At 73.1% G+C, this 54,329-nt stretch carries 54 protein-coding genes and 1 tRNA gene (1 of these 55 only partly in view); 26 read left to right on the top strand and 29 right to left on the bottom strand.

Annotation, left to right across the window (positions count from 1 at the left end; all coding sequences use genetic code 11):
• Together ABTY40_RS18715 and ABTY40_RS18710 are read left to right on the top strand one after the other, a co-directional pair.
• Positions 1 to 558 carry the final stretch of an FAD-dependent monooxygenase gene (locus tag ABTY40_RS18715; RefSeq protein WP_352060517.1) on the top strand. The gene continues 678 nt to the left of window position 1, outside the view, so only the last 558 of its 1,236 coding nucleotides appear in the window; its start codon lies beyond the left edge, outside the window; its stop codon occupies positions 556 to 558.
• A 69-nt stretch (positions 559 to 627) separates the two neighbouring features.
• The gene (locus tag ABTY40_RS18710) at positions 628 to 1,128 is read left to right on the top strand and encodes a hypothetical protein (protein ID WP_309051963.1); all 501 of its coding nucleotides are present in this window, start codon (positions 628 to 630) and stop codon (positions 1,126 to 1,128) included.
• 83 nt (positions 1,129 to 1,211) lie between these two features.
• Here the strand turns inward: ABTY40_RS18710 and ABTY40_RS18705 are convergent, their stop codons facing one another.
• Positions 1,212 to 1,880, bottom strand: coding sequence for a pentapeptide repeat-containing protein (locus ABTY40_RS18705; protein WP_352060516.1), 669 nt, complete (start codon positions 1,878 to 1,880; stop codon positions 1,212 to 1,214).
• Positions 1,881 to 1,989: 109 nt separating this feature from the next.
• Between ABTY40_RS18705 and ABTY40_RS18700 the strand changes: the two genes are divergently transcribed.
• Both ABTY40_RS18700 and ABTY40_RS18695 read left to right on the top strand, forming a co-directional pair.
• Positions 1,990 to 3,165, top strand: coding sequence for an NAD(P)-binding protein (locus ABTY40_RS18700; protein WP_352060515.1), 1,176 nt, complete (start codon positions 1,990 to 1,992; stop codon positions 3,163 to 3,165).
• Positions 3,166 to 3,273: 108 nt separating this feature from the next.
• On the top strand, positions 3,274 to 4,272 hold the full coding sequence (locus ABTY40_RS18695; protein WP_352060514.1) for a zinc-binding dehydrogenase: 999 nt from the start codon (positions 3,274 to 3,276) through the stop codon (positions 4,270 to 4,272).
• 42 nt (positions 4,273 to 4,314) lie between these two features.
• On the opposite strand, the gene ABTY40_RS18690 is transcribed toward ABTY40_RS18695, so the two are convergent.
• The 3 genes from ABTY40_RS18690 to ABTY40_RS18680 all read right to left on the bottom strand — a co-directional run bounded on the left by ABTY40_RS18690 (position 4,315) and on the right by ABTY40_RS18680 (position 6,129).
• The gene (locus ABTY40_RS18690) at positions 4,315 to 4,668 is read right to left on the bottom strand and encodes a hypothetical protein (RefSeq protein ID WP_352060513.1); all 354 of its coding nucleotides are present in this window, start codon (positions 4,666 to 4,668) and stop codon (positions 4,315 to 4,317) included.
• Between the two features lie 9 nt (positions 4,669 to 4,677).
• The gene (locus tag ABTY40_RS18685) at positions 4,678 to 5,151 is read right to left on the bottom strand and encodes a GNAT family N-acetyltransferase (RefSeq protein ID WP_345278808.1); all 474 of its coding nucleotides are present in this window, start codon (positions 5,149 to 5,151) and stop codon (positions 4,678 to 4,680) included.
• Positions 5,152 to 5,217: 66 nt separating this feature from the next.
• Positions 5,218 to 6,129: an aminoglycoside phosphotransferase family protein gene (locus ABTY40_RS18680; RefSeq protein WP_352060512.1), complete on the bottom strand. Its 912-nt coding sequence runs from the start codon at positions 6,127 to 6,129 to the stop codon at positions 5,218 to 5,220.
• Between the two features lie 98 nt (positions 6,130 to 6,227).
• Here ABTY40_RS18680 and ABTY40_RS18675 point away from each other — a divergent pair, with 98 nt between their 5' ends.
• Positions 6,228 to 7,616, top strand: a complete 1,389-nt coding sequence (locus tag ABTY40_RS18675; protein WP_352060511.1) for an NAD(P)/FAD-dependent oxidoreductase — start codon at positions 6,228 to 6,230, stop codon at positions 7,614 to 7,616.
• 100 nt (positions 7,617 to 7,716) lie between these two features.
• On the opposite strand, the gene ABTY40_RS18670 is transcribed toward ABTY40_RS18675, so the two are convergent.
• Positions 7,717 to 9,765, bottom strand: a complete 2,049-nt coding sequence (locus tag ABTY40_RS18670) for a restriction endonuclease (protein WP_352060510.1) — start codon at positions 9,763 to 9,765, stop codon at positions 7,717 to 7,719.
• A gap of 154 nt (positions 9,766 to 9,919) precedes the next feature.
• On the bottom strand, positions 9,920 to 10,612 hold the full coding sequence (locus tag ABTY40_RS18665) for an HAD family hydrolase (RefSeq protein WP_352060509.1): 693 nt from the start codon (positions 10,610 to 10,612) through the stop codon (positions 9,920 to 9,922).
• Between the two features lie 354 nt (positions 10,613 to 10,966).
• Between ABTY40_RS18665 and ABTY40_RS18660 the strand changes: the two genes are divergently transcribed.
• The 4 genes from ABTY40_RS18660 to ABTY40_RS18645 all read left to right on the top strand — a co-directional run bounded on the left by ABTY40_RS18660 (position 10,967) and on the right by ABTY40_RS18645 (position 14,056).
• Positions 10,967 to 11,500 carry an SMI1/KNR4 family protein gene (locus ABTY40_RS18660; RefSeq protein WP_352060508.1) on the top strand — a complete coding sequence of 178 codons (534 nt, stop codon included), beginning with the start codon at positions 10,967 to 10,969 and terminating at the stop codon, positions 11,498 to 11,500.
• Between the two features lie 395 nt (positions 11,501 to 11,895).
• Positions 11,896 to 12,210, top strand: a complete 315-nt coding sequence (locus ABTY40_RS18655; RefSeq protein ID WP_352060507.1) for a hypothetical protein — start codon at positions 11,896 to 11,898, stop codon at positions 12,208 to 12,210.
• A gap of 309 nt (positions 12,211 to 12,519) precedes the next feature.
• Positions 12,520 to 13,053 carry a hypothetical protein gene (locus tag ABTY40_RS18650; protein ID WP_352060506.1) on the top strand — a complete coding sequence of 178 codons (534 nt, stop codon included), beginning with the start codon at positions 12,520 to 12,522 and terminating at the stop codon, positions 13,051 to 13,053.
• Between the two features lie 556 nt (positions 13,054 to 13,609).
• Positions 13,610 to 14,056: an SMI1/KNR4 family protein gene (locus ABTY40_RS18645; RefSeq protein ID WP_352060505.1), complete on the top strand. Its 447-nt coding sequence runs from the start codon at positions 13,610 to 13,612 to the stop codon at positions 14,054 to 14,056.
• A gap of 148 nt (positions 14,057 to 14,204) precedes the next feature.
• Here the strand turns inward: ABTY40_RS18645 and ABTY40_RS18640 are convergent.
• A tRNA-Thr gene (locus tag ABTY40_RS18640) sits at positions 14,205 to 14,281 on the bottom strand.
• A gap of 182 nt (positions 14,282 to 14,463) precedes the next feature.
• Between ABTY40_RS18640 and ABTY40_RS18635 the strand changes: the two genes are divergently transcribed.
• The 3 genes from ABTY40_RS18635 to ABTY40_RS18625 all read left to right on the top strand — a co-directional run bounded on the left by ABTY40_RS18635 (position 14,464) and on the right by ABTY40_RS18625 (position 16,965).
• A complete protein-coding gene (locus tag ABTY40_RS18635) occupies positions 14,464 to 15,561 on the top strand; it encodes an ABC transporter ATP-binding protein (protein ID WP_352060504.1) in 1,098 nt (365 codons plus the stop codon).
• A 223-nt stretch (positions 15,562 to 15,784) separates the two neighbouring features.
• Positions 15,785 to 16,198: a hypothetical protein gene (locus ABTY40_RS18630; protein WP_345278828.1), complete on the top strand. Its 414-nt coding sequence runs from the start codon at positions 15,785 to 15,787 to the stop codon at positions 16,196 to 16,198.
• Positions 16,199 to 16,248: 50 nt separating this feature from the next.
• Complete coding sequence (locus tag ABTY40_RS18625; protein ID WP_352060503.1) at positions 16,249 to 16,965, top strand: nucleotidyltransferase family protein; 717 nt, start codon at positions 16,249 to 16,251, stop codon at positions 16,963 to 16,965.
• Positions 16,966 to 17,076: 111 nt separating this feature from the next.
• Here the strand turns inward: ABTY40_RS18625 and ABTY40_RS18620 are convergent, their stop codons facing one another.
• From ABTY40_RS18620 to ABTY40_RS18595, 6 genes are all read right to left on the bottom strand, one after another.
• Complete coding sequence (locus ABTY40_RS18620; protein ID WP_352060502.1) at positions 17,077 to 18,672, bottom strand: DoxX family protein; 1,596 nt, start codon at positions 18,670 to 18,672, stop codon at positions 17,077 to 17,079.
• 108 nt (positions 18,673 to 18,780) lie between these two features.
• Positions 18,781 to 19,737, bottom strand: a complete 957-nt coding sequence (gene rlmB, locus ABTY40_RS18615) for a 23S rRNA (guanosine(2251)-2'-O)-methyltransferase RlmB (RefSeq protein WP_352060501.1) — start codon at positions 19,735 to 19,737, stop codon at positions 18,781 to 18,783.
• A 105-nt stretch (positions 19,738 to 19,842) separates the two neighbouring features.
• Complete coding sequence (gene cysS, locus ABTY40_RS18610) at positions 19,843 to 21,243, bottom strand: cysteine--tRNA ligase (protein WP_352060500.1); 1,401 nt, start codon at positions 21,241 to 21,243, stop codon at positions 19,843 to 19,845.
• Between the two features lie 64 nt (positions 21,244 to 21,307).
• Positions 21,308 to 21,817, bottom strand: coding sequence for a 2-C-methyl-D-erythritol 2,4-cyclodiphosphate synthase (gene ispF, locus ABTY40_RS18605; RefSeq protein WP_309050136.1), 510 nt, complete (start codon positions 21,815 to 21,817; stop codon positions 21,308 to 21,310).
• On the bottom strand, positions 21,807 to 22,556 hold the full coding sequence (gene ispD / locus ABTY40_RS18600; RefSeq protein WP_352060499.1) for a 2-C-methyl-D-erythritol 4-phosphate cytidylyltransferase: 750 nt from the start codon (positions 22,554 to 22,556) through the stop codon (positions 21,807 to 21,809). The genes ispF and ispD overlap by 11 nt, the downstream gene beginning before the upstream one ends.
• A 376-nt stretch (positions 22,557 to 22,932) precedes the next feature.
• Entirely contained in the window at positions 22,933 to 23,415 is a 483-nt protein-coding gene (locus ABTY40_RS18595; protein ID WP_003953493.1) for a CarD family transcriptional regulator, read from the bottom strand.
• Between the two features lie 706 nt (positions 23,416 to 24,121).
• Here ABTY40_RS18595 and ABTY40_RS18590 point away from each other — a divergent pair.
• Entirely contained in the window at positions 24,122 to 24,754 is a 633-nt protein-coding gene (locus ABTY40_RS18590; RefSeq protein ID WP_352060498.1) for a copper chaperone PCu(A)C domain-containing protein, read from the top strand.
• Between the two features lie 299 nt (positions 24,755 to 25,053).
• Here ABTY40_RS18590 and phoP read toward each other — a convergent pair whose 3' ends face one another.
• Together phoP and phoR are read right to left on the bottom strand one after the other, a co-directional pair.
• Positions 25,054 to 25,725, bottom strand: a complete 672-nt coding sequence (gene phoP, locus ABTY40_RS18585) for a two-component system response regulator PhoP (RefSeq protein WP_466728736.1) — start codon at positions 25,723 to 25,725, stop codon at positions 25,054 to 25,056.
• Positions 25,726 to 25,730: 5 nt separating this feature from the next.
• A complete protein-coding gene (gene phoR / locus ABTY40_RS18580) occupies positions 25,731 to 26,966 on the bottom strand; it encodes a two-component system sensor histidine kinase PhoR (RefSeq protein ID WP_345278843.1) in 1,236 nt (411 codons plus the stop codon).
• A 262-nt stretch (positions 26,967 to 27,228) separates the two neighbouring features.
• Between phoR and phoU the strand changes: the two genes are divergently transcribed.
• On the top strand, positions 27,229 to 27,909 hold the full coding sequence (gene phoU, locus ABTY40_RS18575) for a phosphate signaling complex protein PhoU (protein ID WP_352060497.1): 681 nt from the start codon (positions 27,229 to 27,231) through the stop codon (positions 27,907 to 27,909).
• Between the two features lie 92 nt (positions 27,910 to 28,001).
• Positions 28,002 to 28,154: a hypothetical protein gene (locus ABTY40_RS18570; RefSeq protein WP_352060496.1), complete on the top strand. Its 153-nt coding sequence runs from the start codon at positions 28,002 to 28,004 to the stop codon at positions 28,152 to 28,154.
• A 111-nt stretch (positions 28,155 to 28,265) separates the two neighbouring features.
• Here ABTY40_RS18570 and ABTY40_RS18565 read toward each other — a convergent pair whose 3' ends face one another.
• A complete protein-coding gene (locus tag ABTY40_RS18565; protein WP_352060495.1) occupies positions 28,266 to 28,739 on the bottom strand; it encodes a GNAT family N-acetyltransferase in 474 nt (157 codons plus the stop codon).
• 87 nt (positions 28,740 to 28,826) lie between these two features.
• Between ABTY40_RS18565 and ABTY40_RS18560 the strand changes: the two genes are divergently transcribed.
• Together ABTY40_RS18560 and ABTY40_RS18555 are read left to right on the top strand one after the other, a co-directional pair.
• Positions 28,827 to 29,309 carry a hypothetical protein gene (locus tag ABTY40_RS18560; RefSeq protein ID WP_352060494.1) on the top strand — a complete coding sequence of 161 codons (483 nt, stop codon included), beginning with the start codon at positions 28,827 to 28,829 and terminating at the stop codon, positions 29,307 to 29,309.
• Between the two features lie 562 nt (positions 29,310 to 29,871).
• Positions 29,872 to 30,372, top strand: coding sequence for a YfbM family protein (locus tag ABTY40_RS18555; RefSeq protein WP_352060493.1), 501 nt, complete (start codon positions 29,872 to 29,874; stop codon positions 30,370 to 30,372).
• 126 nt (positions 30,373 to 30,498) lie between these two features.
• Here ABTY40_RS18555 and ABTY40_RS18550 read toward each other — a convergent pair whose 3' ends face one another.
• Positions 30,499 to 30,936, bottom strand: coding sequence for a hypothetical protein (locus tag ABTY40_RS18550; protein WP_352060492.1), 438 nt, complete (start codon positions 30,934 to 30,936; stop codon positions 30,499 to 30,501).
• Between the two features lie 389 nt (positions 30,937 to 31,325).
• A complete protein-coding gene (locus ABTY40_RS18545; protein ID WP_352060491.1) occupies positions 31,326 to 32,087 on the bottom strand; it encodes a phosphoglyceromutase in 762 nt (253 codons plus the stop codon).
• Positions 32,088 to 32,212: 125 nt separating this feature from the next.
• Between ABTY40_RS18545 and ABTY40_RS18540 the strand changes: the two genes are divergently transcribed.
• Positions 32,213 to 33,634 (top strand): MDR family MFS transporter, encoded by a 1,422-nt coding sequence (locus tag ABTY40_RS18540; protein ID WP_352060490.1) that lies wholly within the window; start codon positions 32,213 to 32,215, stop codon positions 33,632 to 33,634.
• A gap of 27 nt (positions 33,635 to 33,661) precedes the next feature.
• Here ABTY40_RS18540 and ABTY40_RS18535 read toward each other — a convergent pair whose 3' ends face one another.
• The gene (locus ABTY40_RS18535) at positions 33,662 to 34,567 is read right to left on the bottom strand and encodes an MBL fold metallo-hydrolase (protein ID WP_352060489.1); all 906 of its coding nucleotides are present in this window, start codon (positions 34,565 to 34,567) and stop codon (positions 33,662 to 33,664) included.
• A gap of 95 nt (positions 34,568 to 34,662) precedes the next feature.
• Here ABTY40_RS18535 and ABTY40_RS18530 point away from each other — a divergent pair, with 95 nt between their 5' ends.
• The gene (locus ABTY40_RS18530; protein ID WP_352060488.1) at positions 34,663 to 35,622 is read left to right on the top strand and encodes an AraC family transcriptional regulator; all 960 of its coding nucleotides are present in this window, start codon (positions 34,663 to 34,665) and stop codon (positions 35,620 to 35,622) included.
• Positions 35,623 to 35,650: 28 nt separating this feature from the next.
• Here ABTY40_RS18530 and ABTY40_RS18525 read toward each other — a convergent pair whose 3' ends face one another.
• The 3 genes from ABTY40_RS18525 to mshA all read right to left on the bottom strand — a co-directional run bounded on the left by ABTY40_RS18525 (position 35,651) and on the right by mshA (position 39,376).
• Positions 35,651 to 37,387: a glycosyl hydrolase family 28-related protein gene (locus tag ABTY40_RS18525; protein WP_352060487.1), complete on the bottom strand. Its 1,737-nt coding sequence runs from the start codon at positions 37,385 to 37,387 to the stop codon at positions 35,651 to 35,653.
• Between the two features lie 122 nt (positions 37,388 to 37,509).
• Positions 37,510 to 38,016 (bottom strand): type III secretion system chaperone family protein, encoded by a 507-nt coding sequence (locus ABTY40_RS18520; RefSeq protein ID WP_352060486.1) that lies wholly within the window; start codon positions 38,014 to 38,016, stop codon positions 37,510 to 37,512.
• The gene (gene mshA / locus ABTY40_RS18515) at positions 38,009 to 39,376 is read right to left on the bottom strand and encodes a D-inositol-3-phosphate glycosyltransferase (protein ID WP_352060485.1); all 1,368 of its coding nucleotides are present in this window, start codon (positions 39,374 to 39,376) and stop codon (positions 38,009 to 38,011) included. The genes ABTY40_RS18520 and mshA overlap by 8 nt, the downstream gene beginning before the upstream one ends.
• A gap of 296 nt (positions 39,377 to 39,672) precedes the next feature.
• Between mshA and ABTY40_RS18510 the strand changes: the two genes are divergently transcribed.
• The 3 genes from ABTY40_RS18510 (at position 39,673) to ABTY40_RS18500 (ending at position 43,379) form a co-directional block, all read left to right on the top strand.
• Positions 39,673 to 40,506 (top strand): class I SAM-dependent methyltransferase, encoded by an 834-nt coding sequence (locus tag ABTY40_RS18510; protein ID WP_352060484.1) that lies wholly within the window; start codon positions 39,673 to 39,675, stop codon positions 40,504 to 40,506.
• Positions 40,507 to 40,734: 228 nt separating this feature from the next.
• Positions 40,735 to 41,862 (top strand): C40 family peptidase, encoded by a 1,128-nt coding sequence (locus ABTY40_RS18505; RefSeq protein ID WP_352060483.1) that lies wholly within the window; start codon positions 40,735 to 40,737, stop codon positions 41,860 to 41,862.
• 296 nt (positions 41,863 to 42,158) lie between these two features.
• Positions 42,159 to 43,379 (top strand): PP2C family protein-serine/threonine phosphatase, encoded by a 1,221-nt coding sequence (locus ABTY40_RS18500; RefSeq protein ID WP_352060482.1) that lies wholly within the window; start codon positions 42,159 to 42,161, stop codon positions 43,377 to 43,379.
• Positions 43,380 to 43,473: 94 nt separating this feature from the next.
• Here ABTY40_RS18500 and ABTY40_RS18495 read toward each other — a convergent pair whose 3' ends face one another.
• From ABTY40_RS18495 to ABTY40_RS18485, 3 genes are all read right to left on the bottom strand, one after another.
• Complete coding sequence (locus ABTY40_RS18495; protein WP_345279049.1) at positions 43,474 to 43,815, bottom strand: DUF2516 family protein; 342 nt, start codon at positions 43,813 to 43,815, stop codon at positions 43,474 to 43,476.
• Positions 43,816 to 43,907: 92 nt separating this feature from the next.
• The gene (locus tag ABTY40_RS18490) at positions 43,908 to 44,492 is read right to left on the bottom strand and encodes a hypothetical protein (protein WP_352060481.1); all 585 of its coding nucleotides are present in this window, start codon (positions 44,490 to 44,492) and stop codon (positions 43,908 to 43,910) included.
• A gap of 37 nt (positions 44,493 to 44,529) precedes the next feature.
• Positions 44,530 to 44,991, bottom strand: a complete 462-nt coding sequence (locus ABTY40_RS18485; protein WP_352060480.1) for a helix-turn-helix domain-containing protein — start codon at positions 44,989 to 44,991, stop codon at positions 44,530 to 44,532.
• A 307-nt stretch (positions 44,992 to 45,298) separates the two neighbouring features.
• Between ABTY40_RS18485 and ABTY40_RS18480 the strand changes: the two genes are divergently transcribed.
• Entirely contained in the window at positions 45,299 to 45,784 is a 486-nt protein-coding gene (locus tag ABTY40_RS18480; RefSeq protein WP_352060479.1) for a MarR family winged helix-turn-helix transcriptional regulator, read from the top strand.
• 117 nt (positions 45,785 to 45,901) lie between these two features.
• Complete coding sequence (locus ABTY40_RS18475) at positions 45,902 to 47,383, top strand: MFS transporter (protein ID WP_352060478.1); 1,482 nt, start codon at positions 45,902 to 45,904, stop codon at positions 47,381 to 47,383.
• 73 nt (positions 47,384 to 47,456) lie between these two features.
• On the opposite strand, the gene ABTY40_RS18470 is transcribed toward ABTY40_RS18475, so the two are convergent.
• The 3 genes from ABTY40_RS18470 to ABTY40_RS18460 form a co-directional block, all read right to left on the bottom strand.
• Positions 47,457 to 49,481: a HelD family protein gene (locus tag ABTY40_RS18470; protein ID WP_352060477.1), complete on the bottom strand. Its 2,025-nt coding sequence runs from the start codon at positions 49,479 to 49,481 to the stop codon at positions 47,457 to 47,459.
• Positions 49,482 to 49,555: 74 nt separating this feature from the next.
• Positions 49,556 to 50,212 carry a TetR/AcrR family transcriptional regulator gene (locus tag ABTY40_RS18465; protein ID WP_352060476.1) on the bottom strand — a complete coding sequence of 219 codons (657 nt, stop codon included), beginning with the start codon at positions 50,210 to 50,212 and terminating at the stop codon, positions 49,556 to 49,558.
• A gap of 98 nt (positions 50,213 to 50,310) precedes the next feature.
• Positions 50,311 to 51,126: a TetR/AcrR family transcriptional regulator gene (locus tag ABTY40_RS18460; RefSeq protein ID WP_352060475.1), complete on the bottom strand. Its 816-nt coding sequence runs from the start codon at positions 51,124 to 51,126 to the stop codon at positions 50,311 to 50,313.
• 119 nt (positions 51,127 to 51,245) lie between these two features.
• On the opposite strand from ABTY40_RS18460, the gene ABTY40_RS18455 reads away from it, so the two are divergent.
• Positions 51,246 to 52,244, top strand: coding sequence for an ATP-binding cassette domain-containing protein (locus tag ABTY40_RS18455; protein ID WP_352060474.1), 999 nt, complete (start codon positions 51,246 to 51,248; stop codon positions 52,242 to 52,244).
• Positions 52,231 to 53,007, top strand: coding sequence for an ABC transporter permease (locus ABTY40_RS18450; RefSeq protein ID WP_352060473.1), 777 nt, complete (start codon positions 52,231 to 52,233; stop codon positions 53,005 to 53,007). Before ABTY40_RS18455 ends, ABTY40_RS18450 begins: the two co-directional genes overlap by 14 nt.
• 26 nt (positions 53,008 to 53,033) lie before the next feature.
• Here ABTY40_RS18450 and ABTY40_RS18445 read toward each other — a convergent pair whose 3' ends face one another.
• Positions 53,034 to 54,281, bottom strand: coding sequence for a GNAT family N-acetyltransferase (locus ABTY40_RS18445; protein WP_352060472.1), 1,248 nt, complete (start codon positions 54,279 to 54,281; stop codon positions 53,034 to 53,036).
• Between the last annotated feature and the right edge of the window lie 48 nt (positions 54,282 to 54,329).

The following is a 54,329-nucleotide window of genomic DNA, read 5'->3' as shown; positions in this document are numbered from 1 at the left end:
ACCCTCGGCGAGGCCGCCGGCCTCGCCCTCCTGGAGAAGGTCTTCCACGACCTCCTCGACGGCCACCCCCTCATCGGCCGCGGCCAGGCCGACGACGCCGCCCGGTGGCTCACCTTCCGCACCCTCACCAACCGGGTCTGGCACCGCGGCAACCTCGTCCTCCTCGGCGACGCCGCCCACACCACCCACTACTCCATCGGCGCGGGCACCACCCTCGCCCTGGAGGACGCCCTCGCGCTCGCCGCCGCCCTGCGCGCCCACCCCGACCGGGAGACCGCGCTCACCGCGTACGGGAAGGAGCGCCGCTCCGCCCTCGTCCCGGCCCAGAGCGCGGCCCGCCTCAGCGCCCAGTGGTACGAGAACCTGCCGCGCTACATGCGCCTGGAGCCGGCCCGCATGTTCGCCCTCCTCGGCCAGCGCCACTCCCCCCTGCTGCCGTACGTACCCCCGCAGCTCTACTACCGCCTCGACCGCGCCGCCGAAAGCCTGGAACCCCTGCGCCGCCTGAAGCGCTGGCTGGGGCCGCGGGTGGCGCGGGCGGTGCACGGGCGGGGGTGAGGGGCCGGGGACACGGAACCGGCAGAAGCGGCGTACGGGACCGGCCCCGTGCCGTGACACCATCGGACCGTGCTCGACATCGGCTACTCCCTCTCCCGGCGCTTCCCCGACCCGCCGCAGACCGACTACCGGCGCGCGGACGTCCACGCCCTGCGCCACGACCTCTTCTGCGGTGACGTGTACCTCGCGGACACCGAGGCGGACCGCGAGGTGTCCACAGCCTGGGGATGGGTGCCGGTCCTCGACTTCGCGTGGGCGCTGTGCGACATCGTCGAGCGGCTCGACCAGGACCCGCGCGGCAGCCGGGCCGCGCGGCCGCAGTACGCGGAGCTCGACTTCACCGAGTCCAGCGACCGCATGATCTTCGAGCGGCGCTTCGGCTGGGTCGACGTCGAGGCCGACTGGATGCCGGGCGACGAGCCGCCGCTCACCTTCAACCACGCCGAACTGCGCCGCGAGGCACGGGACTTCCTCCACGACCTGATCGCCGACCTGACCGACATGCACGAGGGCCTCGCCGACAACCCGGCCGTCTGGGACCTCCAGGCCCGCTTCCCCCGCCTGCCCTGACCGGTACGCCCCCGCCGGGAGCGGACCCGGCGCCGTACGCTCCCCCCGCCCGCCCTCACCGGTACGCCCGCGCCGGGGCGGGCTCAGTCCTCCACCCGCACCCCCAGGCGCGCCGCGAGGACCGGCGCCAGGTCGAGGAGCTGGGCGGACGAGATCACCGCGCCCGCCAGGGACTCCACCCCGCGGGCGATCTCCAGGCGCCGCACCCCGCGCAGATCCACGTCCGTGAGGCGCGCCCCCGAGAAGTCGGCCCCGAGCAGGTCGCAGTCGGTGAACTCCACCCGTTCGAGCCGGGCGCCCCCGAAGTCCGGTTCGCTCAGCACGCACCCCTCGAAGACGACGTCCCGCAGCCGCGCACCCCGCAGGTTCAGGTAATCGGCCTTGCCGCCCCGGACGACCACCCGCTCCCACACCGACCCGTGGAGCTGGGCCCCGCCCAGCCGGGCCTCCGACACCTCCACGTCCCGCAGCTGCGCCCCGGCGAGGTCGGTGCCCACCCCCCGTACCCCGCTCAGCACGGAGTCCAGGAACCGCGCCCCCGCCAGACGCGTCCCGTCGAGCCCGCACCCGCGCAGCGCGCAGTCCAGGAACCGCGCGCCCTCCCCCGAGCGGCCCGCCAGGTCGAGCCCGGCCAGCTCCAGGCCGTCGTAGTCCCCGTCCGGCTCCAGCCTCCCCCCGAACGGCACCAGGTCCGGCAGCCGCACCTCCGGCCGCCGGGCCCGCGCCGCCGTCCTCCGCTTCCTCGTCACCATGCCGCCATGGTGACGCACGCCACTGACAACGCCCCCGCCCCGATGTCACGGAACGCCCCGCGCCGGCCGTCCCATCCGTGTCAGCACATCCGGACGAGGGAGAAGAGACATGCGGACGCTCACGATCGTCGGCGGCGGCTTCGCCGGGCTCACCGCGGCCATCACCGCCGCCGAGGCCGGCGCCAGGGTGACCCTGTACGAGGCGCACCGGACCCTCGGCGGCCGGGCCCGCACCGCCGACGGCCCGTACCGCACCAACGAGGGCCCGCACGCCCTCTACAACGGCGGCCCGCACTGGACCTGGCTGAGGCAGCGCGGCCTCCTCGGCCCGCTCGCCGCGCTGCCGCCCGCCGAAGCCCTCCGGCTCCGCTTCCACCGCGCCGGCGCCCTGCGCCGCACCCCGCCCCTCGGCCTGCTCCGCCTGGCCCGGCGCGGCGCGGAGCGGGCACCCGTCGACACCGACTTCCGCACCTGGGCCACCGGCCTCGCCGGGGAGCGCGCCGCCCGCGAGGCCGCCGCGTACAGCGCGGTCGCCCTCTTCCACCACGACCCCGGCTCGCTCTCCGCCCGCTTCGTCCAGGAGCGCCTCCACCGGGCCGCCGCCCTGCCGCCCGAGGCCCACTACATCCGGGGCGGCTGGCAGCGGCTCATCGACCGGATGGCCGCCCGCGCCCGGGAGACGGGCGTACGGATCGAGACCTCGTCGCGGATCGACACCCTGCCCACCGGTGGCGGTCCCGTCGTCGTCGCCACCGCGCTGCCGGCCGCCGCCCGCCTTCTCGGCGACCCCTCACTGACCTGGGACAGCGGCCGTACGGTCCTGCTCGACCTGGCCCTGCGCACCCGCAGGGGCGACGCGTTCGCCGTCTCCGACCTGGACGCGCCGGGCTGGATCGAACGGTTCACCGCCCAGGACCGTTCCCTCGCTCCCGCCGGACAGCAGCTGGTCCAGGCCCAGCTCCCCATCGGGCCGGACGCCTCGAAGGCGGACGGCGTCGCGCACGCCGAACACCTCCTCGACCTGGGCTTCCCCGGCTGGCGCGACCGGGCGGTGTGGCGCAGGGAAGCCGTCTCCCAGGGGCGTATGGGAGCGGTCGACCGGCCCGGTACGACCTGGCGCGACCGGCCCGCGATCGACCGGGGGGACGGCGTGTACCTGGTGGGAGACCAGGTGGCGGCGCCGGGCGTGCTGTCGGAGGTGTCGTTCACCAGCGCGGTGGAGGCGGTGTCGCTGGCCCTGCGGGCGGGCCGCCTCCGGGAACCCCTTGACCTCGAGCGTGGTTGAGGTCGGAGGCTGTTCCCGAGCGACCGGCCCGTGAGCGGCCGGTCGCCACCTCGAACGGACCCGCCCGACCGCCCGCGGTTCCGCCCGCCCGACGACAGGGGAAACGTCATGCACGCCATCCGCCTTCACGCCTTCGGCCCCGCCGAGAACCTCACGTACGAGGAGGTCCCCGATCCCGTGCCCGGCCCCGGCCAGGTCCGCGTCAGGGTCGCCGCGGCCGGTGTGCACCTCCTCGACACGGCGCTGCGCGAGGGCATGACGGGCCCGTTCCCCGCCCCCGCCGAACTCCCCACCGTCCCCGGCCGGGAGGTCGCCGGCACCGTCGACGCCCTCGGCGAGGGCACCGACCCGTCCTGGCTCGGCAAGCGGGTCGTCGCCCACCTCGGCATGGCCCCGGGCGGCTACGCGGAGCTCGCCGTCACCGATGCCGCCCGCCTGCACGCGCTCCCCGATCACCTGGGGGAGGCCGAGGCCGTCGCGATGATCGGCACCGGCCGCACCACCCTCGGCATCCTCCAGTTCGCGGAGCTCGGCCCGGACTCCGTCGCGATCGTCCCGGCGGCGGCCGGCGGCATCGGCACGCTTCTCGTCCAGTACGCCAAGAACGCCGGCGCCACCGTCATCGGCCTCGCCGGCGGCCCCCACAAGGTGGAGCGCGTCCGCGCCAACGGCGCCGACCTCGCCGTCGACTACACGGAACCGGGCTGGGCCGACAAGGTCCGGGCCCATCTGGGCGGGCGCACCGCGACCGTCGTCTTCGACTCGGTCGGCGGTGACACCGGCCGCGCCGCCGTCGACCTCCTCGGCAGGGGCGGCCGCCACCTCGTCTTCGGCTGGTCGGGCGCGGGGCTGCACGACGGCGAGGCCCTCAGCTTCACCCCCGGGGAGCTCGCGGACCGCGGCATCACCTCGGAACCCGTCCTGGGGCCGGTGATGCTCCAGAAGGCCGGCGGGGACGTCCGTACGCTCGAACTCGCCGCGCTCGCCGCCGCGGCCGACGGCACCCTCCGTCCCGCCGTCCAGACCTTCCCGCTCGCCGAGGCGGCGCGGGCCCACCGCGCCCTGGAGACCCGGGGCACGATGGGCAAGGTGGTGCTCGTCCCCTGACAGCGGACGGTCGGGCCCGCCCCCGCCGGGGAGCGGGCGGGCTCAGACGCCGATCACGTCCCAGGAGTGCCCCTTGAACTCTTTCAGGAAGTCGGGATGGTCCTCCCACATCCGGGCGGCGGAGCGCAGCACGTCCCAGTTGTGCTCCAGCGCCTGGTCCACCACCTGGCGCAGCTCCGGCGCCGTCTCACGCTTCTCCACGAGCCCGTTCACCGCGGACGCGGCCTGCACCGTGTAGCGCAGCGCGCGCAGGGCCCGGGAGGTGTCGTCCATGCCGAAGCCGTGGTCCTTGCCGTTCGCGGGGTCGAACAGCGGCGTGAGCCGCGCCTCGATGAAGGCCGTGATCCGCTCGAACCGCTGCTGGATCTCCGAGCGCTGCTGAATGTCCATGTCCATCCCCCCTTCCTACACCGAACCCAGCTTCGCCAGCGCCGCGTCCGTCAGCCGGTAGACCGTCCACTCGTCCTGCGGGCGGGCGCCGAGGGACTCGTAGAAGTCGATCGACGGCCTGTTCCAGTTCAGGACCGACCACTCCAGGCGTTCGTAGCCCCGCTCGACGCAGATCCGGGCCAGTTCGGCCAGGAGCGCCTTGCCGTGGCCGCCGCCGCGCAGCTCCGGACGGACGTACAGGTCCTCCAGGTAGATGCCGTGGACCCCGCGCCAGGTCGAGAAGTTGAGGAACCAGAGCGCGAAGCCCGCGACCTCGCCGGTGTCCGTCTCCGCGATGTGCGCGTAGGCGGCGGGGCGGTCGCCGAAGAGGGCGTCGTGGAGCTGCTCGGGGGTGGCACGGGCCTCGTGGAGGGCCTTCTCGTACTCCGCGAGGTCGCGGATCATGCGGTGGATGACGGGGACGTCGGCGGGAACGGCGGTACGGATCATGGCCCCAGCCTGCCCCGGGGGACGCCGTCGTGGCCAGAGGGTGCCGTCCTGCCCGGGAGCTCCCGCTCACTCCCTCCTGGCCCGGAGGGCCCCGGCGAGGGCCGCCTGCCCCGCGTCCAGGGCGACGGCCCCGTCCTCGATGTCCCACAGCGCGTTCTGGAGCACCCGGCCCAGTGTCCAGGCGGCCGCCCGGCCCCGGTCAAGCCCCAGGCGTTCGGTGAGGAGGTCGAACCGCCACAGGACCTCCGCCGGATCCACCTCTCCCCCGCTTCCCGCTTCGGTACGGCCCCGGAGCGCCGGCAGCAGCTCGAAGCCGGGGTCGCCGGAGAGCGGCTTGGGGTCGATCGCGAGCCACGGTTCGCGATCGGCGGCCAGGACGTTGCCCTCGTGCAGGTCCCAGTGGAGCAGCCGGTCCCCCGGCTCGTCCGCCACGTCCCGTACGGCCGCCGCCCAGTCCCGCAGCAGGGCCGCGTCCCCGGCGTGCCGGAGCCGTACCGCCGCGGCGGGTGCGTCGGCCACCATCCGGGCCGCGATGCCGCCCAGGCCGCGCAGTCGGGGCGGGGCGGGGACGGCGGTCAGCCGGGCGAGCAGTCCGGCGAGGACCTCCACCGCCCGCCGCCGGTCGGGGAGCCGGGCCGGCGACCGGCCGGCGTCGAGCCGTTCCAGGAGCATCGTCCCCGTCGCCGGGTCGTGGTCGAGGAGCCGTACCGCGCCCCTCCCGTCCCAGGCGCGCAGCGCCGCCGGTTCGCCCTCGGTCTCCTCGTCGAGGAGCTGGAGCTTGAGGACGGCGGGGCCGCGGCCGCGCACCACCGGCAGCACCAGGGACGCCGCGCCGTGCATCGGCGGCCCGGTGACCCGCAGCCCCCAGCGCTCCAGGAACTCCTCCGCCCGCCCGGGCAGCGCGGCGACGAACGCCCGCCCCGCCGCCCCGTTGTACGCCGCCTGCGCCCGCGCGAACTCCTCCGGCACCTCGATCACCGGCCCAGGCTAGGGGGTGCCTTCCGGAAAGGTCCCCGTATCCAGGGGCGGGCCCGCGGCGGTAGCCTCCCGCCACGCATCCGGAAGCAGGGACACACATGAGCACGGTCAACGGCGGCATATCGTTCTGGTACGCGCAGGAAGGCGCCCCCGCGCCCCGCGAACCCCTCCCCGGCGACACCACCGCCGACGTCTGCGTGGTCGGCGGCGGCTACACCGGCCTGTGGACCGCCTACTACCTCAAGAAGGCCGTCCCCTTCCTCAACATCACCGTCCTGGAAGCCGCGTTCTGCGGCTACGGAGCCTCCGGCCGCAACGGCGGCTGGCTCTACAACGGCATCGCGGGCCGCGACCGGTACGCCGCGCTCCACGGCCACGAGGCCGCCGTCCGCCTCCAGCAGGCCATGAACGCCACCGTCACCGAGGTCCTCGACGTCCTCGACACCGAGAAGATCGACGCCGACCAGCACCGCGGCGGCGTGCTCGAAGTCGCCCTCACCCCCGCCCAGCTGGCCCGGCTCAAGGCCTTCCACGCCGCCGAGGCCGCCTTCGGGGAGACGGACCGCGAGCTGTACGGGGCGCGCGACACGGCCCGGCGCATCCGCGTCGCCGGGGCCGTCGGCTCGTCCTGGACCCCGCACGGCGCGCGGATCCACCCCGTCAAACTGGTCCAGGGCCTCGCCGCCGCCGTCGAGGCGCTCGGCGTCACGATCCACGAGTCGACCCCCGTCACCGAGATCAGGCCGAAACACGCCGTGACCCCGTACGGGACCGTCCGCGCCCCCTACGTGCTGCGCTGCACCGAGGGCTTCACCGCCTCCCTGGCCGGCCAGCGCCGCACCTGGCTGCCGATGAACTCCTCGATGATCGCCACCGAGCCGCTGACCGACGCGCAGTGGGAGTCCATCGGCTGGGACGGCCGCGAGACCCTCGGCGACATGGCCCACGCCTACATGTACGCGCAGCGCACCGCCGACGGCCGCATCGCGCTGGGCGGCCGGGGCGTCCCGTACCGCTTCGGCTCGAAGACCGACAACGACGGCCGCACGCAGGCCCGGACCGTCGAGGACCTCCGCGACATCCTGGTCCGCCTCTTCCCGCAGCTCGCGGGCGTCGGCATCGCCCACGCCTGGTCCGGCGTCCTCGGCGTGCCCCGCGACTGGTGCGCCACCGTGACCCTCGACCGTTCCACGGGCCTCGGCTGGGCGGGGGGTTACGTCGGCTCGGGCGTCGCGACCGCCAACCTCGCCGCCCGCACCCTGCGCGACCTCATCCAGCAGGACTCGGGCCAGTCCGGGCCCACGGACCTGACGGCCCTGCCGTGGGTCGGCCACCGGGTCCGCAAATGGGAACCGGAACCCCTGCGCTGGCTGGGCGTGCACACCCTGTACGCCGCCTACCGGGCCGCCGACCGCCGTGAGACGACCACGCACGCGGCGACGACGGACCGGGTGGCGAGCCTGGCCGACCGCTTGAGCGGACGCTGAGGGGGCGGGGGTACGAGGACGGGGCCGGCCCCGGGCGGCGCACGCCCCGGCGGGTTCGGGACCCGGGCTCCGCACCCCCGCGGACGGGGGGCGCCTCCCCCTACTCCACCTCGATGCCGAAGTCCCCGACCAGCTCGGCGAGACCGCCCCGGTACCCCTTCCCGCCCAGGACGAAGTCCCAGTCGCCGCCGGCGCGCCGCCGGAAGGAACCGAGGACGAGCGCCGTCTCGCCCTGCCGCCCGTCGGACACGACGAGCCGGTCCAGTTCCGTACCGGAGTCGTCCCGCAGCCGGATGCCCGCGTCGGTGAAGCCGCCGAGGTCCGCGTCCGGGTTCACCTCCGGGTCGACCGCCGCGACGAGCACCAGCCGGTCGGCCCTCAGGGGCAGGGCGTCGAAGCCGACGCGGATCGCCGCCCGGTCACCCGGCGCGGCGGCGACCATGGCGACCGAACCGTCGGGCGTGGACGGGTTGTTGAAGAAGACGAACCAGTCGTCACCGAGGACCCGGCCGCCCTCGCAGACCAGGGCGCAGACGTCGAGCGCCACCTCGCCCGTCCACACCATGCCGAGCAGGTTGAAGTCGTCGGAGGCCTCGGTCGGGGACGGCACCTCCGCCGCCGGGGCGGCCGGCGCGCCCGGTCCGAGCCGGCCGCGCAGCCCGTGCCGGTGCAGCAGCTCGACCAGCTCCGTACCCGATATCAGCGTCAGCGGCTTGCCGTTGGCGAAGGCGTACGAACCCGGCCCGAACTTCGAGGTGGTGACGAGGACGCCCTTGTTGGCGCCGGCGCCCTGCACCGTCCCGTACAGGTCGCGCACCGCGCTCGGCGGCACCGTGTTGCGGTACCGCTTGACCTGCACCACGATCGATCCGCCGCTGATCGGATCCGGGTCGAGGGCCTCGACGTCCACGCCGCCGTCGTTCGACCGGCGCGTGGTCACGGCCTGCAGGCCACGGGCCCGGAACAGCGCGGCCACCAGCCCCTCGAAGGCGATCGGGTCCATCGCCAGCAGGTCGGGCTCCTCGCCCTCGCCCTGGGAGACCACGTCGGACCCGACCTGGTCGGGCTGCCGCAGCGGCTGCACCGCCACGCGCTCCTCGGGCTTGGCCGACAGCCGCCCGGTGAGCGGCCCCGTGAGGCACTCCACGGCGTCCACCAGCTCCAGGTTCAGCCGGTCGAACACCGGCCGGGCCACGGCGATGGTCGCCAGGCACACCCGGGCGGCGAGCCCGGTGGCCGGGTCGACGCCGTCCACGTACCCGTTGAGCGCGACGCTCTCCACGGCCCCGAACCGGTCGGCCGCGAACACCTGCCGCACGGCGAGGAGCACGGTCTGCGCCAGCACGCGCCGGTAGAGCGCCCGGCGCTGCGTCACCGGCCGGGGCACCTCCTTGTCCTGGTCGGTGCCGGGCAGGTACTTCACGCCCCTGGCCTCGGGCACCACCTCGTAACCGGGCAGGTCCCAGTCGACGACCAGCTCGCGGCGGGCCCGGTCGTACGCGGCGGACACCTCGTGCGGAAAGCCCTCCGGCCAGGCGGTCGAGGCGTAGAGCACGGCGGAGAAGAACTCGACCACCGTGTCCGCGTCGCCCTCGCGCAGCGCCGCCACCGTCCCGGCGATCCCCGCGTTGTGGGTACGGACCTCGGCGAGCCGGGCCGCCGCCCAGGCGTCGTACTCACGCCGGTACGCGGCCAGCGTCTCCAGCCGCCGGGCCTCCGCGGCCTGCGCCGCGTACCAGTCCCGCTCGAACCGGTCCCGCGCACCGAACCCGTGGTACGCCCGCTGGTCCGGCATCGCGACCGGCTCCCCCAGCGGGCCGGGCGCGAACGGCTCGACCTCCTCGGGCCGCCGCAGCGACTCCACGGAGAAGCCCGGCTCCCGGCACCCGGCCGCGAGCAACCCCTCCAGGACCGCCACCCGCTCGTCCAGCTCCCGCGTCCGCCGCAGCGCGTCCGCGTCCCGGTGCCGCCGGTACGCGGCCCGCTGCTCCCGCTGCATCCGCGCCACGTCCCGCTCGTGCGCCCGCAGCGCCCGCTCCGCCTCCCGCTGCTGCCGCAGCACCGCCTGCTGCTGCCCCTCCCGCTGCCGCTGCGCCACCCGCTGCTGCTCGGCCCACAGCCCGATCAGCCCACCGGAACGCCGACCCATCGACCACACCCCTCCCCGAAAACACCCCTCACCCCCTCCAGTCTCCCGGACCCGACCCCTCCCCGTCCCCCACTCCCCCCACCCGGAACGCCGAAGCCCCCGCCGGTGAACGGTCGGGGGCTTCGTCCAGGCCGTCGTGGCGCGGGCCTTCTCGCTACGCCGCGACCAGCACGTCCGCGGCGTCCTGCATGCTGTCCGTGACCGCATCGGCGCGCGCCTCGGTGAACGCCTCGTACGCGGGCGGCGTGGTCGCGTAGCCGATGGCCGTCGCCCCGGCGGCGTGAGCGGCCCGGACGTCCGTGAGCGAGTCCCCGATCAGCGTGCAGCTGGTGACGTCGATGTTCATCCGCTCGGCCGCCGTGATGAGCGGATACGGGTTGGGCTTCATCAGGTGAGGCTGCGCGGAGTGGCGGCCGACGATCTCGGCCACGTACTGGTCCAGCCCGTGCAGCCCGAGGAAGATCCGCACACACTCGGCGGAGTTGTTGCTGACCACCGCGACGCCCCGCCCGGTGGCACGGGCCGCTTCCAGCGTCTCCGCGGCCCCGGGCACCGGCTTCCCCGCGACGGCGACCGCGCGCACCTCGGCGGCCGTCAGGGCTCGCTCGATCTCCTCGCCGAGTTCGCCGCTGGCCTCGTGCGCGATGCGCAGCACCTCGAAGGGGTCGTCCGTCCGGGCGGCCCTCGCGCCCGCGGCCCCGTCGCGGGCGGCGAGAAGCCCGGCCAGCTCCCGCGCGACCTCGGCGGCCGGCAGCCCTGCGAACAGATCGCACACGGGGCCGTCGAAGTCCACGAGGACGACACGGGCATTCGCCAGGGTTTCGTTGAGCGAGTCGGTGTGCGACACGGTCGATGTCCCTTCCGGTGATCTCCGCGTCCCACAGGACGCGGCACGAGCCGATGCCCCGGCCGCCGAGCCGAGACCCCGAAGTCCTCCGCCGGACTCCCCCCTACCGCCTTCCCTGCCGAAGCACATTCACCACGTGCGTCTTCTCACCGAGACCGACACCGCCGACCGTGATCACACGAAAGGATCAGGTCCGGGACCGTCAGCCGCATGGCTCTGCACGTTCGGTCGGCGATCTGGCCGAGGGCACAGTTGACGGCTGCTGCGGCCGACCGCGTACGACCGCCGCCGTTTGAGTGGGCAGCCGCGCGTCCGGGCGGAGCCGGCGCCCAGGCCGATCGCTACCCTGTGCGCATGATCCAGCAGGACGACCGCCAGTTCCCCGTCGCGCTCGCCGCCGCCATGAAGGTCCGGCTCGACCGCGCCGGCGAGGACGGTGTGGACTTCGAACCCTACGAGTCCTTCCTGAGCGCTGAGGACACGACGGACTGGTTCCGCGCGTGGACGGGCGGCAACGATCTGAACGGCGACGCGTTCCGCGTCTTCGGCCAGGACGGCACCGGCGGGTACGCGGCGTTCTGGCTGATCCGTCCGGGGCGCGAGCTGGTCGAGCAGCCGGTCGTCTTCCTGGGCTCCGAGGGGGAGACCGGAGTCGTGGCCCGCGACCTCGGCGCGTTCCTGTGGCTGCTGGCCGACGGCCTCGGCCCCGCGGAGGCCGCCACCACGTACGGTTCCGAGCCCGGCTGGGCGCCGCGGCCCATCGAGGACCTGGAGGCCATCGCTCAGCAGCACGCTCCCGACCGGCGGGCATCGGCACCGGCGATCATCACGGAGGCCGCACTGGAGTTCCCCGACTTCGGGGACATCATCAGGGGACTGTGCCGTTGAACGTGGGCTCAATGCTCTTCCGGCACCGTTCGTGCCGGCAGCCGTGCTCCCGCCGGTGCAGCCGCTGAAGGTCCTGCAGAGCGGCGACAGGCAACGGGTGCCTCATCCACTTCTCCGGATACCCGGCCTCACCGTGCTCCCGCAGTACGGCCTCGGCCGCTTCCACCACCGCGTGGCACAGCGCGCCACGGGGCTGGACGGACCTCCAGAGAATCGTGCGATCGAACCGACGACCCCCGCTTTACAAGTTCGATCAGCGCTCGGCACAGCCGAGGAGCCACCCGGCCACGCCAGCCGTGCAGGAGCACCTAAGGGCGCTGGCGTCCGGGGCCGTTGATGTCAGCTGTGGATGTCAGAACGGTGCGACCATACGGGCTCGCTGGCACGATGCTCCCATGGTTGTCCTGGAGCGAATCAAGGCGGAGAGCGTGGCGTACTTCCGATCCCTCGACGAAGGGGCCACCCTGCGCCACCACTTCCGCCACGTCGACGAGGAGGGCGGCTTGTGGTACTTCGAGGTCGTACCCGACCGCGGTGAGTTGGTCGCCATCAAGCAGGCCGAGCTGACTCCGGCCGGCCGACTTCACCGGTACAGCTGGGAGCACCTGGAGGACGAGCAGGGCTTCCTGACGGATCAGGCGATCGACCCTGAGGAGGATCCGCTGGAGGCCATCTCAGCCGGAGAGTTCCAGGAGATCTGGAACCGGTGAACGCGCTGTACGGCCTCTTTACAGGAGCGGGAAGGCGGGCCTGCAAGTGACCCGCACAGATGGGGAGGACTGATCGATGGCCCGGTGCCCGTCGATGCCTCTTGTTCCCCGTGGTTCCCCGCACGATCTGGCACGGATGTGGCACGGTCTTCGCCGCCGTCTGTCAGCGCCCCGGGATAGCGTCCGCCTGCGTGCTGTCGGCTTCCGAGGTGTCCAGCTCTGTAGTGCAGCTGCATCCCTTCACTAGATCCACGCTCTGATCGGCAAACAGCGCGAATTGGGCCAGGGTGGCAACTATGGTCGGGTGTCATGGATGCGGGGATAGCTGCCATCGGCGGCGCTTTGGTTGGAGCGGTGGCAGCTCTTGGGACTGCGGCCCTTGCAACGTGGGCCCAGCGCGCAAACGCGCAGGCGACGGTGAGGTCTGAACATCAGAAAGAACTCCGGCATCCCAGGCGGGAAGCATATGGCAGGTTGATTCCTGTTGGGATGCAGTTGGCAGAACGCGCAGCAGGGGACTTTATTTGGATTGAGGACGCGGCCCGCTCTGACGCCTTGGAGCTTAAAGGGCCGATTGACGAAAGCTGGCTTGAGATCAGCCTGCTTGGCCCTCCCCTTGTGACCTCCAGTGCCACTGAGGTTCATCGTCATGCACACGTTGTGTTCGACCATCTTTGGCAGTTGGAATCCTATATGCAATCCACAGGGAGAGACGATGAGGATCTCGTAGATCGGCTGTCAACCGAATTGGGCGAATCATCCGCAAAGTTGAGGGATGCCGTGTTGGCGTTCTCACGCACCGCGCAGATCGCACTGGAAGCGACTGGGCTCGAGCAGCACTGAGCTTGGCGCCCTTCAACTGCAGTCAACTCCCCAGCGGTGAGCCTTTTTAGTTTGGCCACCAATTGGGTGAAGCGGGTTGCCGACCACGTATCTCCTCAGCTCCCATCCCGTCTGCCGTCGACCCACACACCGTGGAGCAGGCGCGGTGCCGGGCGTCCAGGTGGAGCGCGCCACTGTACGAACGACCTGGACGCCCGGTGCCGTGTCTGCTCGGCTCTGCCTGGGTCGATGGCAGACGGGATGGGAGTCCCCACCTCCACCACGACACCGCCCGCAGACGCCCGCGGCCCCCTGCCATCCCGGAGCCTGAGCGCCCCCGCCGGAGGCATCGTCTTGAGCCGCACTCGCGTACCGCCTCGGCCACCTCGCGGGTTCGTCGCCCATCAACCCGAGCCGTCAGGCGTGCGGCCGGCGGCCCGGCTGGAGCGGGGCGCAGACAGGAGCGCAGGCCCGGGCGACGGGCCGCGCGCGCCGCGCTGTGCGCGGCGGGTGCCTTGATGAAGTAGAGAAAGTCTTACCGCACTGCGATCAAGTGCTCGCCCTCATGGCTCCGCTCGTGGGACCCCGACCCGTCCAGGGCGTCCCGGAGCCGAACGCCGAATGCCCCGGCCATGCGCTCCTCGACCTCTGTCGACGTCAGCCACTCGACCACGACTCGTCCGACGTCCGTCCGGTGACCGGAGCGACCATCCCGCGTCAACTCGCCTCGGCCGAGGACGAGGCACCGTACTGGCCGGCGGGCGTGCTGCCGATCCTCGACTGGGGCTGCGCCATGTACGCCGCGGTGGACTGCCTCAGCGAGACCGCCACGGTCCTCCTCTTCGACCCGAACGCCATGACGGACGACGGAGCCGCCGCCTGGTTCGTCGATGCCGCGAGCCTGGCCGAGTGGCTCGAAACCTGGCTCGCGGGAACGGGGTGGTACCGGGAAGACGCCGACGAGCACGAAGACGCGGCGGAGCCGACCCCGTGGGAGATGGCCGCCTCCCGGATCGCGGAGTGAACTAACCGCAAGGTGACCGCTGAGCTCGCTCGATGGAGCGACCCCTCACACGACGGCATCCGAGGCTTGGCCACCCGCGACCGTCCCCGTTGATGTCACCCGGAGATGTCGAAGACCCCCGACCAAGATCGGTCGGGGGTCTTCGCCCTGGAGCCCCCTGTCGGGTTCGAACCGACGACCCCCGCTTTACAAGAGCGGTGCTCTGGCCAGCTGAGCTAAGGAGGCAGCGAGTGAAGTGTAACCAACCCCGTCCCCCCGGCGGTCGGAAATCTCACCACCTCGCGCCTACTGACAGAACGGGTCCGGGCAGGTAGCGTCGCCTGGAGTTCACCCTGGTGGACTAGACCTCAATCCTTCCTTTACTCGGATCGTCCGGCACGTTCCTGCCGGTGAAGGGATTCATCACCATGGCTTCTGTCACCTTCGACAAGGCGACCCGCATCTACCCGGGCGCCGACAAGCCCTCCGTCGACCAGCTCGACATCGAGATCGCCGACGGCGAGTTCCTCGTCCTCGTCGGGCCCTCCGGGTGTGGCAAGTCGACCTCGCTGCGCATGCTCGCCGGTCTCGAGGACGTCAACTCGGGCGCCATCCGCATCGGTGACCGGGACGTCACGCACCTGCCGCCGAAGGACCGGGACATCGCCATGGTGTTCCAGAACTACGCGCTGTACCCGCACATGACCGTCGCCGACAACATGGGCTTCGCGCTCAAGATCGCCGGCGTCAACAAGGCCGAGATCCGCGCCAAGGTGGAGGAGGCCGCGAAGATCCTCGACCTCACCCAGTACCTGGACCGCAAGCCCAAGGCGCTCTCCGGCGGCCAGCGGCAGCGCGTGGCGATGGGGCGGGCGATCGTGCGGGAGCCGCAGGTGTTCCTCATGGACGAGCCGCTGTCGAACCTCGACGCCAAGCTCCGCGTCTCGACCCGTACGCAGATCGCGAGCCTGCAGCGCCGCCTCGGCATCACCACGGTCTACGTCACCCACGACCAGACCGAGGCCCTCACCATGGGCGACCGCGTCGCCGTGCTGAAGGACGGTCTGCTCCAGCAGGTCGACTCGCCGCGCAACATGTACGACAAGCCCGCCAACCTCTTCGTCGCCGGCTTCATCGGCTCCCCCGCCATGAACCTGATCGAGGTCCCGATCACCGACGGCGGCGTGAAGTTCGGCAACAGCGTCGTCCCCGTCTCGCGCGACGCCATCGCCGCCGCCTCCGCCAAGGGCGACACCACGGTGACGGTCGGCGTCCGCCCCGAGCACTTCGACGTCTCGGGCCCGACCAGCAAGGACGGTCTCGCGGTGATCGTGAACGTCGTCGAGGAGCTCGGCTCCGACGGCTTCGTCTACGGCTCCACCCGCGTCGACGGCGAGGACAAGGACCTGGTGGTCCGCGTCGGCGGCCGTGACGTGCCCGCCAAGGGCTCCACGCTGCACGTCGTGCCGCGCGCCGGCGAGCTGCACGTGTTCTCGACCTCCACGGGCGAGCGCCTCAGCGGCTGACCGGCCCGGTGAACGACCGCCCCCCCGGGGGTGAACGGACGGCCCCGCATCCGCCACGGATGCGGGGCCGTCCGTTTAAACGGGCGTACCTCGGAAAACCCCGGCATTCGGGGCCCGCAGGGCCTCCCGGCGTCAACACGGAATTCGAAAAACCACGTCGAACGATCCCCCGCGAGAGTGACTAAATGTCTCCATGTCACTACCGAACGCTACGCTCGCCTCCGTGACGCACACTGCCCGCCGAATCGGCCGCTCTCTCGCCCTCGTCCTGCCCGTCGTCCTGGTGCTCTCGGGAACGCTCGCGGTGTCCGCCGTTCCGTGGGCCGGCCAGGACCCCACGACCCAGATGCTGACGGCCTCCTCCTCGGAGGTCTCCTCGCCGGCGAAGTCCCGTGCCCCTCAGGACGTTCTCCGCGAACAGCTCCTCGCGGAGCTTCAGGAGAAGGACCCGGGCGTCGCCCTCACCCACCTCCAGCGCGCGGTGGAGAACCGGCCCTCGCTCGCCAAGCACTGCATGTCGATCGCCCGTGCCCTCGGCCGCGCCGCCGTCGACTACTACGGCCCGACCCGCGCCCAGTCCTTCTCCCGCCCGGTCTGCGACACCTCGTACGCGTCCGGCGTGATGCGCGCCGGCTGAGTCGGCGAACTGAGCGCCTGCCCGCGTACGGGAGCCCTATCGTTCCCCGTATGCACACCACTCCGACGCAGGCCGTGGTCCTGGCGGGCGGCCAGGGCTCGCGACTGCGCCCCTACACCGACGACCGCCCCAAGCCGATGGTCGAGATCCCGGGTACCGGGACCCCGATCATCGGCCATCAGCTTTCCTGGCTGGCCGCAGAAGGCGTGACCGATGTGGTCATCTCCTGCGGTCATCTCGCCGAGGTGCTCCAGGAGTGGCTCCGGGACGCGGAACTGCCCCTGAAGGTGACGACGGTCGTCGAGACCGAGCCCCTGGGCCGCGGCGGCGGCCTGAAGTACGCCGCTCGCCACCTGCCCGCGCCCGACGAGCCCTGGTACGCCACCAACGGCGACATCTGGACCCGCTTCTCCCTGCGCGAGATGGCCGCCTTCCACGCGGAGCGGGACGCCACCGCCACCCTCGCGCTCGCCCGCCCGCGCATCCCGTGGGGCGCCGTCGAGACCGACACCTTCGGGCACATCACCGACTTCATCGAGGCACCGCCGTCGCCGTTCCTCATCAACGCCGGCGTGTACGTCTTCTCCGCGGCCTTCACGGACCTGCTGCCCGACCTCGGCGACCACGAGCGGACCACCTTCCCCCGCCTGGCGCGCGAGCGGCGCCTCGCCGGCTTCCCGCTGCCCCAGGGGGCGTACTGGAGGGCCATCGACACCGCGAAGGACCTCACCGAGGCGGCCAAGGAACTCGCCGCCCCGACCTCCTGAGACCCGTCGCCCGGTCCCGCCCCGGCCCGCACCTGAGCCCCCCCCCCGCATCGCAGAGGGCGGCACCGCGCCCCCGCGCGGTGCCGCCCTCTTCCCGGTCCGTCCCGGCCGTCAGCCCAGCAGGCCGCCGATCGGGTTGCGGGCGCCGCCGCCCGTGCTCGCGTCCTCGGTCGGGGTCTCCTCGCCCGTCGAGCCGGTCGACCCGCCGCCGTCGCCGCCGCCGGTCGTGCCGCCCGTCGTGGACGGGGCGTCGCTGGTGGACGGCGGAGGCGCCGGGCGGGACTCGGTGGGGGTACGGGTCGCGGTGCCGCCGCCGTTGGTGGAGTCGGTGGTGGCGGTCGGCCGGCGTTCCTCCGTCCGGGTGGACTCGCGGCTGGTCTCGGCCGGCCGGGCGGTCTCCTCCTCCGCCGCCTCCGTCGCGCGGCGCTCCTCGCGCCGCGGTTCGGTGCTCGCGGACGGGGTGGGCCGGGTCGGAGGCGGGCTGGACGGGGTGTCGCGCGGGGGCTCGGTGGGGAGCGGGCGGCCGGGCAGGTGGTTGATCGGGTCGTCGTTGGGGCCGGGGACGGTGACCGTCTCGGTGGAGCGGACCGCGCCGCCGAGGACGGAGCCGACGAGGAGCGTCAGGCCCACGACGACGGAGGCGGCGAGGAGCCCGCGGCGCAGGACGCGGCGGCGCAGGTCCCAGATCTCGGCGCGGGGGCCGAGGGTGCGCCAGGCCTCGCCGGCGAGGCGGCCGTCGACGGAGTAGACGGGGGCGCCCGCGATGATCAGCGGCGACCAGGCGGCCAGGAAGATGAAGTCGGGCGCCTCGTAGACGGGGACGGTCCTCCAGCTGACGGTGAGGATCAGCGCCGCGGAGAGCAGGGCGCCGCCGACCGCCGCCACCCGCTGCCAGAGGCCGAGGACGGTGAGGACACCGACGACGACCTGGAGGAAGGCGACGGTGAGACCGGCGCCGACGGGGTGCTGGAGGGCGAAGTCCCGCAGCGGCTCGGCCAGCGGCCACGGGTGGAGCGCATTGAGCCACTTGACCATGGAGCCGCGCTCGCCGCCGTCGAAGTAGACGGGGTCGGACAGCTTGCCCATGCCGGCGTAGATGGAGATGAAGCCGAGGAAGACGCGCAGCGGAAGCAGGACGACGCCCAGGTTCATCCGGCGCCCCGGGTAGTAGGCGTGCCGGACGGCGTCGGTGCCGTGCCGCTGCGGGGGCCGGGCGCCGGGCCCGTGCTCGTCCCCGTACGGCTCCGGCGTCTCGGGCCGCGGCTCGTACACGTCGTCGTAGGCGCCCTCGGCCCGGCGCATCGGCGGCAGCAGCGGCGCGGACTCGGCGGGCACCACGGGGGTGGGCATGGTGTCGTCGATGCGGGGGATGGCCTGGGTGGTGGCCGGCTCCAGGGTGGAGACGGCGCCCGCGGCGGCCGAGGACTCGCGGACGGCCTGGAGGAGTCCGGTCGTCCCGGGGGCGGACTTCCCGGTCCACACGACGGGGCGGCGGCGCGGGGCTCCCGCGCCGGGGGCCCCTCCCGCTCGGGCGAGCGCGGCGACGCGCGGGTTCGCGGCGAACTTCGGCTGCTGGGCCGGCGCGAGCCGCACACGGAAGCTGGCGTGGTTCACGATCACCTGGGCGGGATCGGAATCCACCTTGACCATGCTCAGCGCGGGCTGATCGTCGAACCCCGGCCGGGGCGTTCTGGTGTCCACACTCATCTAACCGAGTGATCTGGGTTTAGGACACTGCCTTGACGGCTCGGAAATGTCCGAGACCCGTCAAGATCACGCCATGGCCGGGGCCGCGCGGGTGCGGCGTGGCCGGTGTCAGCCCATGCGGCGGCGGGCCGCCTCGTAGAGCACGACACCGGCGGCGACACCGGCGTTCAGCGACTCGGCGCCACCCGGCATCGGGATGCGGACGAGGAAGTCGCAGGTCTCGCCGACGAGCCGGGAGAGGCCCTTGCCCTCGGACCCGACGACGATGACGACGGGGCCTTCGAGCGCCTCCAGCTCGTGGACCTCGGTGTCACCGTCGGCGGCGAGGCCGACCACGGTCAGGCCCGCCTTCTGGTACTGCTCCAGGCAGCGGGTCAGGTTGGTGGCGCGGGCGACCGGGGTGCGGGCGGCGGTGCCGGCCGAGGTCTTCCAGGCACCGGCGGTCATGCCGGCGGCGCGCCGCTCGGGGACGACCACGCCGTGGCCGCCGAAGGCGGAGACGGAGCGGACGACGGCGCCGAGGTTCCGCGGGTCGGTGACGCCGTCGAGGGCCACGATCAGCGGGTCCTCCTGGTCGTCGAAGGCGGCCGCGGCCAGGTCCTCGGGGTGCGCGTACTCGTACGGCGGGACCTGCAGGACGAGGCCCTGGTGGTTGAGGCCGTTCGTCATGCGGTCCAGCTCGGGGCGCGGCGCCTCCATGATGTTGATGTTGCCGCGGCCGGTGGCGAGGCTCAGGGCCTCGCGCACGCGCTCGTCGTTGTCGATGAACTGCTGCACGTAGAGCGTGGTCGCGGGCACGCCGTCGCGCAGCGCCTCGAAGACCGGGTTGCGGCCGACGACCATCTCCGACTGGCCCTTGCCGCCGCGGCGGGCGATGGGCTTGCGCTTGGCCGCGTTGCGGGCCATCGCGTTGGAGACGCGGTAGGCCTTGTGGCCCTTGCGGTTCTCGGCCTTGGGCGTCGGGCCCTTGCCCTCGAGGGAGCGGCGCCGCTTGCCACCGCTGCCGACCGTCGCACCCTTCTTGTTGGACGTGCGGCGATTCCTGCGCTGGCTGTTCCCGGCCATGACTACCCGTTTCCTCTACTGCGTGAGCGAAGCCTGTGAGCCTCTGAGTGAAGCCTGTAAGTGAAGTGTGCCGTCCGGGGCTCCGGACGGCACATTCATCAGCGTCTAGCGGTTGCCCAGCGTCCAGCGGGGCCCGTCGGGTCCGTCCTCGACGGCGAGGCCGGACCGGTTGAGCTGGTCGCGGATCGCGTCCGCGGTCGCCCAGTCCTTGCGCTCGCGGGCCGACTCGCGCTGTTCGAGCACGACCCGTACGAGGGTGTCGACGACGCCGTGGAGCTCCTCGCCGCCACCGGACTCCTCGGCCCAGTGCGGGTCGAGCGGGTCCAGGCCGAGGACGCCGAGCATGGCACGGACCTCGGCGAGGCGGGCGATGGCCCCGTCCTTGTCGTCGGCGGCCAGGGCGCTGTTCCCCTGGCGGACGGTGGTGTGGATGATCGCGAGGGCGTGCGGGACGCCCAGGTCGTCGTCCATGGCCTCGGCGAAGGAGGGCGGCACCTCGGCGGCGGGGGCGACGGTGCGCCCGGCCTTTTCGGTGGCGCGCTGGACGAAGCCCTCGATGCGGGCGAAGGCGGCCTCGGCCTCGCGCAGGGACTCCTCGCTGTACTCGATCATGGACCGGTAGTGCGGGGTGCCGAGGTAGTAGCGCAGGACGATCGGGCGCCAGTTCTTGACCATCTCGGAGACGAGCACGCTGTTGCCGAGCGACTTCGACATCTTCTCGCCGCTCATGGTGACCCAGGCGTTGTGCACCCAGTACCGGGCGAAGTCGTCGCCGAAGGCCTTCGCCTGGGCGATCTCGTTCTCGTGGTGCGGGAAGATCAGGTCGAGGCCGCCGCCGTGGATGTCGAAGGCGGAGCCCAGGTACTTGTGGGCCATGGCCGAGCACTCCAGGTGCCAGCCGGGGCGGCCGCGCCCCCAGGGCGTCTCCCAGTCGGGCTCGCCGGGCTTGGTCGCCTTCCACATGGCGAAGTCGCGGGGGTCGCGCTTGCCGGTGATGCCCTCCTCGGCGGGCTGCCGCAGGTCGTCGAGGTCCTGGTTGGACAGCTGGAGGTAGCCGGGGAAGGAGCGCACGTCGAAGTAGACGCTGCCGTCGGCCTCGTAGGCGTGGCCGCGCTCGATGAGGCCGCGCATCATCTCGATCATCTCGGGGACGTGCCCGGTGGCGCGCGGCTCGTAGGTGGGCGGCAGGCAACCGAGGGCGTCGTAGCCCGAGTTGAAGGCCCGCTCGTTCGCGTAGCCGATGGCCCACCAGGGGCGGCCCTGGTCGGCACCCTTGGCGATGATCTTGTCGTCGATGTCCGTGACGTTCCGGACGAAGGTGACCTCGTAGCCGCGGTACTCGAACCAGCGGCGCATGATGTCGAAGTTCAGGCCGGAGCGGATGTGCCCGATGTGCGGGGCGGCCTGCACGGTCGCGCCACACAGGTAGATCGAGACGCAGCCCGGCGTGAGCGGGGTGAAGTCACGGATCTGCCGGGCGCTGGTGTCGTACAGGCGAATAGTCACGGGTCCAGGGTAGTGGGCGGGCGGCAGTGCCCCGCGACCGATTCCCGGTCGCGGGGCACGATTTTCACCGCCCGTCCGGCCGCACGCGGTACACCAGTGCGGTCGCGAGGGCCGCGAGGCCCTCGGCGCGGCCGGTCAGACCGAGCCCGTCGGTGGTCGTGCCGGAGACGGAGACGGGCGCGCCGGCGGCGTCGCTCAGCGCCTTCTGGGCCTCGTCGCGGCGCTTGCCGATCTTCGGGCGGACGCCGACGACCTGGACGGCGATGTTGCCGATCTCGTATCCCTCGGCGCGGACGATGCGGGCCGCCTCGGCGAGGAGGGTGACGCCGGAGGCACCGGACCACTCGGGACGCGAGGTGCCGAAGTGGGCGCCGAGGTCGCCGATGCCGGCGGCGGAGAAGAGGGCGTCGCAGGCGGCGTGGGCGGCCACGTCACCGTCGGAGTGCCCGGCGAGCCCGTACCGCTCGTCCTCCCAGAGCAGGCCGGCGCACCAGAGTTCGCGGCCCTCCTCGAAGGCGTGGACATCGGTGCCGATGCCCGTACGGGGGACGAGGGGGAGCTGGTCAGAAGCCATCGTTGGCCCTCCTGCGGGCGAGTACGGCCTCGGCGAGCACGAGGTCGAGCGGGCGGGTCACCTTGAACGCCTCCTCGTGGCCGGGCACGACGACGACGGGCGCGCCGAGCTTCTCGACCATGCCGGCGTCGTCCGTGGCGCCCTCGCCGGTGAGGGCGACGGTGGCGTGGGCGTTCACCAGCGTGTCGCGGTCGAAGCCCTGCGGGGTCTGGACGGCGCGGAGGCGGGCGCGCGGCGGGGTGGCGACGACCTGCTCGGGGTCACCGGACCTCTCGGCCGGCTCGACCTCCTTGACGGTGTCGGCCACGGGCAGCGCGGGGACGACCGCGACGGCCCCGTCCCGTACGGCCTCGATCACGGCGTCCACGGTGTCGACGGGGACGAGGGGACGGGCCGCGTCGTGGACGAGGACGGTGGTGATGGCCTCGGGCAGCGCGTCGAGACCGAGGCGTACGGACTCCTGGCGGGTCTCGCCGCCGGGGACGACCAGGTAGTCGGTCCTCTCGGGGAGGGCGTGGGCGTCCAGGAGGTTCTTGACCTCGGTCGCGCCGTCCGGGGGCGCGACCACGACGACCAGGGAGACCGCCCGCGAGGCGGCCATCGCGCGGACGGCGTGGATGAGCATGGGGGTGCCGCTCAGCGCGCGCAGCGCCTTGGGGGCGCCGGGGCCGAGGCGTACGCCCCGTCCTGCGGCCGGGATCACCACGGCGGTACGACGGGGACGCGCTTCGTCTGACATCGGTTGCACTCCGGCAGGTTTGTTTCCGCGGCCGACATGGGTATGGCCTCACCGTGCCGGACGCGCCGCCTTGACCGGGCCCTTTCCGTGACGACGGTCGAGGCGATGCCGCGTGGGCACAGGGGTTCGTACGTGAAGCAGTTCAGGGGGTGCGGGTTTCTTCGGCGGGACGCGACCGCGCCGGTGTGGGTACCGTCGCGCTCACGGTTCGCGTGCGCCCCCGTGCGAACGCGAACATGCCGCAGCGCCCGGCGGGCGCACTGTGTGGATCACAGTACGCCCGACGGGCACCGCGGCATCGCTTGTTCGCGAAACGCGTACGGGCCGCCGGTGGTACGTGCTCGGAGCACGTGCCGGGGCGGGCCCGCGACGCGTCTCAGGACGCGAGGACCTCGTCGAGGAGCGCCTCGGCCTTGTCCTCGTTGGTGTTCTCCGCGAGGGCCAGCTCGCTCACCAGGATCTGGCGTGCCTTCGCCAGCATGCGCTTCTCACCGGCGGAGAGACCGCGTTCGCGCTCACGCCGCCACAGATCACGTACGACCTCGGCCACCTTGATGACGTCGCCGGAGGCGAGCTTCTCGAGATTTGCCTTGTAGCGACGGGACCAGTTCGTCGGCTCCTCTGCGTACGGTGCCCGCAGCACCTCGAAGACCCGGTCCAGCCCGTCCTGCCCGACCACGTCGCGCACTCCGACGAACTCCGCGTTGTCCGCCGGCACGCGAACCGTCAGGTCGCCCTGCGCGACCTTGAGCACCAAGTAGGTCTTGTCCACGCCTTTGATCTGGCGAGTTTCGATGGCCTCGATCAGCGCGGCCCCGTGATGGGGATAGACCACGGTGTCGCCAACCTTGAACGTCATGTGACAGGTACCCCTTCCGTGGCTATCCAGGGTAACACGGATTCAGCTTCTTCTGAATGGCGTTTTCGCAGGTCAGGGCATATCTCGGGGCTTGACAACAGCGATGCGGACGTGCTGCGGCGGGCTTCCGGAAGGAGGTATTCGCAGGTCGGGACGGCTGCGTGGACGGAGAGAAACGCGCACGTTACAGGCGCGCGGAGGCCGCCGGGGGCACGACGATGACCCGTTTTGTCCGGTTCGGAGTGGCCTTCTTCACGTACTCCGTTCGAGGATCGGTCACCCGTACGGGTGCATCTGGCGGTGATTCCCGAATTGATCAACGGCTACCGGTCGGTGTTTTTCCCGGGGGACGACGATGAGAATGCGGTGACCGCCACCGAATTGATCAAGACGGTTATGTGAACAGCGGGTCAATGCGGCGTGATCCGGCCACCGGCCGACGGGCCCCCGGCCGGGGTCCGGGCGGGCGCGGCGGCGGGCCCGGACGGCGGTGTGACGGGGCGGGGGGACGGGACGGGGTGACGGACGGCGGGCGGCGCGTACGGGTGGCCGGGTACCGGGACCGGGAGGGCCCGTCCGGTTAAGGGGCGGGTCGGGTGCGGGACGGAGAGTAGGGGTCGGTAACCTAAGCGCGCTGACACACCTGAGCCGGTCCCCAGCTCCACAGTCCTAAGCCCGTCCGTACGTCCTAGGAGTTGCCGCCGCCGTGAGCCGCAGCCTTCGACGCGGCGCCCTCGCCGCCACCGCCATCGTGTTCTCGATCGCCGCGCTGTCCGCCTGTGGTGCGGGCAACGACGCACAGACGCTCGGCGTCCGGCCGGACAACGCCGCCGTCTCGGTGGACGACGTCAAGATCCAGAACGCGGTCGTCATCACCCAGCCCACGCCCGGCGTGAAGGGCCCGGCCGTCGTCTCGGCCACGGTCTTCAACAACGGCGGCCAGGACCAGACCCTGGACGCGATCACGCTGCCCGGCACCACCGCCACCGTGAAGCTGAAGCCCGCCGAGGGCACCGGCCCGGTCACCGTCCCGGCCGGCGGCTCCGTCGTCATCGGCGGCGAGGGCAATGCCACCGCCGTGATCGAGAACGGCACCGAGGCCGCCAAGAACGGCGACGCCCAGAAGGTCGTCTTCAAGCTCAGCAAGACCGGTGACGTGGCCCTGGAGGCCTTCGTCGTCCGGGGCAGCGGCTACTACAAGGGCTTCGGCCCCAGCGAGGTCCCGGCCCCGCCGTCGGCCACCCCGACCGCCTCGGCGACGCCGGGCGGCGAGCACGGTGCGGAGCACGGCGGCGAGTCCTCCCCGTCGGGCGAGGCGAGCCACGCGTCCGGCCACTGAGCCCGGCGAGCAGCGGTACGTGAGAAGGGGCGCCCCCGGGAGGGGGCGCCCCTTCTGCGTGCGCGCGAGCGGTACGGGCCGGGCGGGGGTACGGGGCGGGGCCGTGCCCGGAGCGCGGGCGGGGCCGGCGGTGGCGGCCGTCGCCGGCGCGTACCGCTCGTGGCGTGCGGACCGCCACGGCCCGCCGCCCCCGGTGACGGGCACCCGCGTCCACCCGTCAAGGGTCACGGGTGACCCTTGACGCCCTCGGCTCGGGTCGGCCCGCGCCGTACGGCCTCACGCGGCGTACCGCCTACGGCCTACGGCTCGAACTTGTAGCCCAGGCCCCGGACCGTCACCAGGTACCGGGGCGCGCCCGGGTCCGGTTCGATCTTGGCGCGCAGGCGCTTGACGTGGACGTCGAGGGTCTTGGTGTCGCCGACGTAGTCCGCGCCCCACACCCGGTCGATCAGCTGCATGCGGGTCAGCACGCGGCCCGCGTTGCGCAGCAGCATCTCCAGCAGGTCGAACTCCTTCAGCGGCAGGTCGACCTTGCCGCCCGCGACCGTCACCACGTGGCGGTCGACGTCCATGCGGACCGGACCGGCCTCCAGGGCCGCCGGGGTGACCTCCTCCGGCTCGCCGCGGCGGCGCAGGACCGCGCGGATGCGGGCCACCAGCTCCCGCGAGGAGAACGGCTTCGTCACGTAGTCGTCGGCTCCTATCTCCAGGCCGACGACCTTGTCGATCTCACTGTCCTTGGCGGTCACCATGATGACCGGCACGTTGGAACGGCCGCGCAGCTGGCGGCACACCTCGGTGCCGGGCAGGCCGGGGAGCATCAGGTCGAGGAGGACGAGATCCGCTCCGTTGCGCTCGAACTCGTCGAGGCCGTCGGGCCCGGTCGCCGCGACGGCGACCTCGAAGCCTTCCTTGCGGAGCATGTACGACAGGGCGTCGCTGAAGGATTCCTCATCCTCGACGACGAGCACTCGGGTCACGGAAGGACCTCCGGGGCAGGGAGCGGTTCGGTCATGAGATCGGGGGTGGGAGAAGAAGCGGCGGCGGACCTGCGGTCCCGTCCGGCGCCCGCCTCGGGCAGCCGCAGGGTGAACGTGGAGCCCTGACCCTCGGTGCTCCAGACGGTGACCTCCCCGCCGTGCGAGGCGGCCACGTGCTTGACGATGGCCAGCCCCAGTCCCGTACCGCCGGTGGCACGGGAGCGGGCCGGGTCGACCCGGTAGAAGCGCTCGAAGATCCGCTCGCGGTCCTTCTCCGAGATGCCGATGCCCTGGTCGGTCACGGCGATCTCGATCAGGTCCCCGCCCGGCGCCGCGACGCGCCGGGCGGCGATGCCCACCCGCGTACGGGCCGGTGAGTAGTTGACGGCGTTCTCGACGAGGTTGCCGAGGGCCGCCGCGAGCTGGCCGCGGCTGCCCCAGACGTACAGGCCCGCGGCTCCGCCGGAGGCCATGGTGATCTGCTTGGTGGAGGCGGTGTGCCGGGACCGGTCGACGGCCTCGGCGACCAGTTCCTCCACGGACACCGGCTCGGAGTCCTCCAGCGGGTCGTCGTTCTGCACCCGCGAGAGGTCGATGAGTTCCTGGACCAGGTTGGTCAGCCGGGTCGCCTCGATCTGCATGCGGCCGGCGAAGCGGGTGACCGCCTCGGGGTCGTCCGAGGCGTCCATGACGGCCTCGGAGAGCAGGGAGAGCGCTCCGACGGGGGTCTTGAGCTCGTGGCTCACGTTCGCGACGAAGTCGCGCCGTACCGCTTCGATGCGGCGGGCCTCCGTCAGGTCCTCGACCAGGAGCAGCACGAGCCGCGAGCCGAGCGGGGCGACCCGGGCGGAGACCGCGAGGGCCTCGCCCCGTCCGGTGCCGCGCCGGGGCAGGTCCAGCTCGACCTGTCGTATCTCGCCGTCGCGGCGGGTGTCGCGGGCCATGTTGAGCATGGGCTCGACGGCCAGCTTCCCGCCCCTCACCAGGCCGAGGGCGTACGCCGCCGAGCTGGCCTTCACCACGGAGTCGCTCTCGTCGAGGACGACCGCGGAGGAACGCAGCACGGACAGCACCGTGTCGACACCGGGCGGCAGCACGGCGTCGGTGTGCAGGGAGCTCCGGGTGGGCCGCGCCTGGTCGCGCTCGCTCCAGCGGAACGCCAGCATGGCGATCACGCCGGTGCACACGCCGGCGATCGCGGCCAATGCGGCGACCGCCGCGTTCACGTCCATGCCTCCAGGTTATGCGGGGGCACGGACACTCTCCCAGCCGTCCGAGCGGCTGCTCGAACAGTCGTCGCCCAGAGTTCACCGTGGAGACGGGGGTGGTTCATTTGGTCCGGAGGAGGTGGCGGTCCGGGTCGCCCAGAGTTCACCTGGGGGAAAGTACGGGTTCATGTGAGGGGGTGGAACCGGACGCGTACGGGCCGGACCGTGGGAACGTGGGGCCGAGCCCCACCCGGACCCCTGAGGCATTGCGTAGAGAGGGACATCGATGCGGGACGCGTACCACGAGGAACTGGATTCGATCGGTGAGGGCCTGGTCGAGATGGCCCGGCTCGTCGGGTCGGCGATCGGACGCGCCACGACGGCGATGCTCGACGCGGACCTCAAGCTCGCCGAGAGCGTGATCGCCGGCGACCAGAAGATCGACGACCTCCAGCACGACCTGGAGGCGCGGGCCATCGCGCTGCTCGCCCGGCAGCAGCCCGTGGCGACGGACCTGCGGATCGTGGTGACCTCGCTGCGGATGAGCGCCGACCTGGAGCGCTCGGGCGACCTGGCGCAGCACGTGGCGAAGCTGACGCGGCTGCGGTTCCCGGACCGCGCGGTGCCGAACGACCTGCACGCCACCATCCTGCAGATGGGGCAGCTGGCGCAGCGCCTGATGGCGAAGGCCGGCGAGGTCATCATCACCAAGGACGTCGACCTGGCGCTCCAGCTGGAGCAGGACGACGACGAGATGGACCTGCTGCACCGGACGCTGTTCCAGCACCTGATGGACGACCGGTGGAAGCACGGCATCGAGACGGCCGTCGACGTGACGCTGCTGGGCCGCTACTACGAGCGGTTCGCGGACCACGCGGTGTCGGTGGCCAAGCGCGTCGTGTACCTGGTGACGGGCGAGCACGCGGACGAGCTTCAGCACTCGGACACGCCGGTGGAGGGCGCGTAGGAGCGCGGGGCTCCCGTGCGCCGTTGATGCGCCGGTGCGGGTGGGCATGCAATGGGGGGAGAGACGATCCGCGTCTCGTGAGGGAGGGACCCATGGCCGATTCCCCGATCACGACCGACTCCTCGGCGCAGGCCCCGCAGGGGACGGTTCTGCTGCCCGTGCTCGGCGCCTGCGGGTGCGGCTCGGGCTGCGGCTGCGGCTGCCAGTCGGGCGGGCCGTGCCAGTGCGGCGGCTGCACCGGCTGACGGAAACGCCGGGGGCGGGGGCGCGGCGGTGGGCCGGGCCTCCGCTCCGCCGTGGCGGGGGGCTTGCGTCACGGGGCGGCCCCGCCCCGGCGCCGGCCCCGGGTCCCGGTGTCAGAGGGCCAGGACGCCCACGGTCTGCCGGCCGCTGACCTCGCCCGTGGGGCGGAAGCCGAGGCGTTCGTAGAAGGAGCCGGGCCCGTCGTCGCCGGGCTCCCAGGTGACGTACATCCGGGGGGCACCACGGCGCCGGAGTTCGTCCCGCACGGCCTCCACGGCGAAGCGCCCGTACCCCTTGCCCTGCGCGTCGGCGGCGATGTTGAGCCGCCAGAGGCCGCTGCGCCGGTCGGCGGGGTCGGTGTCCGGGTTCCAGGGAAGGTCGAGGAAGGCCATCAGGAAGCCGACGGTCCGGTCACCGTCGACGATCAGCCTCGGCCAGGCGGCGTCCCCGGCGGCGTACGCCTCGGCGAGGGAGCGTTCGACGGGGGCGACGTTGTTCTCCTGGTGGGGGTGGACGCGGAGCGCGAGCGCGGCGTCCACGTTGGCGAGGGTGATCTTCTCGATCCGGGGCGAGGGTGACGTGGTCATGTCGTGGACGCTAGTGATCGCCACCGGCCGGGGCACGCGCTTTACCGCGTTGCCGTCGCGGCGGACCGCCGGGTAGAAACGCGGGCGATGACGATCTTCCACTGCGCCGCCTGCGGCCTCCGCCTGACGGGCCCGCTCTCCCTGCTCCCCGCGGTGCCGGAACGCCCCTCGTACGACGGCCTGCCCGTCGACGGCGTGCGCCGGGCCCCGAGCACCGTGCCGCGCGGCCACTACGCGGTCGACCCGGACCCGACGGGCGCCCCGTTCGTGCCGGCCGAGGACCAGGACGACTGCGTCCCGGCCTACCCCGGCGGCCCCTCGATCGTCGAGGACGGCGTCGAACTGGTCGCCGGCGGCCCCCGCGACACCCTGCTGCTCCACCCCGAGGACATGCCGTCCCTCGTCCCCCACCCCACCGGCGAATCCGGCTGCTGCGGCCTCCCGGGCAACCGCGGCCCGAACCTCGCCTGCCGGTGCGGCGCCCCGATCGGCACGGAGATGTCGGAGTGCTGGACGCCGTACGAACTCCACTTGGTGCCGGGGGCCGTGACGGAGACTCAGGCGACGTGAGCGGACGGCGGGAGCTTCTTCGGGCAGGATCGCCCTCTCACGGCCCGGACACGGCCCGGCGGCCGACTACTTCTGCTTCTTCTTGGCCTTGCGCTTCTGAACCTCGTAGGAAGACCACTCGCCGCGGTGACGGTCGCACCTGGACGCTCCCACCATCGCGAGGCGCTGACACCGGGTCCCCTTCTGCGTGCGCGCTCCGCACTTGGACTGTGTTCGAGCCACTGCTCCTCCTGGTGCCGTCGGACGGACAGACCAGCCGAGTGTGCCGAGCGCTCCCGACTCCGCGGAAGGCGCATGTAGGTGCATGCCTCTCGCCCTGGAAGCACTGGGGCGCACGGGGGCTGAGGCCGCCTCTTCAGGAGAGAGGGAGGGCGATCTTTAGGCTGACCTGCGTAGACGCCGCTGGAGCTGATCGACACCGTAGAGCCCGACAGTGCCCCTCGTTCCCCGTGGTTCCCCGCACGGTCTGGCACGGATGTGGCACAGTCCCAGACGGCGCCTGTCGGTGCCTCGGGACAGCCCTGAGCAGCCAAGTGTCAGTGGCCCTGCCTAGCATCCGGCCATGAGCATGATTGGTGAGTACTTCCGTGTGACGGCGGCCGAGCTAGGGCGCTCGATGGACGACCCGGACTGGGCTCTCGACTACATCGATGAGATCCGGGACCTCGAGGAAGAGGCTGAACCCTCGCCGGCCATGGCCCGTCATTTCTCCACGTACCAGACGTGGCACCTCTTGGGCTTCCTCTTGAAGCGCTCCGGTTTTCCGGTCGACGTCATCCATGGGGAAGAGGCCTTGGAGAAGGCCGACGACTGGGGGTACGGCCCACCGCGCTACCTCACCACGGATCGGGTTCGCTTGGGCGCCGAGGCTCTGAGCGGCTTGACGTATGACCAGCTTCTCAACGGAGTCGACCCCGCAGAACTCAATACGGCGGAGATCTACCCACTGATCTGGGACGACCACGCCTCACTGGAGTGGGCCAGGGACTGGTTCGCCGGCCTGACCGAGTACTTCAAGGCAGCTGCCCGAGAAGGACACGCAGTCATCATCTGGCTGGACTGACTGTGGGCCCGCTTGGAAGCCAGGCCGCAGTTGATCCGTAGCCCGCGCCGACTTCTTCGTCCCGAAGCAACTCGGGGGGTGGCGCTGCATTGGGCTGGTGCGGCTCCTGCCTCCGCTGCGCCCTGATCAGCTCCGAGACACCAGCTCGATCGTCACGGGTGCCGCTGATTCAAGGTCGATCGTGTCTCCGTCGTCCTCGGAAAGAGCCTCGTCCGGGTAGTCGGCCGGCACGACGACCAGCATCGTGTGAGGGCGGGGAAGCCAGCCGACATCCTGCGGAGGGTCGTAGCGGCCGATATCGATGATCCGCACCAGCGTCTCGGGTATGCCTACACGGCAGATGTCATCGACGTGCAAGTTCCATGGCTCAGGATCAGTCTTGAACAGGCTCAGGGTCCAGTCTGAAGAGTCGGGCGACATCCCGAAGGCCCTCCGCCCGTTCCACTTGAACTGAGAATGCGGATCGATCTCGGCCCATGGCCACTCAACCGAGGCGTGAAAGCGGGACACCTCCACCACTCGGCCTTCCGCCGACGGGCAGCTGACTCGCAGAACGTCGCCCACCTGGAACTCGTGATGTGGTTTGTGTGTGCCCATGGTTGCCCCTGCCGTCGCTCGCGCCGAGAGTTGCACCGTACCGACCGCCTCTTCTGAAACCTGCCCAGGCTCCCGTCCCGTCTGCCGGAGCGCCCCCGCCTGAGGCAACGTCCTGAGCCGCACTCGCATACCGCGCCTCGGCGCCATCGTGGGTTCGCCGCCCCTCAACCCGAGCCGCAGGCGTGCGGCCCGGCGGCCGGGCTGGAGCGGGGCGGAGACAGGAGCGCAGGCCCGGGCGACGGGCCGCGCGCCACTACCGAGCGGCCCCACCGTACTGACGGCCCCAGACGGCCCATGGAACGAATCAGCCCCCTCCCGGCGGAGAAACCGCAGGCAGGGGGCTTACTGGCGTCCGCTTACTTCTTCTTGCCCTGGTTCTTGACCGCCTCGATCGCGGCCGCCGCCGCCTCCGGGTCGAGGTAGGTGCCGCCCGGGGTGACGGGCTTGAAGTTCTCGTCGAGCTCGTAGGCGAGCGGGATGCCCGTGGGGATGTTGAGGCCCGCGATGTCGGCGTCCGAGATGCCGTCCAGGTGCTTCACCAGGGCGCGCAGGCTGTTGCCGTGGGCGGCGACGAGGACCGTGCGGCCGGCGAGGAGGTCCGGGACGATGCCGTCGTACCAGTAGGGGAGCATCCGCTGGACGACGTCCTTGAGGCACTCGGTGTTCGGGCGCAGCTCCGGCGGGATCGTCAGGTAGCGGGCGTCGTGGGCCTGGGAGTACTCGCTGTCGTCCGAGAGCGGCGGCGGCGGGGTGTCGTACGAGCGGCGCCACAGCATGAACTGCTCCTCGCCGAACTCGGCGAGCGTCTGGGCCTTGTCCTTGCCCTGCAGGGCGCCGTAGTGGCGCTCGTTCAGGCGCCAGGAGCGGTGGACCGGGATCCAGTGGCGGTCCGCGGCCTCGAGCGCGAGCTGCGCGGTGCGGATGGCGCGCTTCTGGAGGGAGGTGTGCAGGACGTCGGGCAGCAGGCCGGCGTCCTTGAGCAGCTCGCCGCCGCGCGTCGCCTCCTTCTCGCCCTTCGGGGTGAGGTTCACGTCCACCCAGCCGGTGAACAGGTTCTTCTCGTTCCACTCGCTCTCGCCGTGGCGGAGGAGGATCAGCTTGTACGGTGCGTCGGCCATGCGGTCGAGCCTAATAGACGGCCGGTGATTGACGCGCGTCGTCAATTCGCTGGCGTCCGGCGGATGAGATGCGTAAGTTACGGAAGGCAGTAGAGGGACTTACACACCGCAGGGGGCCACCACATATGTCCATCGACTCACTCAGACGATCGGCCCGCGCGACGGTCTCGGGTCTCCCCCCGGGCTTCTGGTGGCTCTGGCTCTCGACCCTGGTCAACCGGACCGGCGCGTTCGTCCTGACCTTCCTCTCCCTCTACCTGACCGTCGAGCTCGGGCACTCCGCCTGGTTCGCCGGTCTCGTGGTCGCCCTCCACGGCCTCGGCGGCGTCGCCGGTTCGCCGCTCGGCGGCGCGCTCACCGACCGCTGGGGCCGGCGGCCCACCATGGTCACGATGCACCTGCTGGCCGCAGCCTCCGCCGCCGCGCTCGCCGTCGTCACCAGCGCCTGGGGCATCGCTGTCGTCGTCCTCGTCATGGGCGTCGCCATGCAGGCGGTCCGGCCGTCGATCAACGCCACCATCGCCGACATGGTGCCCGCCCACGACGTGCGCCGGGCGTACGCCCTCAACTACTGGGCCCTGAACCTGGGCTTCGCCATCGCCTCCATCGGCGGCGGCGCCGCGGCCTTCCTCGGCTACCGCACCCTGTTCGTCGTGGACGCGGTCGCCACCGTCCTGTGCGCCGTGATCGTCTTCCTCCGCCTCCCCGAGACCCGGCCCGAGGCCGCGGTCGACCACCGGGGCGAGAAGATCGCCGAGCCCAAGGTCTCCATGCTGACCGTGCTCCGCGACGCGCCCTTCCGGACCCTGGTCCTGCTGAACCTGCTCGTCTGCCTGGTCTTCACCGCGCCCTGGATCGGCCTGCCGCTGACCATGGCCGAGCAGGGCCTCTCGCCCTCCTCGTACGGTGTCGTCATCGCCGTCAACGGCATCGTGATCGTCGGCTTCCAGCTGCTCGTCAACAGGCTGACCGACAAGCGCTCGCCGGTGGTCCTGCTGACGCTGTCCTCGCTCCTCTTCGCCGTCGGTACGGGCGCCACGGCGCTGGCCGGCTCGTCGGTCGCGTTCGCCGCGACCGTGATCGTGTGGACGATCGGCGAGATGATCCACGTCCCGACCAACGCCGCCGCCACCGCCCGCCTCGCCCCGGAGCACGCCCGGGGCCGCTACCAGGGCGTGATGGGCATGTCGTGGGCGGTGGCCGGTTTCGTCGCCCCGATCGGGGCCGGTGCGATCGTCGACGGGCCCGGACCCGACGTCCTGTGGGCCGTGACCTTCGGGATCGGTGTCCTCGCCGCCGTCGGTTACACCCTGCGGCTGCGCACCGCCCTGGGCGAGGAGGAGCCGGAGAGCCGGCAGACGGCTTCCGAGACCGGGAACACCGTGGACGCCGGCGGGCCGGAGGTCCGGAAGACCGCCCCGGAAGACGAAAGGCCCGTGGACGGCGGCGGGCTCCCCGCGGTCCCCGCGCCCCGGGACGGATCCGTCACCGGCGAGGGCCCGGGCAAGGAGGAGGCCCGCCGGCCGTCCTCCCCCGTCGCCACCTGACCGTCCTTCACCGTGACGGCCGGGCGCTCACGGGCGTCCGGCCGTCACGGTGAAAGCACCACCCTCCCGGCGCACCTCGGCCACGCCCGTCCCGCCGAAGTGCGCCGGCACCACCAGTTCCCGCTCGTCCGCCGCCCGTTCCAGGACGCGGCGGCGGCTCACGGCCGCCTGCCCCGCGTCCAGGCAGAAGCAGCTGTTCCGGGCCGGATCGAGGATCTGTACGGGGCTGTGCAGCAGGTCCCCGACGAAGACGGCCCGCTCCCCTCCGGACGCCAGTCGCAGGACGGCCGAGCCGGGGGTGTGGCCGGGCGCCGACTCCAGGGTGAGGTGCTCGTCGATGCGGTGGACGCCGTCCCACAGCACCGCCTGCCCGGCACGGTGGACGGGCGCGACGCTGTCCTCGTACACGTACCGGTCGTCCACCCGCAGCCCGCCGCCGTAGGCGTTGCCGGGGCCGAAGTGGGCGTCGTCGGCCGCCGGCAGCAGGTACTGGGCGCGGGGGAAGGCCGGCACCCACTCCCCGTCGTCCGCCGCCCGCGTGTTCCAGCCGACGTGGTCGGCGTGGAGGTGGGTGTTGACGACGACGTCCACGTCCTCCGGGCGGACGCCGGCCCGTTCCAGCAGGCCCGGGAAGTCGCCCCGCCAGTGGTGGAACTGCGGCGAGCCGGGCCGCTCGCGCCCGTTGCCCACCCCCGTGTCGACCAGGACCGTCCGCCCCGCGCTGCGCAGCACCCACGTCTGCAGCGCCATCACCGCCCGGCCGGTCGCCGGGTCCCAGTGGTCCGGCGCGAGCCAGTCCGCGTTCTCCTCCCAGGTCTCCGCCCCGGCGCCGGGGACGAGCTCCCCGGCCGGCGCGAAGGGCCCCTGCCACTCGACCACCCGCAGGACCTCGACGTCCCCGAACACCATCCGCTGTGTGCTCTCGCGTTCCATGCTCCCGACCCTAGGAAGCCCACCGCGAGCCTCTCAATGCCCGTACGGCTCCGGGACATACGCGAGCGTCTCACCGCCCCGCATACCCTGGCGCGATGGATGTGGTGAGCGACGCGATCGCGGCCGTACGGACCGGGCGGCCCTCCTCCCGGCGGGTACGGGTCCAGGGCCGCTGGTGCGCCCGCCTCGCGCCCTACGAGGGCGCCGGATTCCACGTCGTCCTGGAGGGCCGCTGCTGGCTGCTGCCCGACGGCGGAGAACCGGTCTCCCTCGGCCCGGGGGACGCCGTCCTGCTGCCGCACGGCACCGGGCACGTCATCGCCGACGCGCCCGTCGACGCGGCGGGGCTCCGGCGGGCCGTGCCGTTCGAGCGGTGGGACGGAGGAAAGGGGTGGGCGGAGCAGGAAGGGCGGGAGGGGCGGGAGGGGCCGGACCCGGACCGTGACGGACACCGGGCCGGCTCGCCGGTGGAGATGCTGTGCGGCAAGTACCGGCTCGACCGCAGCCGCGCCCACCCCCTCCTCGCCGAACTGCCGCCGCTCGTCCACCTCCCCGACCTCCCCGGGAGTTCGCCGGAGCTACGGGCCGCGATCGGGCTCCTGGGGCGGGAGGTGGACGAGCGGCTTCCCGGCTCGGGGATCGCGCTGCCGAGCCTGGTCGACCTGCTCCTCGTCTACATGATCCGGTCCTGGGCGGCGCTGAACACCGGCGGGAGCTGGCCCGCCGCCCTCGGCGACCCGGTGACCGCCGCCGCGCTCCGGGCCCTGCACGGCGATCCGGCCGCGCCCTGGACGGTGGGGCGGCTGGCCGCCGAGGCCGGCGTCTCCCGGCCCACGCTGGCCCGCCGCTTCACGGCGCTCGTCGGCCGGCCGCCGATGGCGTACCTGACGTGGTGGCGGCTCACCCGGGCCGCCGCGCTGCTCCGGGAGACGGGCGAGCCGCTGGAGGCCGTCGCCCGCCGCGTCGGCTACGGAACTCCGTACGCGCTGTCGCACGCCTTCCGCCGGGAGTTCGGCACCACGCCCGGCCGGTACCGGGCGGCTACCGGAGGCTGACGTATCGTCAGGTCTGGGGTCCGCGGCGTCAGTCCGGGAGGAGGGCGCGCTGGGCCTCGTACAGGTTCCGGGGGCGGACCGTCTCCGGGCAGCCGTACGCCTCCATGCGCGCGTGCAGTTCGCCGGTGAAGTCGGGGACGTCGATCTGGTCGAACTCCCGGACCTCGCTGATGCCGACGGTCGCGCTGTACGGGGCGACGGTGTCGAGCCTGACGAGCCCGGCGCGGCCGTTGGTCACCGTCACGTTCCAGTGGGTGAAGCGGGCGCCGTAGAGCGGACCCGCGGAGGCGTCCCCGCCGTGCCGGCCGTCGTTCTCCACGGTGATCTCGGTCCGTACGTTGGCGAAGGGCATGCCCCGGTGGGTGTCGAAGGTGCTCGTCTCCATGACCCCGCGCGACCAGACGTTGTGGCTGGACAGTCCTTCGACGTTGATGCCGTGGAGCTGGGTGCCGGGCGGCGCGGGGGCGGTACGGGCCGCGACGCGGAAGTCCTCCACCAGGTTGTCGTGCGCGCCTTCCCGGCAGAAGTACGGGTGGTGGGAGCCGCGCCCCTCGACCCGGGTGCGGCGCAGGGTGCAGGCGGAGGCGGCGACGAGCCCGAAGCCGTTGTCGACGTGGCGGACGACGACGTCCTCGGCCCAGCAGTCGTAGGCGCACTGGAAGGTGACGCCGTTACGGCCCGGGTCCAGAAGGTGGGGCGACTGCGGGGTCTCGGCCGCCTCCAGGGTGAGGCCGGCCACCCCCGAGCCGGTCAGGGGCTCGGTCCCGGAGACGAGTCGGGGGTCCCACTCGGGGCGCGCGTCGAGCGGCAGGGGCCGTTCGAGGGTGACGCGGCGGCCCTGTACGCGGACGACCCGTACGGGCCACTCGTAGGGGACGTACGAGAGGAGCTTGGTCTTGTCGTCCCAGGCGTACGCCTCCGCGCCCGGGCCGCCGCCCGCCATGTGTTCCAGGAGGGTGTGGCCGGCGTCGTCGGCGAGCCGGAGCAGGACGAGCCGGCCGGGAGCGAGTTCCGTCGGGTCTTCGACGGTGACGGTCCGGTCGCCGCGCCGGGCCGGGCGGAGGGCGGTGAGCGTCGTCCAGTCGTCCCGGCGGTTGCCGGTCCAGCCCTCGAACGGCCAGGCCCGTTCGCGTATCGCGGCGACGAGGGAGGCGTGCCGGGCGCGCGGGGAGAGCCAGATCAGGCCGCCGGCCCAGGACCAGGCGGACTTGTCGCCGCCGTAGCGGGACCCGTACGGGCCGATCAGCTCCGTCAGGCTGCGGGTGGCGAGCAGGGTCGTACGGCCGGAACCGGCGCCGCGCAGGACGACTCCGCTGTGACCGATCCGCAGGTAGTCGTCGATCCGGTACGTGCCCGGTGGCAGGAGGACCGTGCCGCCGCCCCGCTCCCCCGCCTCGGCGAGGGCGCGGTTGATCGCCGGGGCCGCGTCGGCCCGGCCCCCGGGGTCGGCCCCGTAGGTGGCGGACGCGTCCGTGACGACCGGGGGCCGGGGCAGCCGGCGGGCGCCGGAGAACGCGCCGGCCCGGCCCACGTAAGGGATCTGGGGGTGCGTGGCCGGGGTGGCCTCGTACTCCCGCCAGAGCCGCGCGACGGCGGGACGCCGGGCCGGAGGGGGACCGCCGCCCGGCGCGCGGCCGGCGGGGGCGGGGCCCGAGGGGAGGGTGGGGATCGTGGGCGGGGTGAGAGCCGTGGTGCCCGCCGCCGTGGTGACGGCGGCCGTCACCGCCGTGGCGGCGCCGGCGAACCGCCTCCTGCTGAGTGCCATGAGAGAACCTGAACCTTTCCCATTTCACGTACATGAACGGTGTTCAGATCTGCGCAGAACGCGAGCATGGCAGGAAAAGGAGGCCACGGGGAAGGGTCAGTGCGCGGGCTCAGTGCGCGGGCTCAGTGCGCGGGCTTCTCAATCAGGCTCTTGAACGCGTCGAGGTTCCGGGTGGACTCGCCGCGCGAGACCCGCCACTCGTACTCGCGGCGGATCGCCGACGCGAAACCGAGTTCGAGGAGGGTGTTGAAGTCGCCGTCCGCCGCTTCGAGGACCGAGCCGAGGAGCCGGTCCAGCTCCTCGGGCGTCACGGCCGCGAGCGGCAGCTTGCCGGCGAGGTAGATGTCACCGAGCCCGTCGATCGCGTACGCCACCCCGTACAGCTTGAGGTTGCGCTCCAGGAGCCAGCGGTGGACCCCCGTCGCGTTCTCGTCGGGGTGGCGGATGACGAAGGCGTTGAGGGAGAGCGAGTGGCGCCCCGCCTTCAGCGAGAGCGTGGTGAACAGCTTGCGCGTGCCCGGGAGTTTCACCACGTACGAGCCGGGTTCGGGAGACTCCCATTCCAGCTCGGCGTCGTCCAGGGTCGTCTCGATGGTCCGCCGTACGTTCCCGGTCACGTCCTCAGCCATGGTGGGAGCGTACGCGACGGCGGTTCTCGCGCAGCCGGTGGTCGTGCATGGCGGCCGTGTACACGTCGGCCGTGCCCGAGGCGGCGGTGTCCCAGCCGAAGGATCCGGCGTGCCGGGCCGCCGCCGCGCCCATCCGGTCCGCCAGCGCCGGGTCCGCGACGAAGCGGCCGAGCGCGCGGGCGTAGTCCGCGGGGTCGTGGCCCTGGACGAGGAAGCCGGTCACGTCGTCCCGGACGGCGACCGGCAGCCCGCCCACCGCGGCGGCGACGACCGGGGTGCCGGCCGCCTGCGCCTCTATGGCGACCAGGCCGAACGATTCGCTGTACGAGGGCATGACGAGGACCGACGCGGCGCGGAACCACTCCGCGAGCCGGTCCTGGCCCATCGGCGGGTGGAAGCGCATGAGGTCCGCGATGCCCAGCTCGGCGGCGAGCTTCTGCAGTCCCTTCGGCGTGGCCAGACCGCTGCCGCTGAGGCCGCCGATCACCGGCACCACCATCCGCGAGCGCAGCGACGGATCACGCTTCAGCAGTTCGGCGGCGGCGCGGAGCAGGATGTCGGGCGCCTTGAGGGGCTGTATCCGGCCGGCGAAGACGGGGATGAACGCGTCCTGCGGCAGACCGAGCCGGGCGCGGGCGGCGGCCCGGCCGTCGGCCGGCCTGAAGTGGTCCAGGTTCACGCCGGGGTGGACGACTGCGATCTTGCCGGGGTCCGCCTCGTAGAAGCGGGCCAGCTCGTCGGCCTCCTCGGCCGTGTTGGCGATCAGCCGGTCGGCGGCGGCGACGATCTGCGTCTCGCCGATGATCCGCGCCGCGGGCTCGGGCGTGTCACAGCCGGACATCGCCGCGTTCTTGACCTTCGCCATGGTGTGCATGGCGTGGACGAGCGGGACGCCCCAGCGGTCGGCGGCGAGCCAGCCGACGTGTCCGGAGAGCCAGTAGTGGGAGTGGACCAGGTCGTAGTACCCGGGGCGGTGGCCCGCCCACGCCCGCATCACACCGTGCGTGAAGGCGCAGAGCTGGGCGGGCAGCTCCTCCTTGGACAGGCCCTCGTACGGCCCGGCGTCCACGTGGCGCACGAGCACGCCGGGCGCGAGCTCCACGGCGGGCGGGAGGCCGCCGGTCGTGGAGCGGGTGAAGATCTCGACCTCGATGTCGATCGCGGCGAGCCGCTTGGCCAGCTCGACGATGTAGACGTTCATGCCGCCGGCGTCCCCGGTCCCCGGCTGGTGCAGCGGGGAGGTGTGGACGCTGAGCATGGCGACGCGGCGCGGGGTGCGGTGCCGCCCGGGGAGCCGGAGCCGGTTCGGCACCGGATGCCGGTGCCGTGAGCCGGCGAGCCGGGACACGTACTGGCTCACGTCGGCGGTCCTTCCGCTCGGGCCTGCGCTTGCGTCGGGCAGGGCGGGCATGGCAGCCGCCGGCCCGGCAGATGATCACGACGGGCATGACGGCTGGGGACGCGGTGCGTCCTTCAGCCCTGCACAACACCGGAATCTCATCTTTCATTTCCGCTGGTGAGGGCCCTTTGCCAATTCGTTGCCGGGGGACGGGGGACCGGGGGCGCCTGAGGCGGGGCCGGCGGCCGGGGCGCGGGGGCCGGGGCGCCCGAGGGCGGGGCGCCGGGGCCCCGGCCCGTACCCCTTACGCTCGTTCCATGGCCCCGCGCACCACCCGCCCCGTCGGCACTCCGACCCGCGGGACCACGAATCCGAACCGCCTGCGCCGGATGGACCGCTGGATCGCCGCCGTCCACGGGCCCGCGCTGCGCCGGTCGCCCGCGCCGCCGGTCGCCGTCGACCTGGGATACGGGGCGGCGCCCTGGACCGCCGTCGAGCTGCTCGCCCGGCTGCGCACCGCCGATCCCCGCACCCTCCTGTACGGCATCGAGATCGAGCCGGCCCGGGTGGAGGCGGCCAGGCCGTACGAGGCCGGGCACCCCGGGCTCGCGTTCCTGCACGGCGGCTTCGAGGTGCCGGTGCCCGGGGAGGTCTCCCTGATCCGGGCGGCGAACGTGCTGCGCCAGTACGACGAGGACGAGGTCGCGGAGGTGTGGGCCCGGCTGTGCGCCCGGCTCGTGGCGCCCGGTGCCCCCGGCGCGGGTGGCCACGGCGGCGGCCTGCTGGTGGAGGGCACCTGCGACGAGATCGGGCGCCGGCACGTCTGGGTGGCGCTCGACCGGAACGGGCCGCGCACGGTGACCTTCGCCACCCGGCTCGGTTCGCTGGAGCACCCCTCCGACCTGGCGGAGCGGCTGCCCAAGGCCCTGATCCACCGCAACGTCCCCGGGGAGCCGGTGCACGCCTTCCTCCGGGACTTCGACCGGGCGTGGGCGGCGGCCGCCCCGTACGCCTCGCTCGGCGCCCGGCAGCGCTGGATCCGGGCCGTACGGGACCTGGCGGCGGACTGGCCGCTGACGGACGGGCCCCGGCGGTGGCGGCAGGGCGAGGTGACGGTGCGGTGGGAGGCGCTCGCGCCGAACTCCCGCTGAGCCCGTCAAGGGTGCGGCGCCCGCGCCCGCCCCGGAATCGTTCCCGGAGCGTTCCCGTACGCGCGGAACGCCACGGGCGTCACTCTCGTCTCCCTGGGGGAACCTCCCGGCAGGCCCTGACCCCCTGTCGTTTTCGGGTTTCGCATGGCACTATCGCCAGGTCACCGATAAGTTACTGACGGTAAATCAGGTATCGGTGGCCCACATGGGTCACTCGAGGGGGAACTCGTGAACCGTCGCCGCCACGCCTCTGTCGCGATCACCGTGATCTGCGCCCTGACCGTGCTGGCCTCACCCGCGCTGACCCTCCAGGCGTCCGCCGCCCCCCTCCCCCCGGCCCCGCCGGCCGCCTCGGCCGGCGCCACCGCGCCCGGAGCCTCCACCGGTTCCGGTGCCTCGCTGACCCCCGCCCCGTCCGCGCCGAGGAAGACGCTGGAGGAGGTGCGCAAGGAGATCGACGCCCTGTACCGGCAGGCGGCCGCCGCCACCGACGCGTACAACCTCGCGGAGGAGAAGGCCGAGGCGCAGTCCGCCGAGCTCGCCGAACTCGGGCGGACGATCGCGGAGGGCCGCGCGAAGATCGAGGACCTGAAGGCGAGGGCGGGCGCGGCCGCCCGCGCCCAGTACCGCAACGGCGGGCTGCCCGACGGCGCCCAGCTGGTTCTCACCGACGACCCGCAGCTCTTCCTCGACACGGCCGGACGGCTCCGGCAGGGCGCCCGGGCCACCAAGGATCTCCTCATCGAACTCACCCGCACCCAGGCCGAGTTGGACGCCTACGCCGAGGAGGCCGGAGAGAACTGGACCCGGCTGGAGGCGCACCGCGTCAAGCAGGCCGCGGCGAAGAAGGAGATCACCGAGAAGATCGGCGCCGCCGAGCGCCTGGAGTCCCGGCTCGCCGCCGAGGAGCGGGAGCGGCTGCGCCGTCTGGAGGAGCTGGCCCAGGAGAACGCCCAGACCAACTGGCTCAAGACCGCCGACCTGCCCGCGTTCACGGCCCCGGCGACCGAGCAGGGCAGGCGGGCGGTCGCCTTCGCGGCGGCGCAGATCGGCAAGCCGTACGTGTGGGGCGCGGAAGGCCCGGACTCGTTCGACTGCTCGGGCCTGACGCAGAGCGCCTGGGCAGCGGCGGGCAAGGTGATCCCGCGCACCTCTCAGGAGCAGTGGCGGCTGCTGCCCCGCGTCGACGTCAAGGACATGCGGCCCGGCGACCTGATCGTCTACTACCAGGACGCCAGCCACATCGGCATGTACGTCGGGAACGGGATGATGGTGCACGCGCCGCGGCCCGGTCGGGACGTGACCCTGGCGGGCGCCGGCTCGATGGAGATCCTCGGCGTCGTCCGCCCCCGGTGACCTCCGGCCCTGACGGGTCCCCGCCCGGAGTGAGGTTTCTCATTGCCCCCGGGTCCGGATCCGGGTCAACTACGCCCCCTTCCGCGGCATATGCCAATCCCGGGAGCGCTCTCACAGGCTGATCACCATTCCGTTCCCGGCCGCCCTACCGCTATGGTCCCGGACGGGCGGGACGCCACCCGGCGCTCCGCGCACTCCCGGGGGGAGGGAAGGAACAGGCCGGACCGATGCCCGCATCCCTACCGCGCCAGAGCCGGAGAAACGTCTCTGCCGCGGGGTCCTGCGACGCCACCGTTATGACAGGCACAGGTACAGGAACCGATCGCGCCGATCTCACCCTCCTGGTCGTCGAGGACGACCCGGCGGGTGCCCTCGCCGTACCCGAACTCCTCGACGCGGCGGACGCCGCCGGCACCCGCGTCCGCATCCGTACCGCCCGGAACCTCACCGAGGCCGAGCGGCTCCTCACCGACGACGTGCACTGCGTCCTCGTCGACCTCTCGCTGCCCGACCCGAGGGCCGCCGCCGGGGACGACCCGCTCGCGCCACTGCGCCACATCCTGCGCCTCGCCCCGCGCCACGCCGTGCTCGCGCTCGCGCCCTCCGCGGACGCCGAGCTCGCGGCCGAGGCGGTACGGGTCGGGGCGCAGGACCACCTGTTCCGCGAGGAGCTCGACGGGCGGCTGCTCAGCCGGGCCATCCGGTACGCGGTCGAGCGCAAGCGGGCCGACCGGGCGCAGGTGAAGCTCGCGGAGTCCCGGCTGCGCGCCCAGGAGAACGCCCGCCTGGAGCGCGGCCTGCTCCCGACCCCGCTCCTGGAGGGCTCGGACCTGCGGTTCGCCGCCCGCTACCGGCCGGGCCGGTCCCGGGCCCTGCTCGGCGGCGACTTCTACGACACCGTCCGCACCCCGGACGGCACCGTCCACGCCATGATCGGCGACGTCTGCGGGCACGGCCCCGACGAGGCCGCGCTCGGCGTCGAGCTGCGGATCGCCTGGCGGGCGCTGACCTTCGCCGGACTGTGCGGGGACGAACTGCTCTCCACGCTCCAGCAGGTCCTGGAACACGAGCGGGAGAGCGACGAGATCTTCGCGACGCTCTGCACGGTCGACATCGCGCCCGACGGGCGCCGGGCCGGGCTCTGCCTCGCCGGGCACCCCTCGCCGCTGATCGCCCTCCAGGGCCGGCCGGCGCGCCTCCTGCCGTACGAGGACGGCGGGCCCGCCCTCGGCCTGCTGCCGCGCGCCCGCTGGCCGCGCCGTCAGGTGGAGCTGGGGGCGGCGTGGAGCCTGCTCATGTACACGGACGGGCTGATCGAGGGCCGCTCGGCCGGTCCCGGGTCGCCCCGGCTGGGCCAGGACGGCATGGTCCACATGATCAACCGGCAGCTGGCGGCGGGCCTGCGGGGCGAGGAGCTCCTGGAGGCGGCCGTCACGGAGGTCCGCACCCTGAACGGCGGCGAGCTGACCGACGACGTCGCCGTCCTGGCCCTGGAACGGGTCGGGGCCCGGGGATGAACCCCGGGCCCCGCTGAGCCGTTCGCCGTACGCCGGTCGATCGAGCCGTTCGCCGTACGCGGTCGCCCGTACGCCGCCGTCGCCGGCCTGCCGGCTACCGGCCGCCGTTGTACGGGCCGTACGGGCCGTCGCTGCTGGAGCCACCGCCCCGGCCCCGGCCTCCGCCGGAGACCTGGGCGAGCGCCGGGCGGACGTCGACCATGAAGACGATGGCCGCGATCAGGCCGGCGATCTGCAGGAACAGCATCGGCAGCAACAGGTTCAGGACCAGGTTGATGCCGAGGATGATCAGCCAGAACTTCTTGGTCTGCTTCTCGGCGGCGCGGTAGGCGTCCTCGCGCGCCATGGCGGCGAAGACGAGCGCGGCGACGGCGAAACCGGTGAAGAGCAGGAAGGTCACCAGGTGGAGAAGGGAATCGAATCCCGCGCGCAACATGCTGAGCACCGCCTAGAGGGTGAGGGGGAGAGTGCGCCTCGCGGCCAAGGTACCCGGTACAACGCTCCGGACACCCGGTTCGGTGCCCGGCGCTACTCCTTCTCGGCGGTGACGGCCGTCTTCTTGGCGGTCGTCCGGCGCCCGGAGGGCTTCCGCGCACCGGCCGGCTCGCCGTCCTCCGCCGTGGCACCGTCCGACGCCTGGGCCTGGGGCCGCGCCTCCGGCTCCGGGTCCTTGGCGGGCTCGGGCTCGACGACGACGGCGATCTCGGTGATCTCGTCGGCCATCTCACCGCGCCATGCGCGGACGGCCTCCTCGCCGTGGGCGGCGACCTCCTCGTACTTCTCGCGGGCCTTCACCGCGTACTCGGCGGCGACGCCGACCCCGCGCAGGGCGAGGTCCTGGGCGGTCTCCCCGAGCTTCTTGAGGTCGGTGTCCAGTCCGCCGACGACCTCGGCGAACTTCGACTGCACGGTGGCCTGGGCCTCCTTGGCCTGGGCGGCCACCTTCTCCTGCACGGCCTTCGGGTCGGTCTTCCGTACGGCCTCGATGCGGGCGGGCGCCTCGGCGGCGAGCTGCTCGATCAGACCGGGCACCTTCCTGGCCTGCCGCACGGCGAGGTCGGCGGTGCCGGCGGCGAAGTAGAGGGGGGTACGCAGTTCGTCGATGATGGCCATGCTGGGGGTCCTCCCGGATGAGTCGTACAGGGTCGAACTAGCTCGCGGTCGGTTCGGCATCGGGCCTGTCACCAGGCGGGTCGGCAGGCGCCTCGGCGGGCGCCCCGGCAGGTGCGCCGTCACCGGGCCGCTCCGCCGGGGTGCTCGCGCTCTCGGCGGCGTTCTCCTTGCGGAAGGAGTCGTAGATCTGGAGCAGCACCTGCTTCTGCCGCTCGTTGATCGACGGGTCGGCCAGGATGACGGCGCGCGTCTCCAGCTCGTCCCGCTCCTTCTCGTCGAGGATCCCGGCCCGCACGTACAGCGTCTCGGCGGAGATCCGCAGCGCCTTCGCCACCTGCTGCAGCACCTCGGCACTGGGCTTGCGCAGCCCGCGCTCGATCTGGCTCAGGTACGGATTCGACACCCCGGCCGCCTCGGCGAGCTGCCGCAGGGACAACTGCGCGGTCCGCCGCTGCTCGCGGAGGTACTCACCGAGATTGCCGACGTTGAGCGATGCCATGCCTCGACCATGCCACCCATCGCTAACTATTGCAAGCAACCGCTAACTCCAGTGTCACCCATCCGGCCGCGACCACCCGCCTACCCGGCTCCGCGCCGGCTACCCGGCCCCGCCCCGGCGCCGGGCCGGGACCAGGGTCCGACCCGCACCGCCGGGAGCGCATGAAGCCCACCGCCGGGGCGGAGTCTTCGGCCGGAGGGGTGCACCGGTGGTCGACGGGCCGGCCGGCGAGATCCCGGCGCCCGGATCAAGCCGTACGGTTCGGGATAATCCGCGACGGATCGAATAGGTCGTTACCCTGGCACGTATGACTGCCATGGCACCCACCCGCACCGAGCCGGACCTCTCCTACCTCCTCGACCACACCAGTCACGTCCTGCGCACCCGCATGACCGCCGCGCTCGGGGAGATCGGGCTCACCCCGCGCATGCACTGCGTGCTGGTGCACGCGCTGGAGGCGGAGCGGACACAGGCGCAGCTCGCGGAGATCGGGGACATGGACAAGACCACGATGGTGGTGACCGTCGACGCCCTGGAGAAGGCGGGGCTCGCCGAGCGGCGGCCTTCCAGCGCCGACCGGCGGGCGCGGATCATCGCCGTCACCGAGGCCGGGGCGGAGGTCGCCGCGCGGAGCCAGAAGATCGTGAACGGCGTGCACGAGGCAGCCCTCGGCTCCCTGCCCGACGAGGAGCGCACCGTCCTGCTGCGCGCCCTGAACCGGCTGGTCACGGGACACCTGGAGACGCCCGTCGAGGGTCCCGGAACCGCTCGCCGCGCCCGCCAGCGCAGCTGAACCGCACCGCCCGAGAGCACTGACTCCCACCCCCAAGTGCTCTCGTAAAAAATAGTCTGCAACAAAACCATCTGCTAGCGTCTCTCCTGTCGCCTCCACCGAACAGGAGAGATCCCCATGCCTGCCTCCACCCCCTCCCCCCGCCGCGGCCTCGCCCTCGGCGTCCTCGCCACCGGCATGCTGATGACGATCCTCGACGGCAGCATCGTCACCGTCGCGATGCCCGCCATCCAGAGCGACCTCGGCTTCAGCCCCGTCGGCCTCAGCTGGGTCGTCAACGCCTACCTCATCGCCTTCGGCTCGCTGCTGCTGCTCTCCGGCCGGCTGGGCGACCTCATCGGACGCAAGCGCATGTTCCTCGCCGGCACCGGCGTCTTCACCGCCGCCTCGCTCCTCGCCGGGTTCGCCGGCTCCCCCGGCGTCCTCGTCGCCGCCCGCTTCCTCCAGGGCGTCGGCAGCGCGATGGCCTCGGCCGTCGCCCTCGGCATCCTCGTGACGCTCTACACCGAGCCCCGCGAACGCGCGAAGGCCATCGCCGTGTTCAGCTTCACCGGCGCCGCCGGGGCCTCCCTCGGCCAGGTCCTCGGCGGCATCCTCACCGACGCCCTCGCCTGGAACTGGATCTTCTTCATCAACCTCCCCATCGGCCTCGCCACCGTCCTCGTCGCCCTCCCCGCGCTCCCAGCCGACCGCGGTCTCGGCCTCAGGGAGGGCGCCGACGTCCTCGGCGCGCTCCTGGTGACCTCCGGTCTGATGACCGGCATCTACGCCGTCGTCAAGATCGAAGAGTACGGGGCGGCCTCCGCGCACACCCTGGGCCTGGGCGCCCTCGCCCTCGCGCTCCTCGCCGGCTTCCTCCTCCGCCAGACGCGGGCAGCGAACCCCCTCATGCCGCTGCGGGTCCTGCGCTCGCGCAGCGTCGCCGGCGCCAACCTCGTCCAGATGCTGATGGTCGCCGCGCTGTTCTCCTTCCAGATCCTGGTCGCCCTCTACCTCCAGAAGGTCCTCGGCTACGGCGCCTCCGCCACCGGCTTCGCCATGCTCCCCGCCGCCGCCGTCATCGGCGCCGTCTCCCTCGGCGTCTCCGCCCGCCTGATCGCCCGCTTCGGCGAACGTGCCGCCCTGCTCACCGGCCTCGCCCTGCTCGTCGGCGTCCTGGGCCTGCTGACCCGGGTCCCCGTGCACGCCTCGTACGTCACGGACCTGCTCCCGGTCATGCTGCTCGCCGCCGGGTTCGGCCTCGCGCTCCCCGCCCTCACCGGGCTCGGCATGTCGGGCGCCGACGAGGCGGACGCGGGCCTCGCCTCCGGCCTCTTCAACACCACGCAGCAGATCGGCATGGCCCTCGGCATCGCCGTCCTCTCCACCCTGGCCGCCTCCCGCACCGAGACCCTCTCCGCCGCCGGGCACTCCACCGCCGAGGCCCTGACCGGCGGCTACCGGCTGGCCTTCGCGGTCGGTACGGGACTGCTCCTCGCCGCCCTCGCCGTCGCCGCCACCGTCCTGCGCCGCCGCCCCACGCGTACCGCCGGGAACGCGCCGGACACCGCCGTGCGCGGCTTCCCGGAGGAAGCGCCGGCCGTGCCCGCCGCCCGCTGAAGACGTCCGACCGTGGCCCCGTCCCCGGTGCCCGCACCCCTTCACCGGGGACGGCGCCGGGGGCGGCGGCGTCTCAGACCAGGCCCAGCCACCGGGGCAGCGCCTCCGCGTGCACCAGCGTCAGCCGGGACACCGCCCTGGTCAGGACCACGTACAGCTGGTGCGGTCCCCGCGGGCCCGAGGCCATGATCGCGGCCGGCTCGACCACCACCACGTGGTCGTACTCCAGGCCCTTCACGACCTCCGGCGGCAGCACCGTGACCCGGTCCTCCCCCGCCAGCCGCTCGCGCAGCGGACCGACCAGGTCCCCGGGGGCGATCACCCCGACCGAGCCCTCGGTCTCCCGCGCCGCGGCGACCGCCGCGGCCGTCGCGTCGAGCAGTCCGCCCTCCGCCGGCCAGGCCGTCACCTCACCGTCCGTCCGCGCCGACCGTCCGGCGGGGACGTCCACGCCCAGGTGCGGCAGGAGCCGGTTGGTGAGCTCCACGATCGCCGCCGGGACGCGGTAGCCGGTCGTCAGCGGCACCACCGGCGCCCCGGGCGCGCCGAGGTGGGCGAGCTGCTCGCGCCAGTCGCGGGCCGCCCAGGGGGTGGTGCCCTGCGCCAGGTCGCCGAGGACGGTGAGCGAACCGAAGGCGGTGCGGCGGGCGACGGCCCGGCACTGCATGGGCGACAGGTCCTGGGCCTCGTCGAGGACGATGTGCCCGTAGCCCTCGGGCCGTTCGATCAGACCCGCGAGTTCGTCCAGGAGGACGTGGTCGGCTGCGGTCCAGCGGGCCGAACGGTACGAGCGCGGGGGCCGGGCCCAGCGGATCGCGGCCCGCTCCTCCTCGGTGAGCGCCGGGTCGCCGGGAGCCGTGAGCACGCCGGCGAGTACCTCCTCCGGCGTCGTCCTCGGCCAGTGCGCGTCGAGGAAGGCGGTCACCGGCCGGGCCCGTTCGACCCGCCGCGCCCAGGCCGCTCCCTTGGTGCCGGAGCGGCGTTCGGCCCGCTCCCGCAGGGCCCGGACGACCCGGGCGAGGACGCGTTCGCGGCCGGTGGCGTAGGGCGGGGCCTCCTCCCGTACCGCCGTGAGGATGCCGGCGAGCTCGTCGGCCGGGACGCGCCAGCGGTACGAGCCGTCGGGCACGGCCAGGTCCTCGGCGACCTCCGTGCGGACCCGGCCGTACAGCGCGCGCCGCAGCACCCCCGCCATGCGGGCGTCGTGTTTGACGCGGGCGGCCGCCTCGCCGTCCTCGGCCCCGACGGGTCCGCGGGCGATCTCCTCCTCCAGGGTGGTCTGCCGCACCCCCGTCTCACCGAGTGCGGGCAGCACCTCCGCGATGTAGGAGAGGAAGGCGGGGTGCGGGCCGAGGACGAGGAGTCCGGAGCGGCCGATCCGCCGGGGGTGGGTGTAGAGGAGGTACGCGGCCCGGTGCAGGCCGACGGCGGTCTTGCCGGTGCCGGGGGCGCCCTGGACACAGAGGGAGACGGCCGGGTCGGACCGTACGAGGTCGTCCTGGTCGGGCTGGATGGTGGCGGCGATGTCCCTCATCGGGCCGGTGCGCGGCCGCTCGATCTCCCGGGCGACGATCGCGCTGGGCCCGGGCCCGCCCGGCGCGGTGAGGTGCTCGTCCTCCAGGGCGGTGAGCTCCTCCGGGGCGCCCGTGCTCCCCGGCGCCCAGCCGAAGCGCCGGCGGCGGAGCACGCCCTGCGGGTCCTGGGTCCCGGCCTGGTAGTAGGCGCGGGCGACGGGGGCCCGCCAGTCGATGACGAGCGGCGGCGCGGCGGGGTCCTCGGCGACGCGGCGGCGGCCGATGTGGTGGGTCTGGCCGTCGGCCCGGTCGAGCCGGCCGAAGAAGAGGGGGCCCGGCGGGAGTTCGGCCATCTCCTTGGCTCGGCCGCGGAGGTGGCGACCGAGGATCTCGGCGTCGGCGCCGGAGGCGGCGACGTCCTCGCCGGTGACGACCTGCTCGGTGACGTCGTCGGTCATCCGGGTCAGGGCGGCGCGGCAGGCCTCGTGATGCGCGCGCTCCCGTTCGAGTTCACGGTCGAGGCCACCGTCGGGGGCGCGGTCGGGGGACGGGTCCGGGCAGGGGCGGGTGCTCAGTGACGTCATTCCGCCCAGCCTAGCGAATGTCGTTACTGAGTTACATTTTTTACTTGGTAGCGGCACGGTAGGCCGGGCCCGACCTAGTACGGGAGGCCCTCCCGCAGCGTCCGGAACGCGCGGCCGGCCGCCGCCACCGCCTCCCCCGCGAGAGCGTCGGCCGTCGCCCCGCCCGCGATCCGGTCGACGTTCTCCTCCGCCAGGATTCGCAGCACGGCGACGATCTGCCCGGCGGCCAGGCGCGCCTCCAGCGGGTCGCCGCCGAGTGCCGCCGCGAGGGCTGCCTCCGACCGGCGCCGGTAGGTGGGGAGGCGGGCCACCAGGGCCGGCGTGCCGTACAGGAGCCGGTGGAAGGCGAGGACGTCGGGGTCGTCGCAGAGGCCGGTGACCGGGTCGCGCCGGTCCAGGCCGGAGAGCAGGTGCGCGTGGAGGGCGTCGAGCGGCGCGGTGCCGGCCGCGCGGGCGGCGGTCACCACCCGGGCGGCCTCGTCCTCGTGGTCGGCGAAGCGGTGGAGGACCAGGTCCTCCTTGGCGGGGAAGTACCGGAAGAGGGTCGGCTTCGACACCTCGGCCGCGGCGGCGATCTCGGCGACCGAGACCGCGTCGTACCCCTTCTCCAGGAAGAGGGCGACGGCGGCGTCGGAGAGCGCCTGCCGGGTCCGCCGCTTCTTCCGCTCCCGCAACCCGAGCGCTCCGGCTCCGCCCGTCCCGGCGACCCCGCCCGGTCCACCGGACCCCATCGAACCCACGCCCTGGCCCGATGCGCCTGACCCGCCCGGACCCACCGGCCCCACGGGCTCGGCAGCCTCTCCCGCGCCCCGCTCGCCGTGCGGCCGCGTCACGAGGTCCGCCCTTCCACCAGGGCCGCGACGCCGTCGAGGATGCGGGCCATGCCGAAGCGGAATTCGGCGTCCGGCTCGTCGGGGGCGTCCAGGACGCCGGAGGCGAGCAGCCGGGCGACCGCCGGGTAGGTGGCGGGGTCGGCGAGCCGGCGCAGGGTGCGGCCGTAGTGGGCGAGGGCTTCACCGGCGCCGTCGCCGCCGCCCTGGCCGGCCGCCGCCGCCATCGCCTCGGTCAGTTCCACCGTCATCAGGGTCTCGCTCTTGACGAAGCCGGCGACGAGCAGGGTCACGGAGATCTTGTCCCCCTCGTCCAGTCCGGTCCCCTCCAGCGCGACCAGGGCCTGCTCCCACCAGGCGACGGCGTTCGGGGTGGCGGGCGGCCCGGAGACGGGGACCCGCAGCAGCCAGGGCGAGCGCAGGTAGACCTCGCGCATGCCGCGGGCCCACCGCTCGATCGCCTCGCGCCACGGGGTGCCGGGCGGGAACAGCTCGGGCGGGGCCCCGGTGGCGGCCTCCTGCATGAGGACGTACAGCTCGTCCTTGGCGGAGACGTACCGGTAGAGCGACATGGTGGAGACGCCCAGCTCCTTGGCGACCCTCCCCATGGAGACGGCGCCGAGCCCTTCCGCCGAGGCGAGGGCGACGGCCGCGCCGACGATCCGGTCCAGGGTGAGGCCCGGCTTCGGGCCCTTGGTGGGGCGCTCCCTGAGCCCCCAGGCCGCCTCGACGACCGGCGGGAGGAAGCTGCCGCCGCCCTGGGCCCCCGCTCCAGGCCTCGCCCCGCCGCCCTTCGTACCGCCGTCCGCCGCCACTCGTCGCCTCCGCACCTCGCCGCCCGCTTGACGCCCATCCTAGTAATGCGTAACCCTTAAACAGTAACGCGTATGGCATACGCAGTACGCGTCCCCGGCCCACGCCCAGGGAGTCACCCATGCCTCCGGCCATCGAAACCACCGGCCTGTCCAAGTCCTACGGGAACGTCCGCGTCCTCGACGGCCTCGACCTCCGCGTCGAGTCCGGCACCGTCTTCGCCCTCCTCGGCCCCAACGGCGCCGGGAAGACCACCACCGTCCGCGTCCTCACCACCCTCACCCCGCCCGACGCCGGGCACGCCCGCGTCGCCGGCCACGATGTCGTCACCGCGCGCTCCCGCGTCCGCGCCGCCATCAGCCTCACCGGCCAGTACGCCGCCGTGGACGAGAACCAGACCGGCACCGAGAACCTGCGCATGGCGGCCCGGCTCTCCGGCCTCTCCCGCCGCGCCGCCCACCGCCGGGCCGGCGAACTCCTCGAACGCTTCGGCCTCACCGGGGCCGGCGACCGCCTCGCCCGTACGTACTCCGGAGGGATGCGCCGCCGCCTCGACCTCGCCACCGGCCTGGTCCGCGACCCCGCCGCGCTCCGCGTCGTCTTCCTGGACGAGCCGACCACCGGGCTCGACCCGCGCAGCCGCCAGGAGCTCTGGGACGCCGTCCGCGAACTCTCCCGCCACGGCGCCACCGTCTTCCTCACCACCCAGTACCTGGAGGAGGCCGACCGGCTCGCCGGCCGCGTCGCCGTCCTCGGCCGGGGCCGCGTCCTCGCCGAAGGCACCCCCGCCGCGCTCAAGTCCCGCTGGGGCGCCCACCGCCTCGACCTCGTCCTGCGCGACCGGGCCGCCTATCTGCGCCTGAGCGGCCGGGCCGTCACCCACGACCCGGCGACGCTCACCCTCGGCGTTCCCACCGACGGCAGCGCCGCGCACGTCCGCGCCCTGCTCGACGAACTCGACCCCGGGCGACGGGACGTCGAACGCTTCGGCGTGCACGCCGCCACGCTCGACGACGTCTTCCTCCACCTCACCTCGACCGACCCCGCCCCGGCGGACCCGACCCGCCCCGCCCCGGCCGCCCACACCCCCGACCAGGAGACCGGCCATGTCCCTGCCTGACACCCTCGGCACGAGGCCGCTGACCGCCACCGCCACCCTCGCGGGGCGCGGCATCCGCCTCAGCCGCCGCGCCGTCGACGCCGTCCTCACCTCGATGATGCTGCCGGTCATGCTGATGCTGGTCTTCGTCTACCTCTTCGGCGGAGCCATCGACACCGGCACCCGGTACGTCACCTACGTCGTCCCCGGCGTCCTCGTCCTCTGCGCCGGCTTCGGCGCGGCCGGCACCGCCGTCTCCGTCAGCGAGGACATGAAACGCGGCATCGTCGACCGCTTCCGTACCCTCGACGTCGGTGGCGTCCCGATCCTCGCCGGGCACGTCGTGGCCGCCGTCGCCCGCAACGTCCTCGCCACCGCCCTGGTGTTCGGCGTCGCCTTCCTCATCGGCTTCCGGCCCGGGGCCACCCCGGCCGGCTGGCTCGCCGCGATCGGACTGCTGCTCGCCTTCATCACCGCGGTCTCCTGGCTGTCGGCGACGGCGGGCCTGCTCACCAGGACACCGGAGGCGGCCGGCGCGGTCACCTTCGTGATGATGTTCCTGCCGTATCCGAGCAGCGCGTTCGTACCGATCGACACGATGCCCGACTGGCTGCACGGCTTCGCCGCACACCAGCCGGTGACCCCGCTGATCGAGTCGATGCGGGGCCTGCTGCTCGACCGGCCGGTGGGCGCCGACCCCTGGATCGCGCTGGCCTGGTGCGCCGGACTGCTGGCCCTGGCGCTCGCCTCCTCCGGCTTCCTCTTCCGCCTCAGGACCCGCTGACCGGCCCCGCCCCCGGGGCCTGGCCCTCAGAAGATGTCGGGCGAGAACGGCCGCAGCGGGGTGCGGAACAGCAGCTCGGCGCGTCCGGCCGCGCCCGGCGTCAGCTCCTCGATCCGCCCGAGCCGGGCGAGCCGGACGGCCGACGCGTCACCCCAGGCCAGCGGCCCCAACTCCGCCACGTCGAGCTCGAGATCGGCGGGTTCGGTGTTCGTACGGACGCACTCGGCGCCGTCGGGCGAGGCGTCGAGCCGGTAGCGGCCGCCCGTGAACCCGTCCCCGTCCCGCACCTCGAGCACCAGGCTCTCCGCCACCGGGTACGTCCGCCCCTCCAGGACCCGGACGGCGTCCAGGACCCGCACCCACAGCATGTCCGCGTGTGTCACGATCCGCGCGGCCCGGGGGTTGGGCAGCAGCAGGGGCAGCGGGTCGTCGGGCGCCCGGTGGCCGGTGCGGACGGTCGCCACCCAGTCGAGGGAGCAGAGGTACCGCCACAGGGCGCGCTCGGCGGCCGGTGTCACCGCGATCAGGTCCTGTACGGACGCGGTGTTGTCCGGCTGCTTGGCGTCGCCCCACTTGTCGTCGGCGGTGTAGGCGGCATAGCCCTCGACCTCGCCGGACTCCGACCGGTACACCGCGTAGAACGGCTCCGTCCACGGATCCAGGTGGTGGCCGAGACCGGTGCCCACGTCCCAGCCGCGCGGTGTGCGGTCGGTGACCCCGGCCCGTACGGCGGCGAGCCGGCGGTGCACCTCGGGGCCGGTCTTCCGGATCTCCGCGCCGTCGGAGAGCTCGATCCGGCCCCCGTCCTCCGGGCGGCCGGTGCGGCGCGGGTCGAGACCGGCCCGGGCCACCTCCACGCTCCACTCGGTGGTCCAGCTCGCCGGGCCGAAGCCGTACCGCCCGTAGATCGGGTACTCGGCGGCGATCAGGGTGGCGATCGCGTCGCCCCGCTCCCTCGCCGCCGCCAGGTCGGCGCTCATCATCCGGCTCAGCAGGCCCTGGCGCCGGTGCGTCGGGGAGACGGTGACCTGGGTGATCGCGTCGGCGGTGAGGGAGCCGCCGCCGACCGTGCTGACCTCCTGCCGGAAGGAGCGGAAGGTGGCGACGGCACGGCCCCGGTCGAAGGCCGCCAGCGTCCGGTCGAGGTCGACGTGCGGCAGCCGGTCCGCGACCAGCGCGTCGGACACCACGGGCGGCCGCAGGAAACCGGTGTGCAGAGCCCGCAGCCAGTCGGGATACTCGGACTCCGTCACGGCGCGCACGTCGACAGTCATCCTCTGACCCTACGGAACGCCCCCACGGCCCCGCACCCGAGTTTCCGC

This window comes from Streptomyces sp. NPDC126503, from assembly GCF_040302405.1.
Classification (GTDB): Bacteria; Actinomycetota; Actinomycetes; order Streptomycetales; family Streptomycetaceae; genus Streptomyces; species Streptomyces gulbargensis.
The sequence above is the reverse complement of the archived record's forward strand: the minus strand, read 5'-3'. Positions and strand labels throughout refer to the sequence as shown.

Excerpts from the sequence above, each read along its gene's own strand:
- ABTY40_RS18705 (WP_352060516.1), bottom strand. The coding sequence starts at position 1,880 with ATGGTGACGAGGAAGCGGAGGACGGCGGCGCGGGCCCGGCGGCCGGAG.
- ABTY40_RS18700 (WP_352060515.1), top strand. The coding sequence starts at position 1,990 with ATGCGGACGCTCACGATCGTCGGCGGCGGCTTCGCCGGGCTCACCGCG.
- ABTY40_RS18695 (WP_352060514.1), top strand. The coding sequence starts at position 3,274 with ATGCACGCCATCCGCCTTCACGCCTTCGGCCCCGCCGAGAACCTCACG.
- ABTY40_RS18690 (WP_352060513.1), bottom strand. The coding sequence starts at position 4,668 with ATGGACATGGACATTCAGCAGCGCTCGGAGATCCAGCAGCGGTTCGAG.
- ABTY40_RS18685 (WP_345278808.1), bottom strand. The coding sequence starts at position 5,151 with ATGATCCGTACCGCCGTTCCCGCCGACGTCCCCGTCATCCACCGCATG.
- ABTY40_RS18675 (WP_352060511.1), top strand. The coding sequence starts at position 6,228 with ATGAGCACGGTCAACGGCGGCATATCGTTCTGGTACGCGCAGGAAGGC.
- ABTY40_RS18670 (WP_352060510.1), bottom strand. The coding sequence starts at position 9,765 with ATGGGTCGGCGTTCCGGTGGGCTGATCGGGCTGTGGGCCGAGCAGCAG.
- ABTY40_RS18660 (WP_352060508.1), top strand. The coding sequence starts at position 10,967 with ATGATCCAGCAGGACGACCGCCAGTTCCCCGTCGCGCTCGCCGCCGCC.
- ABTY40_RS18655 (WP_352060507.1), top strand. The coding sequence starts at position 11,896 with ATGGTTGTCCTGGAGCGAATCAAGGCGGAGAGCGTGGCGTACTTCCGA.
- ABTY40_RS18650 (WP_352060506.1), top strand. The coding sequence starts at position 12,520 with ATGGATGCGGGGATAGCTGCCATCGGCGGCGCTTTGGTTGGAGCGGTG.
- ABTY40_RS18635 (WP_352060504.1), top strand. The coding sequence starts at position 14,464 with ATGGCTTCTGTCACCTTCGACAAGGCGACCCGCATCTACCCGGGCGCC.
- ABTY40_RS18625 (WP_352060503.1), top strand. The coding sequence starts at position 16,249 with ATGCACACCACTCCGACGCAGGCCGTGGTCCTGGCGGGCGGCCAGGGC.
- ABTY40_RS18620 (WP_352060502.1), bottom strand. The coding sequence starts at position 18,672 with ATGAGTGTGGACACCAGAACGCCCCGGCCGGGGTTCGACGATCAGCCC.
- rlmB (WP_352060501.1), bottom strand. The coding sequence starts at position 19,737 with ATGGCCGGGAACAGCCAGCGCAGGAATCGCCGCACGTCCAACAAGAAG.
- ispF (WP_309050136.1), bottom strand. The coding sequence starts at position 21,817 with ATGGCTTCTGACCAGCTCCCCCTCGTCCCCCGTACGGGCATCGGCACC.
- ispD (WP_352060499.1), bottom strand. The coding sequence starts at position 22,556 with ATGTCAGACGAAGCGCGTCCCCGTCGTACCGCCGTGGTGATCCCGGCC.
- ABTY40_RS18595 (WP_003953493.1), bottom strand. The coding sequence starts at position 23,415 with ATGACGTTCAAGGTTGGCGACACCGTGGTCTATCCCCATCACGGGGCC.
- phoR (WP_345278843.1), bottom strand. The coding sequence starts at position 26,966 with ATGGACGTGAACGCGGCGGTCGCCGCATTGGCCGCGATCGCCGGCGTG.
- phoU (WP_352060497.1), top strand. The coding sequence starts at position 27,229 with ATGCGGGACGCGTACCACGAGGAACTGGATTCGATCGGTGAGGGCCTG.
- ABTY40_RS18570 (WP_352060496.1), top strand. The coding sequence starts at position 28,002 with ATGGCCGATTCCCCGATCACGACCGACTCCTCGGCGCAGGCCCCGCAG.
- ABTY40_RS18565 (WP_352060495.1), bottom strand. The coding sequence starts at position 28,739 with ATGACCACGTCACCCTCGCCCCGGATCGAGAAGATCACCCTCGCCAAC.
- ABTY40_RS18560 (WP_352060494.1), top strand. The coding sequence starts at position 28,827 with ATGACGATCTTCCACTGCGCCGCCTGCGGCCTCCGCCTGACGGGCCCG.
- ABTY40_RS18555 (WP_352060493.1), top strand. The coding sequence starts at position 29,872 with ATGAGCATGATTGGTGAGTACTTCCGTGTGACGGCGGCCGAGCTAGGG.
- ABTY40_RS18545 (WP_352060491.1), bottom strand. The coding sequence starts at position 32,087 with ATGGCCGACGCACCGTACAAGCTGATCCTCCTCCGCCACGGCGAGAGC.
- ABTY40_RS18540 (WP_352060490.1), top strand. The coding sequence starts at position 32,213 with ATGTCCATCGACTCACTCAGACGATCGGCCCGCGCGACGGTCTCGGGT.
- ABTY40_RS18535 (WP_352060489.1), bottom strand. The coding sequence starts at position 34,567 with ATGGAACGCGAGAGCACACAGCGGATGGTGTTCGGGGACGTCGAGGTC.
- ABTY40_RS18530 (WP_352060488.1), top strand. The coding sequence starts at position 34,663 with ATGGATGTGGTGAGCGACGCGATCGCGGCCGTACGGACCGGGCGGCCC.
- ABTY40_RS18525 (WP_352060487.1), bottom strand. The coding sequence starts at position 37,387 with ATGGCACTCAGCAGGAGGCGGTTCGCCGGCGCCGCCACGGCGGTGACG.
- ABTY40_RS18520 (WP_352060486.1), bottom strand. The coding sequence starts at position 38,016 with ATGGCTGAGGACGTGACCGGGAACGTACGGCGGACCATCGAGACGACC.
- ABTY40_RS18510 (WP_352060484.1), top strand. The coding sequence starts at position 39,673 with ATGGCCCCGCGCACCACCCGCCCCGTCGGCACTCCGACCCGCGGGACC.
- ABTY40_RS18500 (WP_352060482.1), top strand. The coding sequence starts at position 42,159 with ATGACAGGCACAGGTACAGGAACCGATCGCGCCGATCTCACCCTCCTG.
- ABTY40_RS18495 (WP_345279049.1), bottom strand. The coding sequence starts at position 43,815 with ATGTTGCGCGCGGGATTCGATTCCCTTCTCCACCTGGTGACCTTCCTG.
- ABTY40_RS18490 (WP_352060481.1), bottom strand. The coding sequence starts at position 44,492 with ATGGCCATCATCGACGAACTGCGTACCCCCCTCTACTTCGCCGCCGGC.
- ABTY40_RS18485 (WP_352060480.1), bottom strand. The coding sequence starts at position 44,991 with ATGGCATCGCTCAACGTCGGCAATCTCGGTGAGTACCTCCGCGAGCAG.
- ABTY40_RS18480 (WP_352060479.1), top strand. The coding sequence starts at position 45,299 with ATGACTGCCATGGCACCCACCCGCACCGAGCCGGACCTCTCCTACCTC.
- ABTY40_RS18475 (WP_352060478.1), top strand. The coding sequence starts at position 45,902 with ATGCCTGCCTCCACCCCCTCCCCCCGCCGCGGCCTCGCCCTCGGCGTC.
- ABTY40_RS18470 (WP_352060477.1), bottom strand. The coding sequence starts at position 49,481 with ATGACGTCACTGAGCACCCGCCCCTGCCCGGACCCGTCCCCCGACCGC.
- ABTY40_RS18465 (WP_352060476.1), bottom strand. The coding sequence starts at position 50,212 with ATGGGGTCCGGTGGACCGGGCGGGGTCGCCGGGACGGGCGGAGCCGGA.
- ABTY40_RS18455 (WP_352060474.1), top strand. The coding sequence starts at position 51,246 with ATGCCTCCGGCCATCGAAACCACCGGCCTGTCCAAGTCCTACGGGAAC.
- ABTY40_RS18450 (WP_352060473.1), top strand. The coding sequence starts at position 52,231 with ATGTCCCTGCCTGACACCCTCGGCACGAGGCCGCTGACCGCCACCGCC.
- ABTY40_RS18445 (WP_352060472.1), bottom strand. The coding sequence starts at position 54,281 with ATGACTGTCGACGTGCGCGCCGTGACGGAGTCCGAGTATCCCGACTGG.